Source organism: Sphingomonas trueperi, from assembly GCF_040545665.1.
GTDB lineage: Bacteria > Pseudomonadota > Alphaproteobacteria > Sphingomonadales > Sphingomonadaceae > Sphingomonas > Sphingomonas trueperi_B.
Map to the genome: position 1 here is coordinate 223,793 of NZ_JBEPMH010000002.1, position 55,749 is coordinate 279,541.

The 55,749-nt window shown below is 67.7% G+C and carries 55 protein-coding genes (2 of these 55 only partly in view); 20 read left to right on the forward strand and 35 right to left on the reverse strand.

What is annotated here, in order from left to right:
• Positions 1-341, forward strand: the 3' portion of a protein-coding gene (locus ABIC65_RS08270) for a hypothetical protein (RefSeq protein WP_354308030.1). It extends 208 nt beyond the left edge of the window; 341 of the gene's 549 nt are visible here — the last part of the coding sequence; the start codon falls outside the window, past its left edge; its stop codon occupies positions 339-341.
• Between the two features lie 376 nt (positions 342-717).
• Here ABIC65_RS08270 and ABIC65_RS08275 read toward each other — a convergent pair whose 3' ends face one another.
• The 10 genes from ABIC65_RS08275 to ABIC65_RS08320 all read right to left on the reverse strand — a co-directional run bounded on the left by ABIC65_RS08275 (position 718) and on the right by ABIC65_RS08320 (position 10,405).
• Positions 718-1,110, reverse strand: coding sequence for a putative quinol monooxygenase (locus ABIC65_RS08275; protein WP_354308032.1), 393 nt, complete (start codon positions 1,108-1,110; stop codon positions 718-720).
• Positions 1,107-1,823 carry a ribonuclease T2 family protein gene (locus ABIC65_RS08280; protein WP_354308033.1) on the reverse strand — a complete coding sequence of 239 codons (717 nt, stop codon included), beginning with the start codon at positions 1,821-1,823 and terminating at the stop codon, positions 1,107-1,109. Before ABIC65_RS08280 ends, ABIC65_RS08275 begins: the two co-directional genes overlap by 4 nt.
• A gap of 11 nt (positions 1,824-1,834) precedes the next feature.
• Positions 1,835-2,680 (reverse strand): carboxylating nicotinate-nucleotide diphosphorylase, encoded by an 846-nt coding sequence (nadC, locus tag ABIC65_RS08285; RefSeq protein ID WP_354308034.1) that lies wholly within the window; start codon positions 2,678-2,680, stop codon positions 1,835-1,837.
• 32 nt (positions 2,681-2,712) lie between these two features.
• Positions 2,713-3,675 carry a helix-turn-helix domain-containing protein gene (locus ABIC65_RS08290; protein ID WP_354308036.1) on the reverse strand — a complete coding sequence of 321 codons (963 nt, stop codon included), beginning with the start codon at positions 3,673-3,675 and terminating at the stop codon, positions 2,713-2,715.
• A gap of 509 nt (positions 3,676-4,184) precedes the next feature.
• Positions 4,185-5,186 (reverse strand): quinolinate synthase NadA, encoded by a 1,002-nt coding sequence (nadA, locus tag ABIC65_RS08295; protein WP_354308037.1) that lies wholly within the window; start codon positions 5,184-5,186, stop codon positions 4,185-4,187.
• Positions 5,187-5,237: 51 nt separating this feature from the next.
• Positions 5,238-5,996: a hypothetical protein gene (locus ABIC65_RS08300; protein ID WP_354308038.1), complete on the reverse strand. Its 759-nt coding sequence runs from the start codon at positions 5,994-5,996 to the stop codon at positions 5,238-5,240.
• 88 nt (positions 5,997-6,084) lie between these two features.
• Positions 6,085-6,951 carry an MBL fold metallo-hydrolase gene (locus tag ABIC65_RS08305; protein WP_354308039.1) on the reverse strand — a complete coding sequence of 289 codons (867 nt, stop codon included), beginning with the start codon at positions 6,949-6,951 and terminating at the stop codon, positions 6,085-6,087.
• A 136-nt stretch (positions 6,952-7,087) separates the two neighbouring features.
• The gene (locus ABIC65_RS08310) at positions 7,088-8,770 is read right to left on the reverse strand and encodes a M56 family metallopeptidase (RefSeq protein ID WP_354308040.1); all 1,683 of its coding nucleotides are present in this window, start codon (positions 8,768-8,770) and stop codon (positions 7,088-7,090) included.
• Positions 8,767-9,135 carry a BlaI/MecI/CopY family transcriptional regulator gene (locus ABIC65_RS08315; protein ID WP_093293954.1) on the reverse strand — a complete coding sequence of 123 codons (369 nt, stop codon included), beginning with the start codon at positions 9,133-9,135 and terminating at the stop codon, positions 8,767-8,769. Before ABIC65_RS08315 ends, ABIC65_RS08310 begins: the two co-directional genes overlap by 4 nt.
• Before the next feature lie 319 nt (positions 9,136-9,454).
• Complete coding sequence (locus tag ABIC65_RS08320; RefSeq protein WP_354308041.1) at positions 9,455-10,405, reverse strand: acyltransferase family protein; 951 nt, start codon at positions 10,403-10,405, stop codon at positions 9,455-9,457.
• On the opposite strand from ABIC65_RS08320, the gene ABIC65_RS08325 reads away from it, so the two are divergent.
• Positions 10,373-10,600 carry a hypothetical protein gene (locus ABIC65_RS08325; protein ID WP_354308623.1) on the forward strand — a complete coding sequence of 76 codons (228 nt, stop codon included), beginning with the start codon at positions 10,373-10,375 and terminating at the stop codon, positions 10,598-10,600. The two genes, ABIC65_RS08320 and ABIC65_RS08325, sit on opposite strands and share 33 nt — an antisense overlap.
• Positions 10,601-10,784: 184 nt before the next feature.
• Here ABIC65_RS08325 and grxD read toward each other — a convergent pair whose 3' ends face one another.
• The 4 genes from grxD to ABIC65_RS08345 all read right to left on the reverse strand — a co-directional run bounded on the left by grxD (position 10,785) and on the right by ABIC65_RS08345 (position 11,942).
• Positions 10,785-11,117: a Grx4 family monothiol glutaredoxin gene (grxD, locus tag ABIC65_RS08330; RefSeq protein WP_084582175.1), complete on the reverse strand. Its 333-nt coding sequence runs from the start codon at positions 11,115-11,117 to the stop codon at positions 10,785-10,787.
• Positions 11,118-11,120: 3 nt separating this feature from the next.
• Positions 11,121-11,360, reverse strand: a complete 240-nt coding sequence (locus ABIC65_RS08335; RefSeq protein WP_064313164.1) for a BolA family protein — start codon at positions 11,358-11,360, stop codon at positions 11,121-11,123.
• A 1-nt stretch (position 11,361) separates the two neighbouring features.
• Positions 11,362-11,685, reverse strand: coding sequence for a DUF1476 domain-containing protein (locus tag ABIC65_RS08340; RefSeq protein WP_125972823.1), 324 nt, complete (start codon positions 11,683-11,685; stop codon positions 11,362-11,364).
• Positions 11,686-11,789: 104 nt separating this feature from the next.
• Positions 11,790-11,942 carry a hypothetical protein gene (locus ABIC65_RS08345; RefSeq protein WP_354308042.1) on the reverse strand — a complete coding sequence of 51 codons (153 nt, stop codon included), beginning with the start codon at positions 11,940-11,942 and terminating at the stop codon, positions 11,790-11,792.
• 115 nt (positions 11,943-12,057) lie between these two features.
• On the opposite strand from ABIC65_RS08345, the gene ABIC65_RS08350 reads away from it, so the two are divergent.
• A complete protein-coding gene (locus ABIC65_RS08350; RefSeq protein ID WP_354308044.1) occupies positions 12,058-13,224 on the forward strand; it encodes an alpha/beta fold hydrolase in 1,167 nt (388 codons plus the stop codon).
• Between the two features lie 4 nt (positions 13,225-13,228).
• Here ABIC65_RS08350 and ABIC65_RS08355 read toward each other — a convergent pair whose 3' ends face one another.
• The 4 genes from ABIC65_RS08355 to leuC form a co-directional block, all read right to left on the reverse strand.
• On the reverse strand, positions 13,229-14,230 hold the full coding sequence (locus tag ABIC65_RS08355; protein ID WP_354308045.1) for an NADPH:quinone oxidoreductase family protein: 1,002 nt from the start codon (positions 14,228-14,230) through the stop codon (positions 13,229-13,231).
• A complete protein-coding gene (gene leuD / locus ABIC65_RS08360) occupies positions 14,193-14,822 on the reverse strand; it encodes a 3-isopropylmalate dehydratase small subunit (protein WP_354308046.1) in 630 nt (209 codons plus the stop codon). The genes ABIC65_RS08355 and leuD overlap by 38 nt, the downstream gene beginning before the upstream one ends.
• A gap of 98 nt (positions 14,823-14,920) precedes the next feature.
• The gene (locus tag ABIC65_RS08365; RefSeq protein ID WP_354308047.1) at positions 14,921-15,061 is read right to left on the reverse strand and encodes a hypothetical protein; all 141 of its coding nucleotides are present in this window, start codon (positions 15,059-15,061) and stop codon (positions 14,921-14,923) included.
• Positions 15,062-15,079: 18 nt separating this feature from the next.
• On the reverse strand, positions 15,080-16,522 hold the full coding sequence (gene leuC / locus ABIC65_RS08370) for a 3-isopropylmalate dehydratase large subunit (protein ID WP_354308048.1): 1,443 nt from the start codon (positions 16,520-16,522) through the stop codon (positions 15,080-15,082).
• A 206-nt stretch (positions 16,523-16,728) separates the two neighbouring features.
• Between leuC and ABIC65_RS08375 the strand changes: the two genes are divergently transcribed.
• Positions 16,729-17,067, forward strand: a complete 339-nt coding sequence (locus tag ABIC65_RS08375) for a hypothetical protein (protein ID WP_354308050.1) — start codon at positions 16,729-16,731, stop codon at positions 17,065-17,067.
• 22 nt (positions 17,068-17,089) lie between these two features.
• Here the strand turns inward: ABIC65_RS08375 and ABIC65_RS08380 are convergent, their stop codons facing one another.
• The 9 genes from ABIC65_RS08380 to ABIC65_RS08420 form a co-directional block, all read right to left on the reverse strand.
• A complete protein-coding gene (locus ABIC65_RS08380) occupies positions 17,090-17,884 on the reverse strand; it encodes a c-type cytochrome (RefSeq protein WP_354308051.1) in 795 nt (264 codons plus the stop codon).
• A gap of 118 nt (positions 17,885-18,002) precedes the next feature.
• Positions 18,003-20,963 carry a TonB-dependent receptor plug domain-containing protein gene (locus ABIC65_RS08385; RefSeq protein ID WP_354308052.1) on the reverse strand — a complete coding sequence of 987 codons (2,961 nt, stop codon included), beginning with the start codon at positions 20,961-20,963 and terminating at the stop codon, positions 18,003-18,005.
• Between the two features lie 366 nt (positions 20,964-21,329).
• On the reverse strand, positions 21,330-22,286 hold the full coding sequence (locus tag ABIC65_RS08390) for an NAD-dependent epimerase/dehydratase family protein (protein ID WP_354308053.1): 957 nt from the start codon (positions 22,284-22,286) through the stop codon (positions 21,330-21,332).
• The gene (locus ABIC65_RS08395) at positions 22,286-23,248 is read right to left on the reverse strand and encodes a bile acid:sodium symporter family protein (protein ID WP_354308054.1); all 963 of its coding nucleotides are present in this window, start codon (positions 23,246-23,248) and stop codon (positions 22,286-22,288) included. Before ABIC65_RS08395 ends, ABIC65_RS08390 begins: the two co-directional genes overlap by 1 nt.
• A 64-nt stretch (positions 23,249-23,312) precedes the next feature.
• Positions 23,313-23,993: a ferritin-like domain-containing protein gene (locus ABIC65_RS08400; protein WP_354308055.1), complete on the reverse strand. Its 681-nt coding sequence runs from the start codon at positions 23,991-23,993 to the stop codon at positions 23,313-23,315.
• Between the two features lie 31 nt (positions 23,994-24,024).
• Positions 24,025-24,435, reverse strand: a complete 411-nt coding sequence (locus ABIC65_RS08405) for an acyl-CoA thioesterase (RefSeq protein WP_354308056.1) — start codon at positions 24,433-24,435, stop codon at positions 24,025-24,027.
• Positions 24,436-24,530: 95 nt separating this feature from the next.
• Positions 24,531-25,301: a FadR/GntR family transcriptional regulator gene (locus tag ABIC65_RS08410; protein WP_354308058.1), complete on the reverse strand. Its 771-nt coding sequence runs from the start codon at positions 25,299-25,301 to the stop codon at positions 24,531-24,533.
• Between the two features lie 54 nt (positions 25,302-25,355).
• Positions 25,356-26,429: an NAD(P)/FAD-dependent oxidoreductase gene (locus ABIC65_RS08415; RefSeq protein ID WP_354308059.1), complete on the reverse strand. Its 1,074-nt coding sequence runs from the start codon at positions 26,427-26,429 to the stop codon at positions 25,356-25,358.
• Positions 26,426-27,364 (reverse strand): alpha/beta hydrolase, encoded by a 939-nt coding sequence (locus tag ABIC65_RS08420; protein WP_354308060.1) that lies wholly within the window; start codon positions 27,362-27,364, stop codon positions 26,426-26,428. Before ABIC65_RS08420 ends, ABIC65_RS08415 begins: the two co-directional genes overlap by 4 nt.
• Before the next feature lie 47 nt (positions 27,365-27,411).
• Here ABIC65_RS08420 and ABIC65_RS08425 point away from each other — a divergent pair, with 47 nt between their 5' ends.
• From ABIC65_RS08425 to ABIC65_RS08465, 9 genes are all read left to right on the forward strand, one after another.
• On the forward strand, positions 27,412-27,885 hold the full coding sequence (locus ABIC65_RS08425) for an A24 family peptidase (RefSeq protein WP_354308061.1): 474 nt from the start codon (positions 27,412-27,414) through the stop codon (positions 27,883-27,885).
• Between the two features lie 56 nt (positions 27,886-27,941).
• The gene (gene cpaB / locus ABIC65_RS08430) at positions 27,942-28,973 is read left to right on the forward strand and encodes a Flp pilus assembly protein CpaB (RefSeq protein WP_354308063.1); all 1,032 of its coding nucleotides are present in this window, start codon (positions 27,942-27,944) and stop codon (positions 28,971-28,973) included.
• Position 28,974: 1 nt separating this feature from the next.
• Positions 28,975-30,552, forward strand: coding sequence for a type II and III secretion system protein family protein (locus ABIC65_RS08435; RefSeq protein WP_354308064.1), 1,578 nt, complete (start codon positions 28,975-28,977; stop codon positions 30,550-30,552).
• Positions 30,553-30,578: 26 nt separating this feature from the next.
• Positions 30,579-31,208 carry a CpaD family pilus assembly lipoprotein gene (locus ABIC65_RS08440; RefSeq protein WP_354308065.1) on the forward strand — a complete coding sequence of 210 codons (630 nt, stop codon included), beginning with the start codon at positions 30,579-30,581 and terminating at the stop codon, positions 31,206-31,208.
• Positions 31,205-32,479, forward strand: a complete 1,275-nt coding sequence (locus tag ABIC65_RS08445; protein ID WP_354308066.1) for an AAA family ATPase — start codon at positions 31,205-31,207, stop codon at positions 32,477-32,479. The genes ABIC65_RS08440 and ABIC65_RS08445 overlap by 4 nt, the downstream gene beginning before the upstream one ends.
• A gap of 7 nt (positions 32,480-32,486) precedes the next feature.
• On the forward strand, positions 32,487-33,467 hold the full coding sequence (locus ABIC65_RS08450) for a type II secretion system F family protein (RefSeq protein ID WP_354308068.1): 981 nt from the start codon (positions 32,487-32,489) through the stop codon (positions 33,465-33,467).
• A 5-nt stretch (positions 33,468-33,472) separates the two neighbouring features.
• Positions 33,473-34,465, forward strand: a complete 993-nt coding sequence (locus ABIC65_RS08455; protein ID WP_354308069.1) for a type II secretion system F family protein — start codon at positions 33,473-33,475, stop codon at positions 34,463-34,465.
• 59 nt (positions 34,466-34,524) lie between these two features.
• Positions 34,525-35,073, forward strand: coding sequence for a hypothetical protein (locus ABIC65_RS08460; RefSeq protein ID WP_354308070.1), 549 nt, complete (start codon positions 34,525-34,527; stop codon positions 35,071-35,073).
• 369 nt (positions 35,074-35,442) lie between these two features.
• Positions 35,443-38,166 carry a TonB-dependent receptor gene (locus ABIC65_RS08465; protein ID WP_354308071.1) on the forward strand — a complete coding sequence of 908 codons (2,724 nt, stop codon included), beginning with the start codon at positions 35,443-35,445 and terminating at the stop codon, positions 38,164-38,166.
• A 276-nt stretch (positions 38,167-38,442) separates the two neighbouring features.
• On the opposite strand, the gene ABIC65_RS08470 is transcribed toward ABIC65_RS08465, so the two are convergent.
• From ABIC65_RS08470 to ABIC65_RS08485, 4 genes are all read right to left on the reverse strand, one after another.
• A complete protein-coding gene (locus tag ABIC65_RS08470; protein WP_354308600.1) occupies positions 38,443-38,925 on the reverse strand; it encodes a chorismate--pyruvate lyase family protein in 483 nt (160 codons plus the stop codon).
• Complete coding sequence (gene ppdK / locus ABIC65_RS08475; RefSeq protein ID WP_354308072.1) at positions 38,925-41,588, reverse strand: pyruvate, phosphate dikinase; 2,664 nt, start codon at positions 41,586-41,588, stop codon at positions 38,925-38,927. Before ppdK ends, ABIC65_RS08470 begins: the two co-directional genes overlap by 1 nt.
• A gap of 161 nt (positions 41,589-41,749) precedes the next feature.
• Positions 41,750-44,116 carry a glycine--tRNA ligase subunit beta gene (gene glyS, locus ABIC65_RS08480; RefSeq protein ID WP_354308073.1) on the reverse strand — a complete coding sequence of 789 codons (2,367 nt, stop codon included), beginning with the start codon at positions 44,114-44,116 and terminating at the stop codon, positions 41,750-41,752.
• On the reverse strand, positions 44,113-44,952 hold the full coding sequence (locus ABIC65_RS08485) for a glycine--tRNA ligase subunit alpha (protein ID WP_125972922.1): 840 nt from the start codon (positions 44,950-44,952) through the stop codon (positions 44,113-44,115). Before ABIC65_RS08485 ends, glyS begins: the two co-directional genes overlap by 4 nt.
• A gap of 288 nt (positions 44,953-45,240) precedes the next feature.
• Here ABIC65_RS08485 and ABIC65_RS08490 point away from each other — a divergent pair, with 288 nt between their 5' ends.
• The 4 genes from ABIC65_RS08490 (at position 45,241) to ABIC65_RS08505 (ending at position 48,163) form a co-directional block, all read left to right on the forward strand.
• Positions 45,241-46,104: a TraB/GumN family protein gene (locus ABIC65_RS08490; protein ID WP_354308074.1), complete on the forward strand. Its 864-nt coding sequence runs from the start codon at positions 45,241-45,243 to the stop codon at positions 46,102-46,104.
• 280 nt (positions 46,105-46,384) lie between these two features.
• Positions 46,385-46,987 carry a 50S ribosomal protein L25/general stress protein Ctc gene (locus ABIC65_RS08495; protein ID WP_354308075.1) on the forward strand — a complete coding sequence of 201 codons (603 nt, stop codon included), beginning with the start codon at positions 46,385-46,387 and terminating at the stop codon, positions 46,985-46,987.
• 80 nt (positions 46,988-47,067) lie between these two features.
• A complete protein-coding gene (gene pth / locus ABIC65_RS08500; protein ID WP_354308076.1) occupies positions 47,068-47,637 on the forward strand; it encodes an aminoacyl-tRNA hydrolase in 570 nt (189 codons plus the stop codon).
• Between the two features lie 94 nt (positions 47,638-47,731).
• The gene (locus ABIC65_RS08505) at positions 47,732-48,163 is read left to right on the forward strand and encodes an NIPSNAP family protein (protein WP_354308077.1); all 432 of its coding nucleotides are present in this window, start codon (positions 47,732-47,734) and stop codon (positions 48,161-48,163) included.
• A 164-nt stretch (positions 48,164-48,327) separates the two neighbouring features.
• Here the strand turns inward: ABIC65_RS08505 and ABIC65_RS08510 are convergent, their stop codons facing one another.
• Positions 48,328-49,338: a transferrin-binding protein-like solute binding protein gene (locus tag ABIC65_RS08510; RefSeq protein WP_354308078.1), complete on the reverse strand. Its 1,011-nt coding sequence runs from the start codon at positions 49,336-49,338 to the stop codon at positions 48,328-48,330.
• Between the two features lie 178 nt (positions 49,339-49,516).
• Here ABIC65_RS08510 and ychF point away from each other — a divergent pair, with 178 nt between their 5' ends.
• A complete protein-coding gene (ychF, locus tag ABIC65_RS08515) occupies positions 49,517-50,614 on the forward strand; it encodes a redox-regulated ATPase YchF (protein ID WP_354308079.1) in 1,098 nt (365 codons plus the stop codon).
• Positions 50,615-50,746: 132 nt separating this feature from the next.
• On the opposite strand, the gene ABIC65_RS08520 is transcribed toward ychF, so the two are convergent.
• Entirely contained in the window at positions 50,747-51,088 is a 342-nt protein-coding gene (locus tag ABIC65_RS08520; RefSeq protein WP_354308081.1) for a response regulator, read from the reverse strand.
• A 9-nt stretch (positions 51,089-51,097) separates the two neighbouring features.
• Positions 51,098-52,534: a sensor histidine kinase gene (locus ABIC65_RS08525; RefSeq protein ID WP_354308082.1), complete on the reverse strand. Its 1,437-nt coding sequence runs from the start codon at positions 52,532-52,534 to the stop codon at positions 51,098-51,100.
• A gap of 238 nt (positions 52,535-52,772) precedes the next feature.
• On the opposite strand from ABIC65_RS08525, the gene ABIC65_RS08530 reads away from it, so the two are divergent.
• Entirely contained in the window at positions 52,773-54,539 is a 1,767-nt protein-coding gene (locus ABIC65_RS08530) for a methyl-accepting chemotaxis protein (protein ID WP_354308083.1), read from the forward strand.
• Between the two features lie 217 nt (positions 54,540-54,756).
• On the opposite strand, the gene ABIC65_RS08535 is transcribed toward ABIC65_RS08530, so the two are convergent.
• On the reverse strand, positions 54,757-55,155 hold the full coding sequence (locus ABIC65_RS08535; RefSeq protein WP_354308084.1) for a MerR family DNA-binding protein: 399 nt from the start codon (positions 55,153-55,155) through the stop codon (positions 54,757-54,759).
• Between the two features lie 58 nt (positions 55,156-55,213).
• Between ABIC65_RS08535 and ABIC65_RS08540 the strand changes: the two genes are divergently transcribed.
• A protein-coding gene (locus tag ABIC65_RS08540) for a glutaredoxin family protein (RefSeq protein ID WP_354308085.1) crosses the window boundary here: on the forward strand, positions 55,214-55,749 show its 5' portion. It continues 223 nt past the right edge of the window; 536 of the gene's 759 nt are visible here — the first part of the coding sequence; its start codon is at positions 55,214-55,216; its stop codon lies beyond the right edge, outside the window.

Sequence of the window (55,749 nt, forward strand, 5' to 3'; positions counted from 1 at the left end):
AATACCGACTATTTCGATCTGCCATCCGGAGAGGTGCTGCAGCCGGCCCTAACTTCGCAGGACATTATACGTTTACTCAATGGGGGGTAGGCGCTGGTGGCGTGTGCTGGGCTATCGTTAATGCAAAAAACGGAAAGATAGGCGACGGAGGATGCGTCGTGACGGCAGGCGCCGAGGGCCAGCAACCGCAGTTTCGCTTGAATAGCCGTTTGCTGATCTTGACGGGTGGACTTGCTCAGGGTCGCGACGGCATAGCTTACTATGAATGGACCGGAAATAAATTGAAGGAGCGGCAGTTTTTTAGTCGAGCTCAATTATGCGAACACCGACTGAAACCATGATCGCTCCGTGGCTGTATCTAGACTTCTACTTTTTTCGTCGGCGCTGGATAGCCGCCCTTCCGCGCCACTAGAAACGACCGCTACTGGGGCGGTAGCCGCCATGGCGGAAAATGGTGGGAAGCGGTCGTTCGCATACTATAGGACCTGAATGGATAGCTACCTTCCACTGTTGCTCATTCCCGCCCTCCTACTTGTCATTTGGTTTGGGGGCATTCCTCAAATCAAACGGTATATGAACGACATTAAGACCGGACCGTCAGAGGCGCGTGCGAACGCTGATCGCGCAAAGGCTGATGCACACGAGGAAGCCGAATAGACGGCAATGTCCGTAAGTGGGCGGTTCTGGACGGTCAGATTTCATGGTTCCACGGCGTAATTAGCGTCGCCCGCCCAGCCCGGCACCACCCACCGGCGCCGCCTCGGCGATCGTCTGCATCCCCGCGATCATCGGCCGCCCCTCGGTGATCGCGGCGCGCACCGCGGGCAGCGCGAGCGAGGCGCCGTGCGCCGCCTTCGATTCCCGCACCTCGGTGATCCACAGCACGTCGCCGTCACCGGGATCGTTCGCGACGACATAGCTCAGGCACCCCGGCATCGCCCCGGTGCCTTCGAGCAGGATCGCGGCGAGCGCGTCGCGCTGGCCGGGCTTGGCCGTCATCTTGCCGATCATGCCGTACATCGCGCCGGGCGCCGGTGTGGCTGCTGCGGCGGCTCCCGCCACGCCCAGCGCCGCCGCGCCGGCCAGAAAGCCGCGTCGTTCCAGCGTCATGCCTTGTCTCCCCGCCAGATCTTGAGCGCCGCATCGTCCGCCGCGCCGCCCGTCCCCGCCTCGCAGCGCCGGTAGCGGAAGCGCGTGTCGAGGCAGAGCCACAGCTCGTCGAGCCAGCCCTCGCGCGTCGTCGTCACCCGGATCGCGCTCGCCGGGATCGACCGGTTCTTCGCGGCAAAGGCCCGCTTGAAGTCGCCTACGGTCAGCGGCCCGCGCGACAAGGCCTCCATGTCCGGATAGCGGATCGCGCGGTACAGGCTCGTCGAGCGCTGGAAATAGGCCTCGGGCGTCGTCTGCATGCAGGTGCCGTGCTTAGCCCATTCGTGCTGGATCAGCTGTTCGGAAGGCGTCGCGCACAGCGTCTTGCGGATCAGTGCGGGCGGCAGGATCGGGGTCGCCTTGCAATATTGCGGCCACAGCTTGCCGCGGCCGTCGGGCCACAGCCCGTGCAGGGTGAAGCCGAAGCGGTTCTGCCCGCCGCACTGGAAGGCCTTGCCGGGCTCGTCGCCATGCGCGCGGCAGAAGCCCGGCGCCCAGGTGAGCGCCAGCGTGTAGCTGCCGATCGGCAGGTTGCGCTGCGGCTCCTTGGCGCTCGGCAGGTCGGGCAGCGGCCGCTCGACCTTGCTCGGCGCCATGCACATCTGCGCCTGCGCGATCGCCGCGCCGGGCAACAGCGCCGCGATGACCACCAGGCTTCCCAGAATCGCCTTCATGCCCATCTCCCTCACACGCTCGCGAAATCGAGGCCGATATCGGCCGCCGGGGCCGACTGGGTCAGCCGGCCGACGCTGACATAGGTGACGCCGCTCTCGGCGATCGCCCGGATCGTATCGAGCCGCACCCCGCCCGAAGCCTCGGTCGGCACTCGCCCGGCGACCAGCGCCACCGCCTCGCGCAGCACCGCCGGGCCCATATTGTCGAGCAGCAGATGCGTCGCGCCGGCGCCGAGCGCGGGCTCGATCTGGTCGATCCGGTCGACCTCGACGATGATCCGTTCGATACCTGCCGCCACCGCACGCGCCACCGCCGCCTCGACCGATCCGGCGACCGCGACATGGTTGTCCTTGATCATCGCCGCGTCCCACAGGCCCATGCGATGGTTGGTCGCCCCGCCCATGCGGGTGGCGTATTTCTCGAGCACGCGCAGCCCGGGCAGCGTCTTGCGGGTATCGAGCAGCGTCGCGCCGGTGCCGGCGATCGCATCGACATAGGTCCGCGTCATCGTCGCGATGCCGCTGAGATGCTGGACGGTGTTGAGCGCCGAGCGCTCGGCGGTGAGCATCGCCCGGGCCTTGCCCCGCAGCCGGAGCAGCGCGGTGCCGGGGGCGACCTGCGCGCCGTCCTCGACCAGCCGTTCGAGCGCCACCTCGGGATCGAGCGCGCGGAAGAACGCCTCGGCGATGGGAAGCCCGGCGGCGGTGATCGCGTCGCGGCTGTCCATCACGCCCTCGAAACGCGCGTCTGCGGGGATCACCGCCGCGGCGGTGATGTCGCCGCCGCTGCCGAGATCCTCGGCCAGCGTGGCGCGGACGAACGAGTCGCAATCGAAACCGGGGAGCGCGAAGGTCATGGCGGGGCTGTAGAATCCCCGGTCGCGCGCGTCTACGCGATCTGCAGCGGCGCGGGCCGGCCGTCGAGATAATTGGCGGCCGGCTGGTCGAAGCGGAAGCCCCCGGCAGCCAGGCGGATCAGGATCTGGCGGACGTGGAGCATGCTTGTCCGGTGTTCTTCGATCCGCTCGGGATCGGTCAGCGCCTTTTCGGTGAGCACCACGCCGCGCGAACGGCGGGCGAGGCAGCCCGATTCGATCATCGCCGCGACCCGGCGGTGCGCGGTCGAGGGCGGCAGGCCCAGCGCCCGCGCCACCGATCCGGTCGAGACGGGCTGCCAAAGGCCGTCGGGCGGGGACGTGCTGAACTCGGCATAGGCCAGCGCCAAATCCCGGTTTTCGGTGAGCGGGCGCGCATTGGCGCACAGGATCGCATTGGCCAGCACCAGGTCGGTCCAGGACTGGAAGCGGTGGGCATGGAATTCGATGCCGGTCAGCAGCACGTCATGCGCGGCGGCGAGCCCGGTATGCCAGTCATAGCAAACATGCGCGCGCGTCTCGGGCAGCGGCACGCCGAAGCTGCGCATATCCTCGACCATCGCCACCAACGCATCGTGGTTGCCGCGGAACAGCGCAACGATCTCGGGGCGTGCATGCACCGCCTCGGGTACCGTCACCCCGGCGGGGCCGCGCTCGCACAGGCCCGCCGCGCACAGCGCATGGATATGCCGCCGCATCGTCTCGAACGGGCGGCCGAGCGAGGCGGCAAGCGCGTTGATGCTGATCGCCTTGGCCCCGCGCCCGTCGCCGCGTGCATGGCCGGCGCCGTGCGGCGACAGCATCTCGCTCGCGCGCGCCACGACCATGAAGATGATCGCGCGGTCCAGGTCGCCGTCCAGCGCGCGCACGCCTGCTGCGACCATCGTCGTCTCCAGCGCCGCGATCAGTCGCACGATCAGCCGACCGTGCGGCATCACCGGGTGCTTGCGATCGAGGACAGGCGCGGATCGGATCATATCCTGCATCGGCAAAATCGGCCCCAGCGGGAAAGATAACACAAGTCCTCATTCACCCCACTCAGAATGAGTAACCCGAAAGTAGCGAATCGTTACTAGCCCAGATCAATGGGCTGGTCGACGTAGCTGAGGCCGCTGTATCAAAATGATACAGGTAGCGCTGCCGGAAAATGGGGCTGGAAGCCGGCCTGGCAGCCGCTCGGCTGGTTGCTGGAACAGCTCGCCGAGCGAACGTGCATTGGCCGCAACCAGTTGATTGCGCCCGATTCCGCGCGGTTCGATCGCTGCGGGAGGCCGCTATACGCGATCGGCCCTGCACGTGCCGCGGCGCCGGCGGTGGCACTGGCGGAGACGCCGATCCTCGTCGCGATCCGGCACGGTCATGCGGCGCGACGCGCGGTTGCCCCGGCACCGGCTGCGACCGCGCGACGTCACCGGACGCCCAACCTCGGCATTGCGAGCACCGCCACGCGACTCGGCGCGCTGTTTTCCGAAGCGCCGCGAGGCGATCAGGCGGGCACCGGCCCCAGATCGCCCTGCCCCACCGTGCCGCTGGCCAGCTCCAGCATGCGGTCGAGGCTCTTCTTCGCCTGCACCCGCAGCCCCTCCTCGATCTCGATCCGGGGGCTGAGGTCGCGCAGCGCGAGGTAGAGCTTCTCCAGCGTGTTGAGCGCCATATAGGGGCAGATGTTGCAGTTGCAGTTGCCGTCCGCCCCCGGCGCGCCGATGAAATTCTTCTCGGGCATCGCCTTCTGCATCTGGTGGATGATGTGCGGCTCGGTCGCGACGATCAGCGTGTCGCCCGGCATCGTCTTGGAGAAATCGAGGATGCCCTTGGTCGAGCCGACATAATCGGCGTGATCGAGGATATAGGCCGGGCATTCGGGGTGCGCGGCGATCGGCGCGCCGGGATGCTCGGCCTTGAGCTTGAGCAGCTCGGTCTCGCTGAACGCTTCATGGACGATGCACACGCCGGGCCACAGCAGCATGTCGCGGCCGGTCTTGCGCTGGAGATAGCCACCCAGGTTGCGATCTGGGCCGAAGATGATCTTCTGGTCCGCCGGGATCTGCGCGAGGATCTTCTCCGCCGAGCTGCTGGTGACGATGATGTCGCTCAGCGCCTTCACCTCGGTCGAGCAGTTGATATAGGTCAGCGCGATGTGATCGGGGTGCTGCGCGCGGAAGGCGGCGAACTGGTCGGGCGGGCAGCTGTCTTCCAGGCTGCAGCCTGCGTCCATGTCCGGCAGCACGACGATCTTGTCGGGCGAGAGGATCTTGGCAGTCTCCGCCATGAAGCGCACGCCGCAAAAGGCGATCACGTCCGCATCGGTCTCCGCCGCCTTGCGGCTGAGGTCCAGGCTGTCGCCGACGAAATCGGCGAGATCCTGCAATTCGGGCTTCTGGTAATAATGTGCCAGGATGACGGCGTTACGCTCCTTGCGCAGCCGCTCGATCTCGGCGCGGAGATCGAGTCCGCTGAGGCTGCCGCCGATGCCGTTGCGCGCGTCCATTCCCAAAACTCCCGTTGTGCGCCCGCCACATGGCCCGGTCGCGCCGCGGGATCAAGGGAAGGCAGGCGTTATCGGGCGATGGCTGCCGGCGGTGCCGGCCACGACGCTGCGCGTGAACGCCGTGCCCGCCGGGCTGAACGCGATCGCGTCGGCGGTCAGCTGCACCGCCAGCGTCATCCCGATGCCCCAGAGCCAGGCAGGGTGGACACGGCCCGCGCGGCGCTGGTCGGCGATCGCACCGATCACCGGCAGCACCAGCACCGCGACGACCGTCACCCACCAGGCATAGGGCATGAACAGCGGCATCGGCAGTAGCCGCCCGAGGCCTGGGCCGCAAAGGATGGCCATGCCGCAGAACATCAGCCGGCGGTGCCAGCTGGTCTTCCGCCGCAGCACCAGCGCCGCTCCGACGAAGCCCCCGAACAGCAGCAGTTGCAACGGGTTGCTGATCAGGAACTGACGGACGTCGAAGAAGAAGGGTGCGCCGCGCTGCACCGACAGCACCGTCATCACGGTGCCCAGCAGCACCATCAGCGGCACCCAGAACAGCGCCACCCAGCCCAGCCGGCGATGCAGCGCCACCGATCCGCCGTCGACCAGCAGATTCTGCGCGATGTACAGGGCAATCCAGCCGAAAAACACGAAGGCGTGAACGTGGAAGATCAGCGGCACTGCGAAGCTCGACCGCCCCGCCGCCAGATTGAGCGAGAAGCCGGCGACGTCGATCGCGCCCATCACGAACGCCATCACCAGAAAGAAACGCGTGTCCCCGGCGCGCACACGCGGCGACGCCTGCACAATCGTTGCCATTTCCCCGCCCCTCTAATTTGGGCAGGGTATAGCTCTACTATGGAGATTCTACAACCGCGAGTACGACTACTATACCCGCTTTGGATCGTTACTCGGACAGCACCCGCCAGGCGTCGCCTGCCGCCGCAACCTGGCCGCGCGCCTGCAGGTCGAGCAGATGGGCGAGCACCGATCGCCCCGCAGCACCGTGCAGCCTCGGATCGAGCCCGACATACATACGCGCCACCATCGCCGGCACCGCACCGACGCCCTCCGCCAGCAGCCGCAGGATCTGCCCCTCGCGCTGCTTGCGATGCCCGGCCAGCCCGCGCACGAAGCGCTGCGGCCGCTCGATCGGATCGCCATGCGCCGGATAGTAGATCCGGTCCTGCGCGCGGGACATCAATGTCTCCAGGCTGGCCATATAGGCCGCCATGTTGCCGTCGGGAGGTGCGACGACGGTGGTCGACCAGCCCATCACATGGTCCCCGGTGAACAGCGCGCCGCTTTCCTCCAGCGCGAAGCAGAGATGGTTGGAGGTGTGGCCGGGTGTCGCCACGGCGGTGAGCGTCCAGCCCTGCCCCGCCACCTGCTCGCCGTCGCCCAGCACGCGATCCGGGGCATAGCCGGTGTCGAACGACGCGTCGGCGCGCGGCCCGGCATCGTCGAGCACCAGCGGCGCGCAGCCGATAATCGGCGCACCGGTCGCCGCCCTCAGCGCAGGCGCCGCGGGGCTGTGGTCGCGATGGGTATGGGTGCACAGAATCGCCCGCACCGGCCGCCCGCCGATCGCCGCCAGCAGCGCGGCGAGATGCTCGGCATCGTCGGGGCCGGGATCGATCACCGCCAGGTCGGCAGTGCCCACCAGATAGGTCTGGGTACCCGTAAAGGTGAAGGGCGAGGGATTGTCCGCCAGCACCCGCGTCACCAGCGGTTCGAGCGTCATCGCAAGGCCCGTGGGCGCGTCATCGGTCATGCCGGTGCATTTGGGCATTCGGCGCCCGAGAGCAAGTCGCCGACAGGAGGGAACGGGGGAGCGGGACCGGCCGCGAAGGAGTAGGCCGGCCCCGCCGAGCACGCCGCTGCGGGGCAATTGCAGCGGCGCGCTACACTCAATCGTCGCTGTCGTCGTTGGCGTCGCTGCGCAGTTCGGCGAGCGCCTCGTCGATCCCCTTGAGCGCTTCGGCACGTTGCTGGGGGCTGAGGCTCGACTGGATCTCGATCGTGCGGCGGGCGTGCTGCAGGCTCATCAGCGCGCTGTTCATCGCCATCTGCTTGCTGTTCATCGCCATGGCTCTGCTGTGCATCGCCATCTGGGTGGCGTTGGCGCTCATCGCGGCGATGCGATCGCTGCAGATGATCATCACCTGCTTGTTGCCCTCGGTGCGATGCTCGACGGTGGACGCGTTGCCCTTGCCGCAGGTGCCGTTGCGGATATCCGGGATGCTCGCCTGGATCGCCACCATGTCGGGCATGGTGATTTCCTGCTGCTTTCCGTCCTGCCGGACGATGACCATCTTCTTGATGGCGTGTCCGTCGGTCACCGAGCGATCGATACGGACGACATGATGCTTGCCGGCCGGGCCTTCGGGTACCGCGGGTGCAGCCGGGGCCGGCGGCGCGACCGGTGCGGGAGGTGCTACGGGCGCGCCGGCAGCGCGGGGCGCGACCGGGGCTGCAGGTGCGGCGGGGGCGGCGGGCGCCACCGGCACGTCCTGCGCCTGGATCGCCGCGTTCATCTTGTCGCGGATCCGCTCGGCGGCCTGGCTGCCCGAGGCGGTCAGCGCCAGCGCGGCGAGCGACACGGTGGTGATCCCGGCCAGCCCCGCGCCGATGCGGATGGGGGAAAGCTTCCGGTGGATCGAGAGCATGCGCAATCTCCCTTTGACGTCGTTTATGGTGTGGAGGTGACAAGCCGCCGAGACCGCGCCCCCATGCGCGGACTTGACGATCGCACGGCCATAAGCATGGCGCAGTGCCTGGGCGCGGCCGGCGAGCACCAAGGCGTCGCAGGCCATTTCCTGGTCGGCGCGGAAGGCGCGGAACGCCCGCCATGCGACCGGATTGAACCAATGGGCGGCCAGCACGATCAGCGCGGCCCAGTTGGCGATCAGGTCGCCGCGCAGATGGTGGCTGAGTTCGTGCGCCAGCGCGAGATCGCGTTCGACCTCGTCATAGCGCTCGGAAAAGTCGCGCGGGAAGGCGACGTACTTGCGGAAGATGCCGAAGGCGAGCGGCCCGTGCGCGGCATCGGTCTCGATCACCCGCACCCGGCCTTGCGCGACGGTGCGGTCTACCCGCGCCCGCGACAGAAGGTGCCGGCAGAAGCGACGATGCGCGACGAGGTGATAGCCGAGGAACAGCAGCGCGCCCGTGGCCCAAAGCAGGAGGAGCAGCGACAGCGAGACGTTCAGCCCCTCGATGCCCGCCATCGGCGTCGCCAGCACCGCCGGCGCATGGTGGCTGGCGGCGGCGATCGGCGCGGCATCCACCACCGTGCCGATATCGATCTCGATCGCCCCGGCCTTGTCGGCGATGACCGGCGCCGTGTCGCCCTGGAACACGCCCACCGCCATGCTCGGCCCCTCGGCCACCCTGCGGGTGAGCGGGGCGAGCCACTGGCTGAGATGCCACTGTCCCGGCAGCGGTGGCAGCAGCATCCGCGCGACGGGCAGCACCCACAGCGCATAGGCGAGCTGCGGCCCGAACGCCTTGCGCACCGGGCTGCGCAGGGCAAGCGCGAGCAGCATCAGCAGCGTGCTCGCGAGCAGGGTTTCGATCCACCAGCCGGTCATTGCTTCAGCTCCTTCAGAAGAGCTTCGATCTCGGCGATGTCCTGGTCGGTGATGGCGTCGCGTTCCGCCAGATGCGCCACCAGCGGCGTCAGCCGGCCGCCGAACAGCCGGTCGATCAGCTTGCGCGACTCGCCCACGACATAATCGCCCCGCGCGACGAGCGGACGGTAGCGGTAGCGCCGCCCCTCCTCCTCATGCGCGATGACGTTCTTGGCGAGCAGCCGCCCGAGCAGGGTCTTGACCGTGTTGGCGCTCCAGTCGCGGTCCACGGGTACGCGCTCGGCCACCTCCTGCGCGGTGAGCGGCGACTCTTCCCAGAGCACCTCCATCACCGCATGTTCGGCTTCGCTGATTCGCTCGGTCATACACCCTCACTGACTACGCATGTAATCGCTGCGTTTACGTGTGTAGTCAAGGTGCTGAATACGGGATGAACCGGAGGCGTCCCCGCGAAACCGTCGGGAGAATTTACACCCGTGCCGCTGGGTTAACGGCGCTTCACCATCGCATCCCGCGAAATGCCGTGCATCCTGGAAAATGGCACGTGCCCTGCAACGTGGAAGACACCCGGAGCATTCCCCAAAAATGCTCAAGCGTCCCCCAAAGACGCTTCAGGGCGGGTCGATGGTTCACCGGCATGGCCATCGACCTGCCCGCACCGGGATCACACCCTCTCGAAACGGTTCAAGCCGCCGCGCGCAGCCCAACCGGCCCGCCGCCCAGCCGGCGCAGCGCCTCTTTGACCGCCTTGGTCAACGGCCGTTCGAGCACCCGCAGCACCAGCAGACCCAGCGCGATCGCCGCCACGATGTTCAGCACTTCGATCAGCAGATGGGGCACCGCATGGTGGAGCAGTCGCCCGGTCACGGCCAAGCTCTTGCCCACCAGCACGAAGGCGAATTGCTGGAACAGATAAATGGCGAACGACGCGTCGCCGAGCAGCTTGAGCCATGGCAGGCGGGGCATCGCCCCGCCACGCTCCAGCAGCAGCCCGCCGGAAACCAGCACGACCGCGACGGCACCGAAGACGAGGCGCCCGGACCAGAAGGCCAGCAACATCAACACCAGCGCGACCGCGATCGCGGCGAGCACCTGGCGCAGACTTGCCGGTGCCCCAGGCCTCGCGCCGAACACGCGTCCCAGAATCGCCCCCGCCGCGAATTCCAGGAGCAGCGGATCGGTATAGACCGTCGCCGCCGCCCATGTCGGACGCATCAAGCTGCCGATCAGCACCAAAATAGCGAACAGCGAACAGAGCACCACCAGCCGGCCGCGCGGCAGGAACAGCGTCAGCGCGAACACGGCATAGAAGAACATCTCGTAATTGAGCGTCCAGCCGAGGAACAGCGTCGGCTCGATCTCGCCGAAGGGGTTGCGCGCGGGCACGAAAAACAAGGATTTGGCGAGCAGCCCCGGCTCAGTCGAGCCGTGATAAAAGTGCGGATCGACTGCCGCGACCAGAAAGGCGCACAGCGTCGCGATCCAGTAGGGCGGCACGATCCTGGCGATGCGATCGAGGATGAACGTCCGCGGCGTGGTCGGTCGCGCATCGGTGAGCGCGACCATGATGAACCCGCTGATCACGAAGAACAAATCGACTCCATGCTCACCCAGCCCGAATATCGGGTGCCGCATTTGCAACTGATGGAAGACGACCACAGCCACCGCCGCAGCCGCGCGAAGATACTGAATGGACCAGAGAGTCGCGCCCGGTCGATCAACTGCTTCCGCCATGCCGATGCCCCAACCGATTCTTGGCAACGTACATCAATGACTCGCGATAGTAAATTTGATCTTGGATGCGACTTCATTTCAACGGTAACAATGTGACGCGCCATCATATTTCTCGCCACATGGATCATCGCGACCATCCCGCCGGCGGCATGCGCGGAGGTCGGCACCCGCCCGCCACGCCACAGCTTGCCATCCGCATGCATCACGTGCGGAACGCGCAAACGAAAAGGGCCCCCGCCACCGGCGGGAGCCCCTCATCGGATCCGGACGGAACCTCGCGTCAGGCCGAAGCCGCGACGCCCTTGTCGGCCATCAGCTGGGTCAGCTCGCCGCTCTCGTACATTTCCATCATGATGTCCGAACCACCGACGAACTCGCCCTTCACATAGAGCTGGGGGATGGTCGGCCAGTCCGAAAATGCCTTGATGCCCTGGCGGACGCCCTGGTCCTGCAGCACGTCGACGCTGTCGAACTCGACGCCGAGATGGTTGAGGATCGCCACCGCGCGGCTGGAAAAGCCGCACTGGGGGAACAGGGGGCTGCCCTTCATGAACAGCAGCACGTCGCTGCCATCGACCAGCTGCTGGATGCGGGCCTGGGTATCGTCGGTCATTGCTTACTCCTCGGGCGTCGCTTCGGTGGTCAGCTGGAGCGCGTGGAGCACGCCGCCCATCCGTCCACCGAGCGCCGCATAGACGGCCTGGTGTTGCCGCACGCGCGGCATGCCCCGGAACATGGGGGCGACAACCCGCGCTGCATAGTGGTCGCCATCGCCTGCCAGATCGGTGATCTCGATCTGGGCGTCGGGGATGCCGGCGCGGATCAGCGCCTCGATCTCGGCAGCGGGCATCGGCATGTTACTTGGATTCCATCAGCTGGCGGCGCGCCTCGACGGTCTGCTCCTCGATCGCGCGGCGCACGGTGGCGTCGTCGATCTCGACATTCGCGGCGAGCATGTCGCCGAGCAGCTTGCGGATCACGTCCTCGTCGCCGGCTTCCTCGAAATCGGCCTGGACGACCGCCTTGGCATAGGCGTCGGTCTCTTCGGGCGTGAGGCCCATCTTGGCGGCGGCCCACTGGCCGAGCAGCTTGTTGCGGCGCGCGGTGATGCGGAACGCCATATCCTCGTCGCGCGCGAACTTCGCCTCGAACGCCCGTTCGCGATCGTCGAATGTGCTCATTACATGCCCCTTAGCAAAACTCGGGCCCGAGATAGGAGGGCGGGACGGCGCTGGCAACGGGGGAGGTTCCGGATGGCAAGACCGTCGCCGCCCCGCTGCCTGGATCAGGGGTATCGAAAAACCGCGATCATGGCGCCAACGATGACGAAAGGCGCGAGTATCGCAGCGATGGCGCCGGGCCACCCCCATCGGCAGTAGAAGAACTCGACGCCGCCTTCCCAAAAGCACTGGAACACGAGTTCGATGACGTCCGCCATGGCGGCACGTTGCAAGTACGGCCCCGGAAATGCAATCTCTCCGGGATCCGAACAGCAACGGACGTTCGCCACTGTGCCTGCGCCACTGGCTTCGCGCGTCCGACCGAGAGGTGCAATGAAGGGTATCGCCGGCAAGATCACGCTATTCGCCGCGGTCGTCGCGTGCAGTCCGACGGTCGCGCAGTCGCAGGCGACCGCGCCGGCACGCCCCGCAGCCGCATCTGCCGACGGGTTCGAACCGGCCCGCGCCATCATCGCCGACGTGCAGAAGATCGTGACGCCGAACGGCATCGACGAAACGCTGGTCCTCAACATCGGCGGTGCGCGGCAGGTCGTGAACATCCGCGGTGCCGACAAGGCGAACCCGGTGCTTCTGTACATCCATGGTGGCCCCGGCTCGGTCGAGATGCCGATGGCATGGAGCTTCCAGCGGCCCTGGGAGGACTTCTTCACCGTCGTCCAATGGGACCAGCGCGGCGCCGGGCGATCCTATGCCCTGAACGACCCCGCCCGGATCGCGGCCTCGATGACCTTCGCGCGCTATCGCGACGATGCGATCGAACTGATCGCGCAGCTCCGCGCCCGGCTGGGGAAGCGGAAAGTGTTCGTGCTCGGCCACAGCTTCGGCTCGGCGGTCGGGCTGGCGGTGGCGCAGAAGCGGCCCGATCTGCTCCATGCCTATATCGGCATGGGCCAGTTGATCGACTTTCGCGAGAATGAGCGGGTCGGCATCGCGCACACGCTCCAGCTTGCCCGCGCCCGCGGCGATGACGAGGCCGTGCGCGCCATCACCGCGCTGCGCCCCTATCCGGACAGCCGGCCGTTCACGATCGAGCAGGCCGATGGCTGGCGCAAATGGGCGAACAAGTACGGCTCCCTGGCCGGGCAGCGGCCGGATGCCGACTTCTATTTCGCCTCGACCAAGCTTTCCCCGCTCTACACGCCGCAGGACCGCGCCGACTGGGGCAAGGGCAGCGCGCTGACTGCGACGACGATGTGGCCGCGCCTTGCCGACGTGTCGTTCACCGCGCTGACCACGCTGGAGGTACCGACGGTGCTGTTCCTCGGGCGGTACGACAGCACCACGCCCTCCTCGCTCGCGGCGGCTTGGCTCCAGCGCCTACGGGCGCCGGCAAGGCTGCTCTGCTGGTTCGAGAATTCGGGCCACCTACCGATGATCGAGGAGCAGGGGCGTGCGCTGGCAGCGTTGCTGGCGGTGCGACCGATCGCAGCGGGGCGCAAGCCGGGCCTCGCGACCGCGCCCTATTGCCGGACGCCCTGATCCGCTACGCCGCCACCCGCACCACCACCTTCCCGATCACCGCGCGCGCCGCCATCTTGGCGATCGCCGCGCCGCCCTCGGCGAAGGGAAACACCTCGGTCACCCGCGGCGCGATCTTGCCGTCGCTCCACAGCCGGAACAGCGTGTCGACATGCGCGCGGTTGGCCTGGGGATCGCGCGCGGCGAAGGCGCCCCAGAACACGCCACACACGTCGCAGCTTTTGAGCAGGGTGAGGTTGAGCGGCAGCTTGGGGATGCCCGCCGGGAAGCCGGCCACCAGATAGCGCCCCTCCCAGCCGATCGCGCGGAGCGCCGGCTCGGCATAGTCGCCGCCAACCGGATCGTAGATCACGTCCGCGCCCTTGGGGCCGACCGCCGCCTTGAACGCCTCGGCCAGCGCCTTCGAGGCTTCCTTGTCGAGGGCCCCACGCGGATAGACCAAAGTCGCATCCGCCCCCGCCGCGCGCGCGGCCTCGGCCTTCTCCTCGGAGGAAACCGCCGCCACCACCGTCGCGCCGTACGCCTTGCCCAGTTCGATCGCCGCGAGCCCGACGCCGCCGGCAGCACCCAGCACCAGCAGCGTCTGCCCGGCCTTCAGCTTGCCGCGATCGAGCAGCGCATGGATCGTCGTCGCATAGGTGAGCAGTAGCGCCGCACCTTCCTCGAAGCTGCGGCCTTCGGGCAGGCGATAGAGCTGCGCCGGGCTCAGCAGCAGCTTCTCCACAAGCCCGCCATGGCCCGGCACCGCGATCACCCGGTCGCCCGGCGCCCAGTCGGTAACGCCCTCGCCCACCGCTTCCACCACGCCGGCGATCTCGCCGCCCGGCGCGAAGGGCCGGGGCGGCTTGAACTGGTAGCGATCCTCGATGATCAGCACGTCGGGATAGTTGATCGCGCAGGCCTGCACCGCGACCAGCACCTGGCCTTTCCCAACGACGGGATCGGCTACCTCTTCCAGGCTTAGAGTATCAGGTCCGCCCGACGCCTTCGACAGCAACGCCTTCATGCCCGCCTCCACCAGCGATCCACGGGCGTTCGTGCGCAACCGCGGATTCGAATTTCGAAATCGCGGTATCTTGTGCCAGCGTCATGCCGATCTCGTCCAGCCCCTGCATCAGGCAGTCGCGGCGGAACGGGTCGAGCTCGAAGGCGAAGCGGTCCTGGAAGTCCGTCGTGACGGTCATCGTCTCCAGGTCGACGGTGATGTTGTTGGCGGTCGCCACCTGCACCAGCCGGTCGATCGCCTCCTGTGGCAGCACCACGGTAACGATGCCGTTCTTGAAGGCGTTGCCCGAGAAGATGTCCGAGAAGCTCGGCGCGATCACCGCCTTGATGCCCAGATCGGCCAGCGCCCAGGCGGCATGCTCGCGGCTGGAGCCGCAGCCGAAATTCTCACCCGCCACCAGGATCGGCGCGCCTGCATAGCGGGGATCGTCGAACAGATTGCCCGGCTCCGCGCGCACGCTTTCGAAGGCGCCCTTGCCCAGCCCCTCGCGCGTCGTGGTCTTCAGCCAGTGCGCGGGGATGATGATGTCCGTATCGATGTTCTTGGCGCCCCAGGGATAGGCGCGCCCCGAAACCTGCTGGATCGGCTCCATCAGCGGCGCTCCGCCGACACGGTGTTCAGATGCATGGACACAGCTTTCCTAACGAGCGGCCGGCGGCCGCCCCGAATTTCCGGCAATCGGCCGCCCGCTCAGCGCGGTGCAGCGACGACCCGTTCGAGCGCCGGTATGGTCTTGATCGGCGTCTCCGGCCGCGGGTAGGCACCCGCATAGGCAGCAGCAACACCGCTCAGCACGGTTCCGGCAATCAATGCGACGAGCGCCTTTTTCACGGCGTCTCTCCCCTTCTTCTACGCGTTGTTCGCCATCAACTCGCGAACGTCCGTCAGGTGCCCGGTCACCGCCGCCGCCGCCGCCATTGCGGGCGAGACGAGGTGCGTGCGCGAACCCGGACCCTGGCGTCCTACGAAATTGCGATTCGAAGTGGAAGCACAACGTTCTCCGGCGGGAACCTTGTCTGGATTCATCGCCAGGCACATCGAGCAGCCCGGCTCGCGCCACTGGAACCCCGCCTCCAGGAAGATCCGGTCGAGCCCCTCTTCCTCGGCCTGGCGCTTGACCAGCCCGGAGCCGGGCACGATCAGCGCCTGGCGGATGCGGTCGGCGACCTTGCGGCCCTGCACCACCGCGGCGGCGGCGCGCAGATCCTCGATCCGGCTGTTGGTGCACGAGCCGATGAAGATGTGCTCCACCGGAATGTCCTGCATCGCGGTGCCGGGGGTGAGGCCCATATAGTCGAGCGAGCGCTGCGCGGCGGCGCGCTTCGAGGGATCGGCGAAGCTCTCCGGATCGGGCACGACGCCGGTGATCGGCACCACGTCCTCGGGGCTGGTGCCCCAGGTGAGCGACGGTACGATGTCCGCCGCGTCCAGGGTCACGACCTTGTCGTACACCGCGCCCTTGTCGGTCGGCAGCGTCTTCCAATAGGCGACGGCGCGGTCCCAGGCCTCGCCGGTGGGGGCGAGCGGGCGGCCCTTGAGGTACGCGAAGGTCTTCTCGTCCGGCGCGATCAGGCCCGAGCGTGCGCCGCCCTCGATCGACATGTTGGAGATGGTCAGCCGCCCCTCGATCGAGAGGTTGCGGATCACCTCGCCGGTGAATTCGATGACATAGCCGGTGCCGCCGGCCGCGCCGATCTTGCCGATGATCGCCAGCACCACGTCCTTGGCACTGACGCCGTGGCCGAGCGTGCCGTCGACGCGGACTTCCATCGTCTTCGATTGCTTGAGCAGCAGCGTCTGCGTGGCGAGCACATGCTCGACCTCGCTGGTGCCGATGCCGAAGGCCAGCGCCCCCAGCGCGCCATGCGCCGAGGTGTGGCTGTCGCCGCAGACCAGGGTGGTGCCGGGCAGCGTGAAGCCCTGTTCGGGCCCGACGACATGGACGATCCCCTGCCGCGCATCGAGCGCATCGATATAGGGCACGCCGAACTCGGCGACGTTGCCGCGCAGCGCCGAAAGCTGGCCGGCGCTGGCCGGGTCGGCGATCGGCAGCGGGTTGCCGGCGGCGTCGACGCGCGGGGTGGTCGGCAGGTTGTGATCGGGCACCGCGAGGGTAAGGTCGGGGCGGCGCACCTTGCGATCGGCCGCGCGGAGGCCGGCAAAGGCCTGCGGGCTGGTGACTTCGTGGACGAGGTGCCGATCGATATAGATCAGGCAGGTGCCATCGTCCCGGCGCTCGACCACATGGTCGGCCCAGATCTTCTCGTACAGGGTGCGCGGTTCACTCGACATGCGCGCGCTTTAATCGAATCGTGCGCAGATGCAAGCTTTGGGGACATTTTCTGCTGCCACCACAGCTCACCTGTAGCGGGGCTGCCACTGTGTGAGCTCTATGGGAAGGTTGTGCGGACCAGGCGCGGCGGCAGCGCCCCGGCACGCCCCTTGCAACCGTTGGCCCGGCTGCATAGCGTGTCGCGCAATCGGAACGGGGCGGGCCAGTGGAAGACGAAGAAATGCCGGCGGATCACGACGGCGCCACGCTGCTCTACGATTACTTCAAGCATCTCACCGGACTATGCCTGTTTTCGCTGGGTGGTGTAGCCGCGCTGACCGACAAGGTGGCGGGACGATCGCTGGTGCTGCTGGTCATCACCTTCCTCGTGATCGGTCTGGCGGGCCTCATTTCCTTCACGGCGACCGGGAGCATCGTGGACTCGCGCTCCAAGGGGAAGCCGATCCGGCGCGACATAACCTACTGTCGCCATGCGGCACCGCTGATGCTCTCGGTCGGCCTCGGCATGTTCCTCTATCTATTCGTCACCGCGCGCGGCCACTGACCTGCGGACCCATTGGGCTCGGTTACTTCGCCGCAATTTCACGCAAATAGCGCTGCACCGCTGCCACCTCATCCGGCCGCAGTGCGTGAAGGTTTTCCTTCACGATCGTTCCCATGAAGCCGACATCGCGCCCCCCTGCCCCTAAGCCCTCGTGCAGCAGCCGCTGGAAGTCCGCCGGCGTATAGGAAGCGGCCATCGGCGCCAACGGCGGCACCACATTGCCGTCATGGGCACGCGGCTCGGTTAGCGCGTGGCATTCCGAGCAGAGCACCTGCGTCAGGTACCGCCCCGGATCGGCGGGCCGCTTCGCCACCCCGTGTGGGTCCGCCACCACGCTCGGCTGGGTCGCGCCGGTCAGGATCTTCCAGCGGCCCACCGGCCCGAACCAGGTCGTCGCCTGCACATCGTCGGGCGCGGGCTTGAGGCTGCGGGCCCAGGCGACGATCCGGCCGACATCATCATCCGCAAGGTACGTCATCGACCAGGCCGGCATGATGAAGACCGTGCGCCTCTCCTTGGTGACCCCCTGGCGGATCAGCCGGGCAAGTTCAGCATCGGAATAGCGCGCGGCGCTGCGGGCGATTGGCGGCGGCGCGACCTGCCCCTCGCGCCAGTCGACCGGGGTCCATATCGCGCCCTTGCCGTCGCCATGGCAGCTCTTGCAGCCGGTGAGCGTCGCCAGCCGCGATCCTTCCGCCAGCGACGTCGCGTCGTGTGGCACCGCGACGGGTATCAGCGGGACGGCATGGCTGCGGCGGATCACCCATTCGGACGCGCCGTAGAGCCCACCCGCGGCCAGCACCGCAAGCACAGCCACGCCCAGTCCAACTCGCGCCCAGATCCGCATCGCCGCCCCCTTGCCCCTACAGTCCGCCCGCAAGCGAGAGCGGATTGCAGGGGCTATGCCAAAGCGGCGCGGGGATCGCCAGCGTCGCTCAGAACTTGAACCGCACGCCGGCGCGGTAGACCCGGCCGATCTGGTCGTAGAGCGCCGGATTGTTGAAGATCGTCGAGCGCGCCGGATCGCGGTCGAACAGATTGTCGATCTTCCCGTAGAGCGTCACGTCCTTGACCACGTCGAAGGTCGCGCCGACGTCGAGGTAGAAGGACCCCGGGATATAGTTGTTGTCGATCGTCGGCCGCTGGGTGGTCGAGGCCGGGCAGCCCGTCTGGCAGACGACATATTGGTTGCCGATCGTGCCCGAGGTGAACCAGCGCTCCTGCACCAGCAGCGAGAAGCGGCCGCTGTCATAGGTCTGCACCGCCAGCCACTTCCACTTGGGCGTCGCGCCGAGATTGTTGCCGGCATTGTCGACCGGGATCGTGCCCGGCAGCCCGGTATCGGTGATGTTGTTGATCACATGCGTCGCCAGCGCGCGGAGCGTGAAGTTGCCCGGCAGCCCCAGCGGCCGCGACCAGCGATAGCTCGCCTCGATGTCGAAGCCCTCGGTGCGGATCGAGGCGAGGTTGAACGCCTGGACGTTGATGAAATTGGGCCCGGCGGTGTTGCTGAGGTTGAACGCGCTGCACGTTTCCAGCAGCACCTTCTGGAAGCAGAGATTGACGATGTCGGTCGCCGCGAGGCTGGAGATCACCTCGTCGATCTTGATCTTGTACCAGTCGAACGAAAGGTTCAGCCCGCGCGCCCAGCCGGGATTGGCGAGGGTGATGCCGGCGGTGGTGTTGCGGGCGATCTCCGGCTTGAGCGCGGTGTTGCCGATCGAATTCTGGATGACCAGCACGTTGACCTTGTTGAACGGGTCGAAGAAGTTCGGCAGCGTCGTCGTGACGGGCGCCGCGAACAGCTCCGAAAGGTTGGGCGCGCGCACGTCGCGCGAGGTGACGCCGCGGATGCGGAGGCCGTCGATCGGCAGCTCCCAGGTGCCGCCGATCTTCCACGCCCAGACGGTGCCCGAGGTGGTGTAGTCGGTCACCCGCGCCGCGCCGTTCAGATTGGCATGGCCCAGCTTCTCCGAGTTGAGCAGCGGCAGGTTCGCCTCGAAAAAGGCTTCCTTCACACTATAGGCACCGGTGCCGTTCTTGTAGTTGCCGGCATACCAGTTGTTGCCGGTGGTGAGCAGCACCGGATCGTTCGGATAGTCGCCGCCCGGCGCGGTCGCAGCGAAGCCGGCACCATAGGGATCGGCACTGACCTTGTAATATTCGTGGCGATACTCGCCGCCGAACGCGATCGACAGCGGCCCCGCCCACAGGTCGAGCGGCGAGCCCGAGATGTTGACGCTCGCCACATCCTGGGTCTGGCGAGTGCGCTGGTAGGGCCCATGCTCGGGCATGATGTAGGCGAGCGCCGCCGCCGAGGGGTTGCCGCCGATAATGTTGAGCGGCTGGCAGCCATTGGCCCGCGCGGTCGCGTCGCGGCAGACGATCGTGCCGTTGAGGGTCGTCGCGTCGATCGCCTGGTTGAAGCGGCGCGACAGCATGATGTTGCGCACGTCGATATCGGTATAGTTGGTGCCGTGCTCGCCATAGATGTCGTAGGTCCAAGGCGTGCCGGCTACTTCCAGCTTGCCCTTGCCGCCGAGCACGAAGCGATATTGGCGGCGATCGGTATAGACGCGGCTGTTGCCCAGCGCCGCGTTGCTGGTGCCGTACTGGAAGCTGGTGATGCCTGCGGCGGCGCAGGCCTGCTGGACGAGCGTCGGCACGTATGGATTGGCGCATTGCAGCGTCAGGCCGGGCCGGTTCTGGCCGTTGACCGGCTGGTTATTGGTCTTCACCTGGCCGATATTGGCGCTGAAATAGATCTCGTTGTCCGGCGCGATGTCGAAGCCGGCGCGGCCATAGCCGTTGATCCGCTCGATCGCCGATTTGAGCGAGCGGCCCGCATCGATATTGCCCGAAAGATCGCCGCCCTGGCAGAAACCCGCGAAGCAGCCGATCACCGCGCCGCCGGCGGTGCGCGAGGGCACGCCGTTCGAGCCGTACTGGAACTGGAAGGGCTGGCCGCTCTGGTCGAAGGCGGTGCCCTGCAGCGGGCCGGCGGTGATCAGGCCGTATTTGGTGAAGGTGATCGACTGCGCCCAGTCGCGCACGACATATTGCGGCGAGCCGTCGTTGAGCACGCCGCGGTCGATCAGCGAGCGCTGGGTGAACCAGTCGCGCCCGTTGGCGAGCCTGGTGCCGAACTCGCCGCCGCCGATGCCCTCTTCCTTGTCATATTCCGCGCTGCCGACGAGGTGGAGCCGGTCGCCGAGCGCGCTGGTGCCCGCCGCGAGCTGGACCAGCCCGGTCGCGTCGTCGCCATAGGTGGTGATGCCGCCCTGGATGTTGCCGCGAATGCCCTTGAAGCGGGTGTCGGTGATGAAGTTCACCACGCCGCCCACCGCGTCCGAGCCATAGGAGGCCGAGGCGCCGCCGTTGACGATGTCGACGCGCTTGACCAGCAGCTGCGGGAACAGGCTGACATCGGGCACGCCGGTCACGTTGGCGCCGACCACGCGCTGGCCGTCGAGCAGAGTCAGCGTGCGGATCGTGCCCAAGCCACGCAGCGAGAAGGAGCTGAGCCCCTGCTGCCCGCTCGAGGTGCTGAAGGTATTGACCTGCGTGCCGGACGAACCCTGCAGCGAGGGCAGCTGCGAGATGGTGGTGAAGACGTTGGGCTGCGCATTGGCGGCGATCTGCTCCTCGCCCAGCACCGTGGTCGGCGTCGGCGCGTTGAAGCCGCTCACCGCAATGCGCGAGCCCGTGACGATGATCTCGCTGTCCTGCGCTTCGGCCCGAGTCTGCGGGACCGTGTCCTCGCTCGCCTGTGGCGGCGGCGTGGGCGCGGTCTGCGCCAGCGCGGACAGCGGCGCGAGGCACGCCCCCGCGACGATCAGCCCGAGCGACGTGGTGCGCAGCAACGCGCGGCGGCGATCCCTCTTGTCGTAGAACATCCTCACCTCCCTTATCGGCGTCCGTTGTTCGGACCGGCGGGGAGGCGGCGGCGAATGCGCGGCGGGACGCGCCGAGCCTGCCGACAACGCCAAGACGCATCATTCCTGTCGCGGCACAGCAAGTGTGCCACGGCTACCGATCGGCTCCTCTCCAGTCCAACGCCTTGGTTATCTTACAATTCGCGCGAAAGACTTGTCCGAGACACGCTAGTGCGCGCCACGGTTTCGCCCCATCGAGCGATGTTCACGTTAACATCGCCACGCTATTGTTGACGGCAGGTGAAGTCAATAGTCCGTGTACATGGGGTTGCCCCGTTTGGGAGGCATCGAAAACTCAGACCAGGGGCGCGCGATCTTCGCGGGCGTTTAGCCGCGTGTTTCCTTGGGCGAGACATAGAAGGGGTCGTGCGCGAACGGCAGCGGCGCCCCCGTGCGCAGCGCCGCCAACACCGCGGCGAAGTCGGTTTCGCAGCGGAAGCCGAGCACGCGCTCGGCGAGGCTCGAATCATAGACGCGGCCGATGTTGGCGGGCAGCGCCCATCCGCGCGCCGCGTAGAGCGCCGGTGCGTCGGGGAAGGCGCGCGCGATCACCGCGGCGGCATCCTGCTTGAGCGCGGCACAGTCGGCGCGGGCGAAGGGCGTCGGTGCGGAAATCACGAACACGCCGTGGCCGATCGCGGGCGCGCGTTCCAGCGCCACCAGATGCGCCCGCGCCGCATCCTCCACCGTCAGGCGGCGATGCAGCAGCTCGTTGGCCTTGAGATTCTCGCCCGAGGGCGTGGCATGGGTGTCGTCGTCCTCGGGGAAGAAGCGGCTGGTACGCAGCACGATCGTGGCGAGCCCCTGCTCCGCCCAGGCGATCCGGCACAGCCCCTCGGCGGCGAGCTTGGTGACGCCGTAGATGTTGCGCGGCGCAATCGGGCCGCTCGCCTCGTCGAGCCACACCGCCGAGTCGCCCGCCTCGTCGCGGATCGCCTGGCTGATCATCAGCGACGTCGTGGAGGTGAAGACGAACCGGTCATGCCCGGCCGCCCTGGCGCACTCCAGCAGGTTGAGCGTGCCCGTGACGTTGACGTCTACAAAGGTCTGTGCCGGGTACCGCGCGATATCCGGCTTGTGCAGCCCGCCGGCATGGATCACCGCCTCGATCCCATGCTCGGCGAACACCTGCTCGACCAGCGCACGATCGGCGACCGAGCCCAGCACCTCGGTGTCCACGCCGGGCGCGACGTCGAGCCCGACGACCTGGTGCCCTGCCCCCCGCAGCATCGGCGCCAGGAAGCGCCCCAGCCAGCCCGACGATCCGGTGAGCAGCACCCGCATCAGTCGCGCGCGCCATATTTGCGCGCCAGCACCGCACAGACGAACAGCTGGAGCTGGTGGAAGATCATCAGCGGCAGCACGATCAGGCTCACCGCGCCGCCGGGGAACAGGATCGTCGCCATCGGGATGCCACTCGCCATGCTCTTCTTCGATCCGCAGAAGACGATGGCGATCTCGTCCTCCTTGCTGAATCCCAGCTTGCGGCTGCCGAACATCGTCACCGCGATCACGATGCCGAGCAGCACGGCGTTGAACGCCAGCACCAGCGCCAGGTCAGCGAGCGACACCCGGCTCCACACCCCCGCCACCATGCCTTCGCTGAACGCCGCATAGACGACGAGCAGGATCGAGCCGCGGTCGACGATCATCGTCAGCAGCTTGTGCTTGAGAATGAACCCGCCGATCAGCGGCCGCGCCGCTTGGCCTGCGGCAAAGGGCAGCAGGATCTGCATTGCGATCGATTCCAGCTGCGACAGCGAGAAGCCCGCGCCGCTATTGCTAGGCAATAGCAACGCAACAAGCAGCGGCGTGATAAGAACGCCGATCAGGTTGGAAAGCGAGGCGCTGCACAGGGCGGCCGGCACATTGCCGCGCGCGATCGAGGTGAAGGCGATCGAGGATTGGACGGTCGAGGGGAGCAGGCAGAGGAACAGCAGCCCCAGCGCGATCCCGCCCGGCAGCACATGCCCGGCCACCGCATAGGCACCGACCCCGAGGATGGGGAAGAACAGGAAGGTGCTGAGGAACACGGTCAGCTGCAGCCGCCAGTTGGTGAGCCCAGCCCAGATCGCCGAGGGCGCCAGCCGCGCGCCGTAGAGGAAGAACAGCAGCGCCACCGCGATCGTCACCGCCTCGTCGGCGATGCTCGCCCACATGCCGCGGGCGGGGAACAGCGCCGCGAGGCCTACGGTGCCGAGCAGCATCAACAGATAGGGATCGATCCAGCGACGAAGGGCAGCCATGCGGGTACTCGCACCATGGAAACTGCGGTGCCCCATGCGCGCGCCTGCACGCCCGCGCAAGCGCTCAGGCGGCCGCCGGCACCTGCACCGGATGCAACCGTTCGCCGTCGTCCGCCCAATCGGTGCGGCGGCGCACCAAGGGATTGAGGAACAGGAAGGGCAGCTTCACGAACAGCAGTTCGGAGTGGATGAACGTGTCGACCGCCCGCTCCCACCAGCGCGGTTCGCGCTTGCCGTGCGCGCGGAGCCAGCCGTCATAGGGCGCCCAGTGGCTCGGCTCGTCCTTCTCGATGATGCGGAAGATGCGGGTCAGCACCTTGTCGCTCAGCACCGCCGGGTGGTTGAGCAGGATATGGACCTGGCGGTGACCGCGCTGCTCGGTGAGCGAGATCACGCGGCAGAGCTTTTCGAACTGGGCATCGTCCTCGATGAGCTTCTGCGTGTCGAGCGCATCGATGGGGCGGCGGAACATGATCTCGACGAAGCGATCGATATGGCCGCAGGTCCGGTCGACGGTCAGCGGCATCCGCCCCTGCAGCTCGAACCAGCGCTTGAACATCTGGTAGTGCTTGCGCTCGTCAGCGCGGTGCTTCTCGATCGCAGCGATCAGTGCGTGGTCGTGTGGAGCGCGCACCCGCACCGCCTCTAGCACCCGGTCGATGCTCGTATAGCCGCGATGCTCGTTGTAGATGTAGATCGACCCCAGCAGGTCGAGATAGCGGCGACGGAACGCGGACAACAACATGGCCAGACGCTATGCGTCTGATATGTTTCCGTCAATCGGCGCCTTTGACGAAGAAATGGTCGATCACGTCCTTGGCGAGCCGGGCCGGACGCTTGGTCTCGGCATCGAGGCAGCACCAGCTGGATTTCACCTCGGCCAGCACCTCGGACCCGCGACGGATGATCGTCTCGTAGAAGGCGCGGGCACCCTGCACCTTTTCCAGCAGGACGGTCGCGACCACGTCGTCCTCGAGAAAGGCCGGACGACGATAGGTGATCTCGTGCTTGAGCGCGACCCAGAGGTGCTCGGCCACCGCCTCGACCGGGGCCAGCGCCTGCCAGTGGCTCACCACCGCCGCCTGTACCCATTTGAGGTAGGAGGCGTTGTTCACATGTCCCATGAAGTCGATGTCGTCCTGGGCGACGTCGACCCGGAATTCGAAGGGAATCGCGGTGTTGCTCACCCTGTCATCATAGACCAGCCGGGGCCAACAAGCGACCCGCACGCCTCCGAATCGATAATAAACCTGCGAACCACCGTTGCCGTAGCGGCAGGCGGTCAGGCGGGGCCGATTTCCAGCCGCTTCGCCAGCGTGTCGCGGCGCGCGTCGAGTTCGTGGCGGGCGCGTTCGAGCAGCTCCAGCTCGGTCGCTTCGAGCAGGTCGTCGACCACGCCGCGCAGGTGCTTGCGCATCGCGGCGCGGGCGCCGTGCGGGTCGCGCGCGTGCAGCGCGTCGAGGATCGGGCGGTGCTCGTCATAGCGCGGGTTGACGCCGTTGCGCCGCGCGCGATCGAACATGTTGGCGCACAGCGGCGAGCGGGTGCGCAGCTCCCACAGATATTCCACCACGCTGCGGATCGCGGCATTGCCCGTCGCATTGGCCACCGCGATGTGGAAGCGGTGATCGGCGTCGAACAGCGTCGCGTTGCCCGTGGCGGGATCGGCCATTTCCTCGGCGATGTGATCGAGCTCGGCCAGCTGCTCGGCGGTGATCGACACCGCCGCCAGCGCCGCCGCCTCGCCCTCGAACAGGATCCGCGCCTCGGTGAGGTCGAACGCGCCGATATCGAGGTTGAGCGCATCCTCGCGCAGCCCGCCCGAGCTGTCGCGGTGCGTGACGTAGAGCCCCGAGCCGTGCCGCGCCTCGATCCAGCCCTTCATCTCCAGCGCGATCATCGCCTCGCGGATCGTCGGCCGGCTGACCTTATACTCTTCGGCCAGGTCGCGTTCGCCCGGCAGGCGCGTGCCGGGGGCCCAGCGCCCCCCTTCGATACCGTCGGCGATCGACGCGGCCACCCGCTGGTAGAGCTTGGTTCGGTTCAGTTTCATCACCTACTCTCATAGGCGAGCGATGGATTTTCGCAAAGCCTTTGGCCTTACCAATCAATTCCGAAAACGATCGGGCAAGTAACGTTCGGGATCGAGCGTCGGAATTTGCCCCAGCAGCAGCTGGCAGGCCAATCGGCTTGCCGCCGGTGCGGTCTGGATACCGAAGCCGCCCTGCCCCGCACACCAGAACAGGCCGGGCACCGCCGGATCGAAGCCATAGACGGGCCGCCGATCGGGGGCGAAGCTGCGCAGCCCCGCCCAGCGATGCTCCAGCGCGGCGACGCGCCAGTCGACCACCTGCTCGAAGCGGTGGATCGCCGTCGCGATGTCGATCTCCTCGGGCGCGGCGTCGCAAGGCGGGCTGTCCACTTCGTCATGCGGCGTGAGCCACAGGCGCCCGCCGGCCTCGGGCTTGAAGTAGAAGCTGCCGCCCAAATCGCTGACCAGCGGGCAGCCGGCGGGCGGTGCCGGATCGGTGCGCAGCTGCACCATGGTGCGACGATAGGCGCGAATGCCGATGGGCGCCGCGCCCGCCAGCGCGGCCACCTCGTCTGCCCAGGCACCCGCGGCATTGACCAGCAGGTCCGCTTCGAACGCCCCGCCCCGCGTGGCGAGCCGCCAAGTGCCAGCCTCGCGTACCGCGCCGGTCAGCCCGGCAGCGCAGTGCAGCACCGCGCCTGCCGCCCTGGCGCGGGCGAGGAAATGCTGATGCAGCGCGGCCACGTCGATATAGGCGCAGCCGGGCTCATGGACGCCGAGCGCCCAGTCGTCGCGCAGGCCGGGCACGATGCTGCGTGGGTCGACCGCGTGGAGCGCCACGCCGCTGCCCTCGAACGCCGCGAGGAAGGCGTCGACTCGCCCCTGGTCGCCCGCACGCGCCAGATGCAGCTCGCCGAGCGGATCGAGGAACCCGCTCTCGCTCAGCATCGGGCCCGAGGCGGTGGTAAGCGGCTGGATATCGGGCCCGCCATAGGTTTCGGACCAGAAGGCTGCCGAACGCCCGGTGGCGTGATAGCCGGGCCTGTCCTCGGCTTCGAGCAGCAGCACGCGCGCGTGGGAGCCAAGTTCGGCGGCCAGGCTCGCGCCCGCGATGCCCGCGCCGACGATCGCGACGTCGAACCGCGTCATGCGCGCGGCGCCCGCGTATCGAGAAAGCCGTCGATCGTGGCCAGCGCCCGGTCGCGCACCGGGTCGGCTTCGCGCAGGATTTCGTGCGCGCTCTCCGGCCCGAAGCGCAGCAGCGCCGCTTCCGGCAAGCGGGGCGCGATGCGCAGGGCGGCGCGCGCATCGACCAACCCGTCCGCCTCGGCGATCACGAACAACAGCGGTGTGCGCACGGACTCCAGCCGCGCCGCCTCCAGCGCGGCCATCGAGCGGAATGCCGCGACCAGCCATTGCCAACTCGGCGGGCCGGTCAGCAGCGTGCGGTCCTTCGCCTGCCACCACAGCTCGTCGGCATAGCGGGCGGGGTCGTGGGTGAGCAGGTTGGCGCGCGTCTCGGTGGCATAGGGCTTCTCATTGCCCTTCCAGGCCGGACGCCGCGGATCGCCGAGCCGCGCCAGCACGCGTGCCAGCGGCGGCGCCAGCCTGCCCAGCGCGCTGCGCACGCCCAGCATCGGCGCGACCAGCACTGCGGCGTCGGGCGCGATGGCGCCCTCGGCGAGACCGCGCAGCACCAGATGCCCGCCCATCGAATGCCCCATCACGACATGCGGCCCCGGCGTCTCCGCCTGCCACTGCGCGGCGAAGGCGCGGAGTTCGTCGATATAGGTCGCGAAGTCGTCGATATGGCCGCAATCGGCCTTGGGGGTCAGCCGGCCGGAGCCGCCCTGCCCGCGCCAGTCGAACGCGGTGATCGTCCAGCCCGCTGCGTGCCAATGCGCGAAGCTTTCCAGATACTTCTCGAACACATCGCCGCGGCCGGTCTGGAACAGGATGCTGCCGCGCGGGGCGCCTTCTGCGGGCCAGTGGAAGCGGCGGAGCAGCCAGCCATCGGGAGCACTCCAGCGGTCGACCGACGCGCCCGCGGGTATTTCACGCGCAAAATTCCGGGAAACTGCCATGTGGCGTGGTTACGGTTTCGTAAGCCGGTCCGTCTACCCATTTGGCCATGGGGGCGATCTTCCAGGCCTGTCTGCTCGGCGCGCTGGCGCTGCTTCTGCTCTCCGCAGGAATCGAGGACGTGCGCTTCCGCACCATTGCCAACGCGAAGAATGCCGCGATCGCGCTCGCCGCGCCGCTCTGGTGGTGGGCGAGCGGCATGGCGCTGTGGCCGGACGTCGCGCTCCAGATCGGTTGTGCGGCGCTCGTCTTCGCGCTGTTCATCGGCGTGTTCGCGGCCGGCGCGATGGGCGGCGGCGACGTCAAGCTGATCGGCGCGCTCGCGCTGTGGCTGCCGCTGGTGCCGCTGCTGCGCATGCTGGTGCTGATGTCGCTGCTCGGCGGCGCGCTGACGCTGGGGATGCTGCTCACCCAGTGGCTCCGCCGGCGCAGCATGGGCGCAATCGAGGTGCCGTACGGCGTCGCGATCACGCTCGGCGCCGGAATTGTCCTCTACGAACCGATTCTTAACCGGATTGGGTGATGATTAACGCCGCCACAACCGGGTCGGCCGAAGAACACGAAAAGGCGTAGTTCCACATGGACGCACGTAGGCTATTGCTGCTCGTCGGCGCGTTGCTGGTCGCCGGCATCACCGCGTTCATGGCGCGCACGCTGGTGCTCGGCTCGGCCGCACCCGCCGCCGGCGCGATGGCGCCGGGCGTTCCCGCCGCAGCCGCTGCCGCGCCGGTCAACACCACCGAAGTGCTGGTCGCCAAGCGGGCGCTGCCGGTGGGCACGATCCTCGACGCCACCGCGCTCGAATTCCGCCCCTGGCCCAAGGACCTTGTGGAAGGTGCCTATTATGTCCGCGGCCAGAGCGAGCCCGCCAAGCTGCAGGGCGCCGTCGTCCGCTTCGCGGTCCCCGCCGGCCAGCCGGTGACGCAGGGCGCACTGGTCAAGCCCGGCGATCGCGGCTTCCTCGCCGCCGCGCTCGGACCCGGCATGCGCGCGGTCACCGTTCCCGTCTCCGCCCAGAGCGCCGTCGCCGGTTTCGTCTTCCCGGGCGACCATATCGACCTGATCCTCACGCAGACGGTCAGCGGCGAAGGCCCCCCGCTGCGCGCGTCGGAAACGGTGCTGCGCAACCTGCGCGTGCTCGCCACCGACCAGCGCACCGACAAGCAGACCGACGACAAGGGAAAGACCGTGGTCACCGCCTATTCGACCGTCACCGTCGAGGCGACGCCGAAGATCGCCGAGAAGATCGCGGTCGCGCAGACCGTCGGCACCCTCTCGCTCTCGCTGCGCTCGCTCGCCGACACGCAGACCGACCTCGACGAGGCGATCGCCAGCGGCGCGGTGAGCGTGCCCGACGATCCCAAGAAGGAAAAGGCGTTCCTCGCCCGCGCCACCAGCCGGCCGCAGGACGATGGCGACTCCTATGTCACCGGTGCGGACGTGTCGCGCTTCCAGCGCCGCACCGTGCCGGGCAAGGAAAGCGCCCCCGGCTCCATGATCGCGCCCGCGCCGGCCGGCGGCGCGCCGGTGGTGGTGCAGGCCATCGGCCCGGTGGTGCGCGTCGTGCGCGGCAGTGATGCCAGCCTCGTCCCCGTCGGCGGAAAGAACTGAGATGCAGCGCCCCCTTCCCCTTTGCGCCGCGACCATCGCGATCCTGATGGCCGGCCACCCTGCGCTCGCGCAGAACCGCGCCGCCAAGCCCGTCGCCCGCATGGCGCAGCTGCCCGCCGGCAGCCAGCGGCCCACGCGTGACGTGGTGCTCTCGATCGGCGAGGGCGAACTCGTCACCCTGCCCGCCGCCGCGGCCAATGTCTGGACCTCGAACCCCGGCGTCGCCGACGTCTATGTCGCGAGCACCCGACAGATCCACCTCTATGGCAAGGCGTTCGGCGAGGCGACGGTGTTTGCCACCAATGCCGCCGGGGCGGTCGTCTATTCGGCCAATATCCGCGTCAGCCAGAACATCAGCAGCATCGATGCGATGATGCGGGCCGCGATGCCCGATTCGGACATCACCGTCACCACCGTCGGCCAGATCGCGGTGCTCAACGGCACGGTGCGCTCGCCGCAGGACAGCGAGCAGGCGCAGCGGCTGGTCACCGGGCTGCTCAACCCCGGCGTCAGCATCAACGACCCCAATGCCTCGCTCAAGATCGGCGTGGTCAACCGGCTGCGCACCGCGACGCCGCTGCAGGTGCAGCTGCAGGTCCGCTTCGCCGAGGTGAGCCGCAGCTTCGTCAAGAACCTCAACGTCAACCTCACCAACCGCGATCGCGGCAGCTTCCTGTTCGGCATCAGCCAGGGTAAGGCGGGAACGATCACCACCAACACCGGCACCGCGGCGGACCCGGCCACCGGGGCCCCGCCGGGCGCCAGCATCTTCTCCTTCCCCGCGCCCAGCACCGGCAACACGATGCTCGGCGCGGCGGGCCGCTTCCTCGGCACCGATCTGCTCGCCAGCCTCGATTTCGGCGAGACGATCGGCCAGGTCTCCACCCTCGCCTCGCCCAGCCTCGTCGCGCTGTCGGGCGAGACGGCGAACTTCCTCGCGGGCGGCGAGATCCCGATCCCGATCGCCCAGGCGCTCGGCACCACCACGGTGGAATACAAGCAGTACGGCGTCAGCCTCGCCTTCACCCCCACCGTGCTGGCGGACGGGCGCATCTCGCTCCACGTCCGCCCCGAAGTGTCGCAGCTCTCCTCCTCGGGGGCGGTCACGCTGGCCAACACGACCATCCCTGCGCTCACCACCCGCCGCAGCGAGACGACGGTGGAAATGGGCTCGGGCGAGAGCATGGTGATCGGCGGGCTGCTGCAGAACAGCCACAACAACTCGATCACCAAGACGCCGGGCCTGGGCGACATGCCGATCCTCGGCGCGCTGTTCCGCTCCAACGCCTTCCAGCGCAACGAGACCGAGCTGGTGATCGTGATCACGCCGTACCTCGTCCGCCCGGTCAACGCGAACCAGATCCGCCTCCCGACCGACGGCTACAAGGCGCCCAACGACTTCGACCGGATCTTCCTGGGCGCGCTGGGCGAGGGCAAGTCGGGCGGCGAACGACCGATGCCGAGCATGGCGCCGCAAAGCGCGGCACCCGCCACCGGCGCGTTGGTCCCCGCCCCGATCGCGCCGCCCAGCCCACGCAAATCCAAGAACGCCGCCGCCGCGCCGGGCTTCGGCCTGTGATGCGCCCGTCGAGGAGAACCGCCTTGTTGCCGCGTCCCGCTCTCGCCCTGCTCGCCCCCGCGCTGCTGCTCGCCGGCTGCGCGGGCTATAATGGCGGGCTCGATTCGGTCCACCAGCCGATCGTCAGCCGCCAGGACCTGACGCTCGACCTCCAGGCCGACGGTGGCCGCCTCGCCCCCGGCGAGGACCGTCGCCTCGCCGAATGGATGGGCGCGATGAACCTGCGCTATGGCGACCGCCTCGCGATCGACGACGGCGCCGACGGCAGCACCGGCCGCAGCGACATCGCCGCCGCCGCCGGCCGCTATGGCCTGCTGCTCGCCGATCGCGCGCCTGCCACCGGCCGACCGGACTCGCCGGGCACGGTGCGCGTGGTGCTCACCCGCACCAGCGCCGCCGTACCGGGCTGCCCCGACTATCGCCATTTCAGCGGCGCGACCGCCGATGCCAGCACCAGCTCCAACTTCGGCTGTGCGACCGCGTCGAACCTCGCCGCGATGATCGCCGACCCCGCCGATCTGGTGCGCGGCGCGCCGGGCTCGCCCACTGCGGACCCGATGACGGTGAGCAAGGCGATCGGCGCCTATCGCGCGGCCGCGCCCAGCGGCGGCGGCGGCGCGACGGTGAAGGCCGAATCCAGCGGGAGCCCCAAGTGAACGCGCCCTTCAACCCCGGCCGCGCGGCTAGCCGCGATCCGTTCACCGCCTTTGTCTGCGATGAGGCCACGGCCGACCTGATGCGCCCGATCGCGGTCGAGCTCGGCTGGTCGCCGGAAAAGGTCAACAAGGGCGGGCTGCGCAACGCGGTGCAGACGCTCGCGGTCTCCGCCAGCCCGCACGTGCTGTTCGTCGACCTGTCCGAGTCCGGCGACCCGCTCAACGACATCAACGCACTCGCCGAGGTGTGCGAGCCCGGCACGATCGTGCTCACCGCCGGCGCGGTAAACGACGTGCGGCTCTACCGCGACCTGATCGCCAGCGGCATCCAGGATTATCTGCTTAAGCCGATCAACCCGGACATGCTGCGCGATGCCTTCCTCCAGGCGCAGACCGCGCTGGCGGCGCCCAAGCAGAGCGATGCGAGCGCCGGCCGGCCCCACTCGGCGACCGCCGTGATCGGTACCCGCGGCGGCTGCGGCGCGACCAGCATCGCGACCTCGCTCGCCTGGCTGATGGGCGAACGGCAGGGCCGCACCACCGCGCTGCTCGACCTCGACGTCCATTTCGGCACGGGCGCGCTGGCGCTGGACCTGGAGCCCGGCCGCGGCCTGACCGACGCGATCGAGAATCCGAGCCGGATCGACGGGCTGTTCATCGAGCGCGCGATGGTCCGCGCCTCCGAACGGCTCGCGGTGCTATCGGCCGAGGCGCCGATCAACGCACCGATGACCGGCGACGGCGCCGCCTTCTACCAGCTGCAAGAAGAAATCCGCGGCGCGTTCGAGTGCACGATCACCGATCTGCCGCGCCAGATGCTGGTGCAGCACCCGCATCTGATCGCCGACATGCAGGTGGCGGTGCTGGTGACCGAGCTGACCCTGGCCGCCGCGCGCGACACGATCCGCATCCTCAGCTGGTTCAAGTCGAACGCGCCGCAGACCCAGATCTTCCTCCTCGCCAACAAGATGCCGCAGCCCGCGCTGCTCGAGATCAGCCGCAAGGAGTTCGAAGGCTCGATCGAGCGCCCGATCGACTTCGTCGTGCCGTTCGATCCGAAGCTGGCCGCCCAGGCCGCCAAGCTCGGCAAGCCGATGGCGGAGGTGGGCCGCACCAATCGCGCCATGGCTCCGATCGGCGAACTCGCCGGCCGTATCCTCGAGATCACCGATGCCGGCGCCGAAGGCGAGCGCAAGCAGGCGGCCAAGGGCGGCTCGCTGCTCAGCAAGCTCGGCGACCTCAAGGCGCTGATGGCGCACAAGAAGAAGTAAGCCGCCAATGCCGCTGCTGCCGCTCCTGATGCTGGGCCTGGGTGTCGCCGCGGTGCTGGTGCTGCTGGTGCTGGCGCTGTCCGGCCCCTCAGCGCAGCGGGCGAGCGCGCGGCGGCTGACCTCGCTGCGCGATCGGCACATGGTAAGCGCCACCGGCGCCAACGCGATGGAAGCGCAGCTGCGCCGCATCTCGACGACGCAGGCCAGCGGCTTCGACCTCACCTTTGCGCGGCTGCTGCCCAACCAGGAGCAGCTCGAAAAGCGGCTGGCGATGACCGGCAAGAGCTGGACGCTCGGCCAGTATGGTCTAGCCACGCTGGGCCTCGCGCTCGCGGTGGCGCTGCTGCTGTTCCTCAAGGGCGCGCCGCTGCTGCTCGCGATCGTGTTCGGGCTGTTCGTAGGGCTGGGCCTGCCGCACTTCGTGGTCGGCTTCCTGATCAAGCGGCGCGTCGGCAAGTTCACCGCCACCTTCCCCGATGCGATCGACCTGCTGGTACGCGGCTTGCGCTCGGGCCTGCCGATCACCGAGACGATTGGCGTGGTCGGCTTCGAGATGCCCGGGCCGGTGGGCGAGGAATTCCGCGCAATCAGCGACAAGATGAAGATCGGCCGCACGCTCGACGCCGCGCTGCAGGAAACCGCCGACCGGCTCGGCACCCCCGAGTTCCAGTTCTTCACCATCACCATCCAGATCCAGCGCGAGACCGGCGGCAACCTTGCGGAAACGCTGGGCAACCTGTCCGATGTGCTACGCAAGCGGGCGCAGATGAAGCTGAAGATCAAGGCGATGTCGTCGGAGGCCAAGGCCTCGGCGATCATCGTCGGCGCGCTGCCCTTCATCGTGTTCGGGCTGATCTGGTCGATCAACAACGAATATATGATGCACTTCTTCACCGATCAGCGGCTGGTCGTGATCGGCGGCGGCGGGCTGGTGTGGATGGCGCTGGGCGCCTTCATCATGGCCAAGATGGTCAATTTCGAGATCTGACGGCGATGGAACCCACCCAAGGCCCCACCCTGCTCGGCATCGACGTCCTCTGGGTCGCGACCATCCTGTCGGCGGTCGCCGCGCTTGCGGTGCTCGTCGCCATCTATGCCGCGACCACCGTGCGCAACCCGATGGCGCGCCGGGTCAAGATGCTCAACGAGCGCCGCGAGCAGCTCAAGGCCGGCATCGTCGCCACGCCCTCGAAGCGCCGCGCCAAGCTGGTCCAGCGCAGCGACACGACCGACCGGATCCGCAGTTTCCTCAGCTCGCTCAAGGTGCTGCAGGACGAGCAGGTCAAGGCGGCGCAGGTGAAGCTGCTCCAGGCCGGCATCCGCAGGCGGGAATGGGCGGTAGGCGTGATCCTCGGTCGGCTAGTGCTGCCGATCCTGTTCGGCGGGCCGATGCTCTACTTCGTCTACGGCACCGACATGTTCGCCGACTGGAGCCCGCTCAAGGCCTATGGCCTGGTCGCCGGCAGCTTCATCCTCAGCTACAAGGCGCCCGACCTCTACCTCAAGAACCGCATCCAGAAGCGCACCGACGCGATCCGCAAGGGCCTGCCCGACGCGCTCGACCTGCTGGTGATCTGCGCCGAGGCCGGCCTGACCGTCGATGCCGCCTTCGGTCGCGTCGCCAAGGAACTCGGCCGCGCCTATCCCGAACTGGGCGAGGAATTCTCGCTGACCGCGATCGAGCTCGGCTTCCTCACCGATCGTCGGGCCGCGTTCGAGAACATGGCGATGCGCATCAATCTGGATGCAATCCGCGGTGTCGTTACAACCATGATCCAAACCGAGAAATACGGCACCCCGCTCGCCTCGGCATTGCGCGTCCTCTCTGCAGAATTCCGCAATGAAAGAATGATGCGTGCGGAAGAAAAGGCCGCACGTTTGCCCGCGATCATGACCGTTCCATTGATCCTGTTCATCCTGCCGGTGCTGTTCATCGTGATCCTCGGCCCCGCTGCCTGCTCGATCAACGATTCGCTGATGCATTGACGTTTACGGAACCGATCGCGCGGTGACAGGTTGTTGGCGGGTTGCCGGGAGCCTGATCCATGACCGACTTGCCGTACACCACCCCCTTGCAGTTCATCGGCCTCGCGCTCGCGCTGGTCGCCGGCTGGCTGCTCGGCTTGGCGAGCAGCAACGCCGGGCGCCGCTGGCGCGAGCGCTTCGAGGCCGAGCGCGACGCGCACCAGGCGCTGCGCGAGGAACTCGCCACCGCCAATACCCGCATCCGCGATCTGGAAGCCGCCAATTCGCGGCTGGAGCGCACCATCGCCGATCGCCGCCCGGCCACCCCCGTCGCGGATCCGGCGCCAAGCAAGCGTGATTCGGCCGTGCGCAGCTGGTTCTATGGCGGCACCGATGTGCTCGCCCGCATCCGCGGCATCGACGAGCATCGCGAGCGCCAGCTCAACCAACTCGGCATCCAGCACTTCCGCGACATCGAGGAACTGCCCCGCGGCGACGAGCTGCCGCTGGAGGAGCGACTCGGCCTTCCGCACGGCACGATCGTCGACGAACGCTGGCGCGAACAGGCCGCTCTGCTCCGAGCCGGCGATACCGACGAGCATGCGCGCAGGTTCGGCCACCACGCCTGATCTTGTCTTACAATAGAGATTGACTGTCGCCCGGGTGCAACGCCCGGGCGTTTTTTTGTGCGTTCCGTCCCGGCGAGGGCGCGCCGCCGCAGCCTTGGCGAACCAGCGCGATAATGCCTGCTTTACCGCCCTTTAGCGCCGCCTTTTTGCAAGAATGAAATGGCGCGGGTACTGATAAAATCCGGGCACGAGCCATAACCGATCCCCTACCTTTCATTGGAACGTCTCAAATAGGTCATGCCGTTGTCGCCGACTGGCTTGACAACTGGTCAGGCCTCTAGGACATTTGTCGGACCACGAGCAGCAAGCTCGGGACAGAAAACAGAGCACCGCAGCAGGGTTCGCCATTTTTTGATGAGGGGTGGTTTGATGTTGAGTCCTTCGACGACCAAGGCGCGTCGCGCCGTTACCGGTACCAAGTTGGTATTGCTTTCCGCAGGTTGCGTCGCAGCCTTGGCGCTCGGCGACCCCGCCTTCGCTCAGACCGATGCGGCGCCCGCCGCACAGGCGCAGGACGATACCGGCGGCGACATCGTCGTCACCGGCTTCCGCTCCAGCCTCGCCTCCGCGCTCGACGCGAAGCGCAAGGACATCCGCATCACCGACGGTATCTCCTCCGAGGATATCGGCAAGTTCCCGGCGCAGAACATCACCGAGGCGATCCAGCGCATCGCCGGCGTCCAGATGTCCAACATCAACGGCCGCGGCTCGACGATCAGCATCCGTGGCCTCGGCGCGCAATATGCCCGCACGACGATCAACGGCCAGACCTTCGCCAGCGCCGACTTCAAGGACGGCTTCCGCTACGACATCATCCAGACCGATCTCGCCAGCGCGATCCAGGTGGTGAAGTCACCCACCGCGGACATGGACACCGGCGGCCTGTCGGGAACGGTCAACATCGATACGGTCAAGCCGCTTGCCTATAAGGGCCCGCGCTTCATCGTCGGCGTGAAGGGCTACAATTCCGAATATCGCGGCAAGGAAGTCACGCCCAAGGTCAGCGGCGCGTACATCGACAGCTTCGCCGGCGGCACGCTGGGCGTGATGGCGAACGTCAGCTACCAGAAGCTGAAGGATCGCGGCGACTATGTGTTCATCAAGAACTGGTACAATGCCGGGGTGATCGATCCCGATGTGCGCGTGCCGGGCAATTTCCGCTTCCGCCGCATCGATCGCGATACCGAGCAGGTAATGGCCAGCGGCGCCATCCAGTGGAAGCCGAGCGACAATTTCGAAGCGCTGCTCCAGGGCGAATATTCGCGCGACCACACCCGCTACACCACCCGCCAGTACGTGTTCGGCCGCTGGGCATCGAGCGCTGTCAAGGTGAACGGCAAGGCCAACGGCATCGCCAACAACATCACCATCAGCAACTTCAACGTCGACAACAACACTCAGCCCGAACTGCGCAACCTGAAAACCCAGGCCTATACCGGCACGATCAACTGGCAGCCGGGCGACACCTGGAAGGTGCACGCCGTCGCGCACTACACCAAGGGGGACGCGGCGCTGTACGAATGGGCGTCGATCGACGAAGTGAACTTCGCCCAGGGCGGCACGCTCGACATCTCGAACCCGAACAACATCAAGTGGACCACCCAGAGCCTCACCGACGGCTCGGTGTGGAACAACACCAACCGCACCTGGTTCGCGTTCGTCGACGGCGCCACGCACATCCAGACCGCCAAGGACAAGGCCGCGCAGATCGACGTGACCAAGGATCTCGGCTGGCACGGCGTGCAGTCGCTGGTGCTCGGCGCCAAGTATCACCATGAAAGTTTCGCGACCAACGCCTTCCGCCACGATCGCGACGGCGACGTCACCGATCCGGTGAAGTTCCCCGAGTTCAACTACATCCCGAACCTGGGCACCACCGGCCAGCTGGTCACCAACTTCCTCGACGGCGCGATGTCGATCCCGCATGCGTTCCTGTCGACCAACGCCGATGTCTGGCAGAGCCTGCTCGCCTCCAAGGGCATCACCGTGCCCGACGTGCCCGATTGGCCCAGCACCTATCGCGTCGATCGCTACGTCCCCGCGGTCTATGCGATGGCCAATGTCGACACGACCGTCGGCGGCATGGCGCTGCGCGGCAACCTCGGCGTGCGCTACGAGCACACCCACCAGAACGTCACCGCCAGCCTGACCGACGGCACCGGCAGCGACGCCGCGCTGCTCGGCCAGCAGCACATCATCCAGGATTACGGCAACGTCCTGCCGAGCGCGAGCTTCGCCCTCGACCTGACGCCGAAGCTGGTGGCCCGCTTCGCCGCGGCCAAGGTGCTGGTCCGCCCGCTGCTCAACAGCCAGACGCAGATGGCGGACACGATCAGCACCGGCATCTCGCAGCAGAAGCGCCCCTTCACCAGCGTCTCGGCGGGTGAATCGCGCCTCAAGCCGCTGACCGCCAACCAGCTCGACCTCAGCCTGGAATTCTACCATGGCCGCGGCAACTCGATCAGCGTCGCCGGCTTCTACAAGGCGGTGAAGAACGGCACCTTCACGCAGTTCTACTGCCCCACCTCGTACAACGGCGTGGCGCTGAACGGCGTGACCACCGACTGCCAGTCGGCGGACCTGAAGAGCGACTACAGCTTCAGCCGCGTGCTGAACGACAGCCGCACCATCCACATCAAGGGCGTCGAATTCTCGGCGACCGAGAATTTCGATGGCTTCCTGCCGGTCAAGGGCTTCGGCGCCACCGGCAACATCACGCTGGTCGACACCAACTCGAGCGCGCTGGGCACCGGCTTCAACCTGCGCGACCTGTCGAAGTTCACCGCCAACATCACGCCCTATTGGGAAAACGAGATGTTCAGCGTGCGCTTCTCGGTCAACCACCGCAGCTCGTACAAGCAGGATGCCGCCAGCAGCTTCTTCGTGAACGGCGGCGAGATCCACACGGTGCGCGCGCGTACCCAGATGGACCTCGCGCTGGGCTTCACGCCGAACAAGTGGCTGAGCTTCACCGGCGGCATCATCAACCTGAACAACACCCACGAAGACGCCTACCAGACCACCGCGGACACCTTCCAGATGGCCAGCCGCACCGGTCGCACCTTCTACCTGTCGGCCACGACCAAGTTCTGATCGACGGACACCGGGCTATCCCCGGGAACGCCCCTCTTCCGCGAGGAAGGGGGGCGCTTCTCGTTTGGGAGGAATGGAAAGCTAAAAAGCCCCTCCCCTTCAGGGGAGGGGTTGGGGTGGGGCCTGACAGAGAAGCCGAGCACCTCCGTCGCAAGGGAGTTCCTGCCTGCCCCACGTCAAAGGCTGAAGGTAGAGGGGGTTCAAAGCCTACGCTTGTCTCGGTGAGACACTGCCCCACCCCAACCCCCTCCCCTGAAGGGGAGGGGCTTTAGAAGGTCAGCGCAACACCGCCGCCGTGTAGTTCTCAACCACTTCCGCCAGTGCCCGGCCCTCACCGTCCAACACCAGCGCGCGGTGGCGGAGCACGTACGGCGCGACGCCGGACAGCACCTGCTCCAGCGGCTTGCGGTGCGGATGCAGCGGCCGGATGACTGCGCCGAACGGCGTATCCCCCTGCTCCAGCGCGGCGTTCATCTCGGGGGTCAGCCGCGACGGCACATACCAGTTCTCGGCGACCGACAAGGCCACGCCAGCGCAGCTGAGCACGACGCTGCGGTACACGACCCGCTCGTCCGGCCCTACGCCCAGCCGCACCCGCTGCTCGGGCGTCGGGTCCTTGTGCGCCGTGCGGTCCACCTCGGCGCGGATCGGGCCGCCGCAGCGGCGTTCCAGCACGGCGGTGGCGGTGGGGCTGGCGAGAAGGTCGCGGCTGAGTGCCGCCGCATCGTCCGTCGCTACCGCTACCGCCACTACCAGCATCACTTTCCTCGAATTGCCGCCTGCGCTGCCGCAAGCCGCGCGATCGGCACGCGATAGGGCGAAGCCGAGACATAATCGAGCCCCGTCTTCTCGCAGAACGCGATCGACGCCGGATCGCCGCCATGCTCGCCGCAGATGCCGAGCTTGATGTCGGGCCGGGTCGCGCGGCCGCGCTCGGCGGCGAGCGCGATCAGCTGGCCGACGCCCTCGACGTCCAGGCTGACGAACGGATCCTTGGCGTAGATGCCCTTCTCGACATAGGTGGTCAGGAAGCGCGAGGCGTCATCACGGCTCACGCCCAGCGTGGTCTGGGTAAGGTCGTTGGTGCCGAACGAGAAGAAGGCGCCCACCTCGGCGATCTCGCCCGCCATCAGCGCGGCGCGCGGCAGCTCGATCATGGTGCCGACCAGATAGTCGATCGTGCGGCCCTTCTCGGCGAACACTGCCTGCGCCGCCTTGTCGACCACGGCCTTCATCAGCTCCAGCTCGCGGCGGGTGCCGACCAGCGGGATCATCACTTCCGGCACCGGCGCCGCGCCCGACTTCTCGGCCACGGCGATCGCCGCCTCGAAGATCGCGCGCGCCTGGATCTCGTAGATCTCGGGATAGGTCACGCCCAGGCGACAGCCGCGATGGCCGAGCATCGGGTTGAACTCGTGCAACTCGGCCGCGCGGCGCTTGAGCGTGTCGACGTCGACGCCCGCCGCCGTCGCGACTTCGGCGAACTCGGCCTCCTCGTGCGGCAGGAATTCGTGGAGCGGCGGATCGAGCAGGCGGATCGTCACCGGCAGCCCCGCCATCACCTCGAAGATCTCGAGGAAGTCGCTGCGCTGTTCGGGCAGCAGCTTCTCCAGCGCGGCGCGGCGGCCGGTCTCGTCCTCGGCGAGGATCATCTGGCGCACCGCGGTGATGCGCGCCGAATCGAAGAACATATGCTCGGTGCGGCACAGCCCGACGCCCTCGGCACCGAACTCGCGCGCGGTGCGGCAGTCGAGCGGCGTCTCGGCATTGGCGCGCACCTTGAGGCGGCGGACTTCGTCGGCCCAGGTCATCAGCGTGCCGAAATCGCCCGAGAGCTCGGGCTGCACGGTCGGCACCTGGCCGGCCATCACCTCGCCGGTGGCGCCGTCGATGGTGACCATGTCGCCCTCGCGGACCTCACGGCTGCCGACGCGCATCACCTTCTCGCGCGCGTTGATCGACAGGCTGCCCGCGCCGGAGACGCAAGGCCGGCCCATGCCGCGCGCGACGACCGCCGCATGGCTGGTCATGCCGCCGCGCGCCGTCAGGATGCCGCGCGCCGCGTGCATGCCGTGGATATCCTCGGGGCTGGTCTCGACGCGGATCAGGATCACCGCATCGCCCGCATTGGCGCGCTTCTCCGCCGTGTCGCTGTCGAACACCGCGAGGCCCGAGGCCGCGCCCGGCGAGGCGGGCAGGCCCTTGGTCAGCACGTCGCGCGGCGCCTTGGGATCGAGCGTAGGGTGGAGCAGCTGGTCGAGCGCCTGCGGATCGACGCGCAGGATCGCCTCCTCCCGCGTGATCAGCCCCTCATTCGCCATGTCGACAGCGATCTTGAGCGCCGCCTTGGCGGTGCGCTTGCCGCTGCGGGTCTGCAGCATCCACAGCTTGGCGCGCTCGACGGTGAACTCGATGTCCTGCATGTCGCGGTAATGGGTTTCGAGCCGGTCGAACACCGCCGCCAGCTCGCCATAGACCTCGGGCATCGCCTCTTCCATCGAGGCGGGCTTGGCCCCCGCCGCCTCGCGGGCGCGCTGGGTCAGGTATTGGGGCGTGCGGATGCCGGCGACGACGTCCTCGCCCTGCGCGTTGATCAGGAACTCGCCATAATAGGCCCGCTCGCCGGTCGAGGGATCGCGGGTGAACGCCACGCCGGTGGCAGAGGTGTCGCCCATATTGCCGAACACCATCGCCTGCACGTTTACCGCCGTGCCCCAGTCTGCGGGGATGTCGTTCAAGCGGCGATAGACCTTGGCGCGCTCGGACTGCCACGAGCCGAACACCGCGCCGATCGCGCCCCAGAGCTGGTCGTGCACATCCTGCGGGAACGGCTTGTTCCACAGCTCCTCGACGATCGCCTTGTATTCGGCGACCAGCGCCTGGAGATCGGTGGCGCTCAACTCGGTATCGAGCGTGAAGCCGCGATCTTCCTTGGCGATCTCCAGCGCTTCCTCGAACCGGCCATGGTCGAGGCCGAGCACCACATCGGCATACATCTGGATGAAGCGGCGATAGCTGTCCCAAGCGAAGCGCCCGTCGCCGCTGGTGGCGGCCAGCCCCCGCACGGTCTGGTCGTTCAGCCCGAGGTTGAGCACCGTGTCCATCATGCCCGGCATCGACACGCGCGCGCCCGAGCGCACCGAGACCAGCAGCGGATCGCCCGCATCGCCGAACACCTTCTCGGTGATGCCTTCGATATGGGCGATGCCGTTCGCGACTTCGGCCTTCACGCTTTCGGGGAAGGTCTCGCCTTCCTCATAATAACGCGTGCACATCGCGGTGGAGATGGTGAAGCCCGGCGGCACCGGCAGGCCGATCGAGGCCATCTCGGCGAGATTCGCGCCCTTGCCGCCCAGCAAATTCTTGTCGCCCGCCCCACCGTCCGAAACACCACCGCCGAAGCGATACACGTACTGCGTCATCCTGATCCCCTTCCGATCGAAAGCGCCCCTTCGAGACAAAGGGGCGCTACCGCAGCTGCGAAGACTCAGGAACCGCTGACTGCGTTGTCGGTGCCGCTTTATTTCGGAACAATGGCAGTTTCAGGTCAATTTGCCAGTGATTAATCGTACAATTAACCGCGTTAACCCTCGATCTTGGCGAAGTCCGCCACCTTGTGCACTGCATCACGCATCCGCGCGAGCAGGTCGAGCCGGGCGGCGCGCTTGGCCGGATCGGCGTCGTTGACAGTCACGGAATCGAAGAACGCATCGATCGGCGCGCGCAGGATCGCGAGCGCCGCCATGGCGCCTTCGAAGTCCTCGGCGGCGATCGCGTCGGTCGCCTTGGACTCGGCCGCATCGAGCGCTGCGGCCAGCGCCGCCTCGGCGGGTTCGGGCGCGGGGTTCACGGCGCCGGCTTCCCATTCCTCCTTCTTGAGGATGTTCGCCGCGCGCTTGTAGCCGGCGAGCAGGTTGGCGCCGTCCTCGGTGGTGACGAACGCCTGCAACGCCTTCACCCGCGCGAGCAGCCGGACGAGATCGTCCTCCCCGCCAAGCGCGAACACGGCGTCGATCAGGTCGTGACGGACACCGGCCTCGCGCTGCTGGACCTTGAGGCGATCGGCGAAGAAGTCGAGGAGTTTGCCCTGCGTCCAACTGTAGGACTGAAGCTGAACGTCGGGGGTACGCCTGTCATCGAGCGCCTCCGCAATATTCATGTTACGCATCAGAACGAAGCGATCTTCCGACCGACGCAGCGCCTCAACAGCCTTGATCTGCGACATTTTCGCAGAGAATGCCGTCCCTAGCTGCTTCTTAGTAATTTCTACGACGCTTCGATAATCCCGCGGCCAGACAAATAGCCCGGAAAATGCCTCAGCCACTCCTCTAGATATGTCCAGGCGAAGGCCATTATCGAATATCAGCTGGATGATACCCAAGGCAGCTCGACGTAGAGCAAATGGGTCGCGCGAGCCGGTGGGAAGCTCTTCAACAGCAAAGAAGGTTGTAAGCGTATCCAGCTTATCCGCCAGCGCCACCGCCACCGTGACCGGATCGGTGGGGACGTCGTCGCCCTGCCCGACCGGCTTGTAGTGATCGCGGATCGCCGCGGCGACGGCCGGGTCCTCGCCCTGCGCGGCAGCGTAATAGCCGCCCATCAGGCCCTGCAGCTCGGGGAACTCGCCGACCATGCCGGTGACGAGGTCCGCCTTGGCGAGCCGCGCGGCGCGTTCGGCGAGCGACGCAAGATCCTCCCCGGTACGGGGAGGGGGACCGCCAGCCGCAGGCTGGTGGTGGAGGGGGGCCTCCACGAGGGACGCCGCCTGTGGCAACCCCCCTCCACCATCGGCTGGCGCCGATGGTCCCCCTCCCCGTGCCGGGGAGGATTGAATGACCCCGCTCTCGACCAGCCAGCGCGCCAGCTTCGCCACGCGCTCGACCTTGTCGGCCACCGTCCCCAGCTTCTCGTGGAAGACGATCTTTTCGAGCTTCGCCGCCTGCGTCTCCAGCGCGACCTTCAGATCGGTCTCGTAGAAGAACCGCGCATCGCTCAGCCGCGCCGCCAGCACCTTCTGGTTGCCCGCGACGATCTTCTCGCCGCCGTCCACCGCGTCGATGTTCGACACGCAGACGAACGCGTTGGCCAGCTTGCCCGCGCTATCCCGGCACACGAAATACTTCTGGTTCACCCGCGCGGTGAGCTGGATCACCTCGGGCGGCACCGCGAGAAAGGCTTCGTCGAACCGGCCGAGCAGCGGCATCGGCCATTCGGTCAGCCCGGCATTCTCGAACAGCAGCCCCTCGTCCTCGATCAGGCTGAGCCCCGCCTTCTGCGCCGCCATCTTCGCGCCCAGCGCGATGATCGCCCGCCGCTCGGCCCCGTCGACGATCACATGGCAGGCGCGCAGCTTCTCGACATAGTCGTCGGCCGAGCCGATCGTGATCACCCCCGGATGGTGGAAGCGATGCCCCACCGTCGCCGCACCGCTCACCACGCCGGCGATTTCGCAGGGCACCACGTCGCTGCCGAACAGCGCAACGATGCCTTGCAGCGGCCGCACCCAGCGCGGGCTCTCGGTGGAGATCGACGGCGCACCCCAGCGCATCGACTTCGGCCAGGGGAACGCGCGGATCACCGCGGGGATTGCGGCGGCGAGCACCTCGGCCGTCGCGCGGCCGGGCTTGTCTACAATCGCGAACAGCACCCCGTCGCGCTCGACCAGATCGTCGGCGCTGAGGCCGGTCTTGCGCAGAAAGCCTTCCAGCGCCTGGGGCGGCGCGCCGACGCGCGGGCCCTTGGTCTCCTCGGAGACGGCGGCAGTCTCGGCAGGCAGCCCCTTGAGGATCAGCGCCAGCCGGCGCGGCGTCGCATAGGTGACCGTCTCGGCGGCCTTGAGGCCGGCCTTGTCCAGCTCGGCGGCGAACAGGCGCGCGAGATCCTCCCGCGCCTTTTCCTGCATGCGCGCCGGGATTTCCTCGGAGCGGAGTTCGAGAAGAAAGTCCGTCACGCTGCCCACCCGTTCTTTTCCATCCACGCCGTGCAGGCGCCCTTCGCCAGATCGCGCACCCGGCCGATATAGGCCTGGCGCTCCGCCACCGAGATCACGCCGCGCGCGTTCAGCAGGTTGAAGATGTGGCTCGCCTCGATCGCCTGCTCATAGGCCGGGATCGGCAGCTTCGCCTCCAGCGAGCGCTCGCACTCGGCGGCGGCCTTGCGGAACAGGTCGAACAGCGCGTCGGTATCGGCGATCTCGAAGTTCCACTTCGACATCTCGCGCTCATTCTCCAGGAACACGTCGCCATACGTCACGCCCGCATCGTTGAAGGCGAGATCGTACACGCTGTCCTTGTTCTGGATGTACATGGCGAGACGTTCGAGCCCGTAGGTCAGCTCGCCCGCGACAGGCTTGCAGTCATAGCCGCCCATCTGCTGGAAATAGGTGAACTGGGTGACTTCCATCCCGTCGCACCACACTTCCCAGCCCAGGCCCCAGGCGCCGAGCGTCGGCGATTCCCAGTCGTCCTCGACGAAGCGGATGTCGTGCTTGGTGAAATCGATGCCGATCGCGGCGAGGCTGCCCAGGTACAGCTCCTGCAGGTCGGGCGGGCTCGGCTTCAGGATCACCTGATACTGGTAATAATGCTGGAGTCGGTTGGGGTTCTCGCCATAGCGGCCGTCGGTCGGGCGGCGGCAGGGCTGGACGAAGGCGGCGTTCCACGATTCCGGCCCCAGCGCGCGCAGCGTGGTGGCGGGGTGGAAGGTGCCGGCGCCCATGCGCATGTCATAGGGCTGCAGGATCAGGCAGCCGCGCGTGCTCCAATAGTCATGGAGCGTCAGGATCATGCGCTGGAAGCTGAGAGGTTCGGACAAGTTGGTCACCCTGTAAGGTTTGGGGAGCGCTTTGGCGCAGGCCGCGGAGGGGGTCAACCGGGGGAGGCCGGTCACGCCCCTCCACCGTCATCCCGGCGAAAGCCGGGATCCATTGGGGTCACCGGCGCGGCTCCATCGGTGACGGAGTGGCGAATGGATCCCGACTTTCGTCGGGATGACGGCTTGTGGCGTCGGGATGACGGGTATGGGAGGAGCGGCACCCGTTGACTCCTCCACCCCTGCCCCGCCAAGCCCGCCCCCATGTTCCGCGCGCTCCTTCTCGCCGCCCTGTTCCTCCTCGGCAGCTGCGGCGCCGCGCCGCGCGAGGCCAAGCCCGCGCTCTGGGCGGTCCGCGACGGCGACACCACCGTCTACCTGTTCGGCACCGTCCACCTGCTTCGCCCCGAGCTGCGCTGGTTCGACGGCCCCGTCCGCACCGCCTTCGATGCCAGCGACACGCTCGTCCTCGAACTGGTGATGCCGCCGCAAGCCGAAACCCAGGCGCTGCTCGACAAGCTGGGCCGCACACCCGGCGACTCAACCGTCGCCGCCCTGCCCGCACCCGAGCATGCCAGGCTCGAAGACGCGCTCCGCCAGGCAGGCCTGCCCCGGCAGGCGCTCGACCGCGACGAGCCGTGGCTGGCCGCGCTCACCCTGTCGCTGCTGCCGCTCCAGAAGCTCGGCTATGACGATGCGAACGGGGTCGAGCAGGTGCTGCAGGCCGCCGCGACGAAGGCGGGCAAGCAGGTAACGGGGCTGGAAACCGCCGAGCAGCAGTTCGGCTATTTCGACCATCTCTCCGCCGCCGCGCAGACGCGCCTGCTCGGCGACACGCTGGCCGGCATGCCCGAGACCGGCGCGAACATCGACGCTGCGGTCGCCGCCTGGGGCAAGGGCGATGCGGATGCGCTGGCCCGCATGCTCAACGCGGACCTCGCCGGCAATCCCGAGCTGCGCGACACGCTGCTGCTCCGCCGCAACGGCGCCTGGGCGGACTGGATCCGCGACCGGATGCAGGCGCCGGGCACGGTATTCGTCGCGGTCGGCGCGGGCCATCTGGCGGGGGACGCGAGCGTGCTGGCGTTGCTGTCCAAGGCCGGGTTGAAGGTGGAGCGACTGCAGTAGAAGCGTTTCCTCCCTCGGAGCGGAGCTCCGGGGGAGGGGGACCGCGCCGCGCCAGCGGCGTGGTGGAGGGGGCATGCCCGGCCGCCCCCTCCACCACCGCCTTCGGCGGCGGTCCCCCTCCCCCGCTTGCGCGGGAGAGGAAACCCTCAGTGGCGGCGCACGTCCGCCTTGCGATTTCCCCCCGCGTCGACTATAGGCGCGCGCTTGCTGTGGCAGGGTCATCCCTGGAGGCCTGCCGCTGCATGCACGTTGAAACATTTAGCGCATTGGAAATCGACACATGAGCGACACGCTTACGCTGTCGGCCGAAACGCGCGACCGGGCTGGCAAGGGAGCCTCCCGGGCGCTGCGTCGTGAAGGCCGCGTCCCCGCCGTGATCTATGGCAACAAGCAGGATCCCGCCAGCATCCACGTCAACGAGCGTGAGCTGCAGAAGCTGCTGAACACCGGCCACTTCTTCAACTCGGTGATCATGGTCAACGGCGAGCGCACGCTGGCCAAGGACGTCGCCTTCGACGTCGTGACCGACCGTCCGCTCCACGTCGACTTCCTGCGCATCTCCGAGCACGCGACCGTCACCGTCGAAGTGCCAATCGTGTTCGTCGACGAAGAGCTGGCCCCCGGCCTGAAGCGCGGCGGCGTGCTCAACGTCGTCCGCCACGAGCTGGAGCTGGTGGTCGACGCGGCAGAGATCCCCGACCAGATCGAGATCTCGGTCAAGGGCCTCGAAGTCGGCGATTCGCTGCACATCTCGGCCGTGACCCTGCCCAAGGGCGCGACCCCCGCGATCACCGATCGCGACTTCACCATCGCCACCGTCGTCGCGCCGTCGGCGCTGAAGTCGAGCGAAGGCGAAGCGGAAGCCGAGTCGGCCGAGGGCTGATCGGCCTTCCCTTCACGGGTTCAAAAGATCGCCTCCGCACCCTAGGTGCGGGGGCGATTTTCTTTTCGGGAGTGTGGGTGATGCAGCTGTGGGTGGGTCTCGGCAATCCGGGGCCGCAATATGCGATGCACCGCCACAATGTCGGGTTCATGGCGCTCGATGCGCTGGCCGAAGTACATGGCTTCTCCGCGCCCAAGAAGCAGTTCCAGGGCTGGACCCAGGAAGGCCGGATCGGCACCGAGAAGATCGTGCTGCTCAAGCCCGGCACCTTCATGAACGAGAGCGGCCGGGCGGTGCGCGCGGCAATGGACTTCTACAAGCTGACGCCCGAGGACGTGACCGTCTTCCATGACGAGCTCGACCTGCTGCCGATGAAGGTGAAGGTGAAGCGCGGCGGCGGCACCGCCGGGCATAACGGCCTGCGCTCGACCGATGCGCATCTCGGGCCCGATTTCCGCCGCGTGCGGCTCGGCATCGGCCATCCGGGTCACAAGGACCGGGTGACCGGCTATGTCCTCGGCAACTATGCCAAGACCGAGATCGAGCCCCTGTCCGACATGCTGGGTGCGATCGCCGCCGAGGCATCCTGGCTGGCGGCAGGCGACGACGTGCGCTTCATGAACGAAGTCGCACGGCGGATGCAGGACTGAGCGCTCCCCGTTCTAGCCTGGATCAAGGAGGTTGCGATGGAACGGCAGCCCCGCCCGTGCCAACCTGCCGCCATCATCGATGAAGGGATGCCCGATGCGCTTGGTCCTGCCTGCCCTGCTCGCCCTCCTTCCGCTCGCCGCGCCCGCTGCGGCGCAGACCACCGCTGCCCAGGCGCAGCAGCCGATCTATGAGCTGCGCATCTACTACCCCGCCCCCGGCAAGGCAGAGGCACTCAACGCCCGCTTCCGCAACCACACGCTCAAGCTGTTCGCCAAGCACGGCATGCGCAATGTCGCCTATTGGAACGAACTGCCCCGCCCCGACGCGCCGGAGGGCCGCGTGGTCTACATCCTCGCCTACCCCAACCGTGAAGCACGCGAGGCGGACTGGAAGGCGTTCGGCGCCGATCCCGAATGGCAGAAGGTGGTCGCCGAATCCGAGGCGAACGGCAAGATCGTCGCCAAGGTCGAGAGCATCTTCATGACCATGGCCGATTATTCGCCGCCGCTCGCACCGGTCCGGTAAGCGGCGCATGCGGACGCGGGCGTAGAGTATGGGTTGGCTGCGTGCTCCTGCTCGACCTGCTCGCACTCCCCTTCCTGCTCTTGCTCCGCTGATCGCATCGCGCGACGCGCAAAAGAAAAGGGGCCCGGTTTCCCGAGCCCCCATCTTTCCGAGGATCGCGACGCTTATGGCTGCTTCACGCCGACCACTTCGCCGACGATGCGCGTGTCCGCGCCGTTGATCGTGCCCGAGGCGCCGAACACGACCCCGATGTTCACGCCCTTAGAGCCGTAGAAGGCGCCCGCGATCGTGCCGGTCGCCGCCCCGCCGCTGACGAGGCTGCCGCTGAACTGGTTCTGCCCGATCGGGATCGCGCCCTGGGCGTTCAGCGTCACATACGCAGTCTCGGCGCCGCCGCTCGGCAGCGTCGTCAGGTTCATCGCCGTGGTAACGAGGCCGGTGGCGAAGTTGACCGTCACGGTCGCGGTGCCGCCGACACGGACCAGCGTCGTCGCGCCATTGGCGACGCTCACCGAGCGGCCGACCACACGAGCGGTGTAGGTGGCGCTGCCGGTGGTCGGCATGTCGTAGGAGAGCGTCGGATAGCCCCAGATCGAATAGGTCAGGCGCTTCTGGCCGGTGGTCGAATCGCCGCGCCACCAGTTGGCGTAGCTCAGCACGGTCAGCTGCTTGAGCAGGCTGTCGCTGGTCGTCACGGTGGCCGCGCCGATATTGTTGAGCACTTCGAGCTGGCTGAAATTGCCCGCCGCCGCACCCGTGGCGGTGCTCACGCTGCGGTAGACGAACTCGGTCACCGTCGGCGCCGCAGTGGTGATTACGTTCGTGCCGGCGAAACGCGACTCCTCGGTCGCCTCGTCCATCACGAAAGTGCCGTTGGTGAGGTCCGCGGTGGCGGCCAGCTTCACGCGGCTGTTGAAGGTCTCGGTCGCGGTCACGCCCAGCGTGACGGCGCTCGTCGCCGGATCGCCGGTATAGTTGGTCGTCGCATTCAGCGTGCTGAACTCGGTAGCGGCGGCCAGCGGGAAGGCGGTGTAGGTGGCGGTCGGCGTCGGGGTGGGCGTCGCCGAGCCGGAAGCCGTCGGCGTCGGGGTCGGCGAGGAGTCCCCACCGCCGCTGCAGCTTGCCAGCGCGGCCGCAGCCGCGGCGCTGCCCAGAATGACATAACGGCGAATCATACGAAAACTCCTCGAGAACCTGGCGCACGCAGGAAAAGACTTGGCCCCCTGTACCCCAGATGAACGCCCCTGCGTCAAGGCCGCGCGCGTTACACTGGAAAAACCCGCCGCCTGCGCGTATCGAGCCCGCAATATCGCCGGCGCACCCGCCGGCCCCTTCACGACAGGATCGAAGTACATGGGTTTCCGTTGCGGCATCGTCGGCCTGCCCAATGTGGGCAAGTCCACGCTTTTCAATGCGCTGACCGAGACGGCCGCGGCGCAGGCGGCCAATTATCCGTTCTGCACGATCGAGCCGAACGTCGGCAACGTCGCAGTGCCCGATCCGCGGCTGAACAAGCTGGCGGAGATCGCCGGCTCGCAGAAGATCATCGAGACGCAGCTGGGCTTCGTCGACATCGCCGGGCTGGTGCGCGGCGCGAGCAAGGGCGAAGGCCTGGGCAACCAGTTCCTCGGCAACATCCGCGAGGTGGACGCGGTCGTCCACGTCCTGCGCTGCTTCGAGAATGACGACATCCAGCATGTCGACAATCGCGTCGACCCGATTGCGGACGCCGAGACGGTCGAGACCGAGCTGATGCTCTCCGATCTCGAAAGCCTCGAGAAGCGCGTGCCCAACCTCGCCAAGAAGGCGGCGCAGGGCGACAAGGAGGCCAAGGCGGCCGCCAGCGTGCTCGGCCAGGCGCTCGACCTGCTGCGCGACGGCAAGCCCGCCCGCCTCACCGTTCCCAAGGACGAGGACGAGGCCCGCCACCTCCGCATTGCCCAGCTGCTCACTGCCAAGCCGGTGCTCTATGTGTGCAACGTCAACGAGGAAGACGCGGCGAACGGCAACGATCTATCCGCCAAGGTCTTCACCAAGGCGGCGGCCGAGGGCGCCCAGGCGGTGGTCGTCTCGGCGGCGATCGAGGCCGAGATCGCGACCATGCCGATGGAGGAGCGCGGCGAGTTCCTGGGCGAGCTGGGGCTCGAGGAAACCGGCCTCGCCCGCGTGATCCGCGCCGGCTACACGCTGCTCGACCTGCTGACCTTCTTCACCGTCGGCCCCAAGGAAGCCCGCGCCTGGACCGTCCACCGCGGCGCCACCGCGCCCAATGCGGCGGGCGAGATCCACAGCGATTTCGAGAAGGGCTTCATCCGCGCCGAGACGATCGCGTACGAAGATTTCGTCGCGCTGGGCGGCGAAGCCAAGGCGCGCGAAGCCGGCAAGCTGCGGGCGGAAGGCAAGGCCTATGTCGTCAACGACGGCGACGTGATGCACTTCCTGCATAGCTGAAGACTGTCATTAGCCCCTCCCCTTCAGGGGAGGGGTTGGGGTGGGGCAGAGTCTCACCGAGACCAACAGGCGTTCTGGAATCCCTCCACCCCAACCCCTCCTCCGAGGAGGAGGGGCTACCCTAGCCCCCCCCTACCCACACACCTTCACGATCAGCGCGGCGAGGTGCTCGCGCAGGAACGGCTTGGCGAGCACCGGCCGCTCGCGATAGGGCCCCTCCAGCCCCAGTGCGCCGTATCCGGTCGCAAAGGCATAGGGGATCGCGCGCTCGGCGAGGATGTCCGCCACCGGAAACGAGCGATGACCGTCGAGGTTGACGTCGAGGATCGCCAGGTCGGCCTCCACCTGCCGCGCCGCCTCCAGCGCCTCGGGCAGCCGCATCGCGATCGCCACCACCTCATGGCCGAGATCGATCAGCATGTCCTCGATCAGGAAGGCGATCGTCATTTCATCTTCGACGATCAGGACACGCACGGCCTTATCCTATTCCACGGTGACGGCAGCGAGCGGCGCCTCGACGGTACAGCGCAGCCCCTCGGGCTCGAAGTAAAGCGTCACCGTCCCGCCAAGTTCCCCCGCCAGGCCACGTTCGATCAGCCGCGACCCGAAACCGCGCCGCGCCGGCGCCACCACGATCGGCCCGCCATGCTCGCGCCATTCGAGCCGCAACTGGCCATTGGCCACCGACCAGGCGATCGCCACCCGCCCCGTCTCGTTCGACCAGGCGCCGTATTTGACCGCATTGGTGGAAAGCTCGTGCATCGCCAGCGCCAGCGCCAGCGCGGTCTTGGGCGAGATGCGGACGTCCGCGCCCTCCAGCGTGCAGCGCGCCGGGTCATGCTGGTGCGGGCGCACCGCCTGGTCGATCGCCTCGCGCAGCGATGCGCCGGCCCAGCGCTCGCCGGTGAGCAGGTCGTTGGCCTGGGCCAGCGCCACCAGCCGCGCGGCGAACTGCTCCTGCGCCACCGTCAGATCGGGCGCGGCGCGAAAGGTGCGCATCGCGATCGCCTGGACCATCGCCAGCGTGTTCTTCACCCGGTGGTTGAGCTCGTTGATCACCAGCCTCAGATGCTCGTTGGTCCGCCGCTGCTCGGTGATGTCCGAGGCGGCGCCGAACCATTCGACCAGTTCCCCCGCCTCGTCGGTGAGCGGCACCGCGCGCGAGGCGACCCAGCCGAGGCTGCCGTCCAGTTGCCGCACGCGGTGTTCGAGCTCGAGCGGCTGGCGGGTCGCCACCGCTTCGGCGATCGCGGCGCGCACGCGATCACGATCTTCCACGGGGATATAGGTGTCGATCCACTCGGGAAGGGTCTGGTGCGCGTGCGCGAGGAAGGTGCCGCCGTCGAGGTGCAGCAGGTCCGACCAGTCGGGGCTCATCCGGTAGATCGCATCCGAGGTCGCCTCGACAAAGGCGCGGAGCCGCCCCTCGCTCTCGCGCAGCTGGCGCTGGGCAAGCACCTTTTCGGTCGTTTCGACCACGATGGCGATCACGCCCGCCGGCCTGCCCGTCTCGTCGAGCACCGGCGAGTAATCCAGGTTCATCCACACCGGCTCCAGCTTGCCGCGCCGCTGGAGCGCCAGTTCCTGGTCGCGATAGGCGAGCGTCTGTCCGCTCAGGCCCACCCGCATGACATGGTCGTTGAAATCGGCGACCTCGGCCCAGCCCTCGCGCACCTTGGACCCCAGCAGCGCCGGGTGCCGGCTGCCGGCGAATTCCGAATAGGCGTCGTTGTAGATCATCACGCCGTCTTCGCCCCACAGCAGCACAATCGGCACCGGGGAAAGCAGCAGCATCTGGGTGACCGATTTCAGGCTCTGCGGCCACTGCGCGAGCGGCCCGATCGACGTTGCCGCCCAGTCGAAATCCCGAATTAGCTGCCCTAGCTGCCCCCCACCGATCGGGTAGCCTTTGTCGACCATCCTACTCCTCCACGCAGCGGATCACGCCTGCCCCCGCGGCTGGGACAATGTTTCTCCTCCGCAATCGTTCATTCGCCGTCTGGCGGCGATAACCTATGTGAATTTGCCACAGCCTGAGCCTGTGCCGTCGGCCGGGCGGAAGCAGCTGCGCAACAAATCTTCGCTTCGGGCGGCAACGCGCTAGAAATGTTTCTACAATGGGTCCGGTACGGGGGCATAGACCACTCGGGGGGACTGCATGACGATTACCGCGCGGGTTCGCAGCGGCGCGATTGCGCTGATCTTGCTTCTGGCCATCGCCTTCGCCGTCTCGGCGTGGCGGATCCACGCCATTCGGATGGGCGGCCCGATGCACCGCGCGTCGATGGAGATCGCCGATCTCAATGCCGACATTCTGCCCCCGCCCGAATATATCATCGAGCCCTATCTCGAGGCGACGCTGCTGCTCGACCACCCGGAACGGATCGACGCCACCCGCGCCCGCCTTGCCGAGCTGCGCAAGGCCTATGACGAACGCCACGCGGTGTGGGAACAGTCGGAGCTGCCCGATCGCCTCAAGCGCGCGATCCTGGCCGACACGCACACCCCGGCGATGCGCTTCTGGCAGGAGGCGCAGGGTTCGTTTCTCGATGCGATCGCCGCGAACGACATGGTCACCGCCCGCGCCCGCTATGCGGTGCTCACGCAAGCCTATGACGCGCACCGCAAGGCGATCGACGCGCTCGTCAAGGCCACCGCCGAGGAGCAGGCCGCGTTCGGCGACCGCTCGTCCCAGTCGCTCTGGACTTCGATCGGCGTGCTGACCTTGCTCGCGCTCGCGCTGTTCGGCACGATCGGCTGGTTCGCCTGGTGGCTCACCCGCCGCGTCGCCCAGCCGCTGGCCCAGGTCGCCCAGGCGACCACCACGCTGTCGCGCGGGCAGGACACCGCGATCCCCTATCGCGACCGCACCGACGAACTGGGCGACATCGCCCAGGCCGTGGCGCGCTTCCACGCCGCCGCGCGCAGCCGCGCCGAGATGGACGCGGCCCACCTCGCCGAGCAGGAAAATGTCGGCGACGTGCTGGGCGCAGCGCTCGCCGCGCTGGAGAAGGGCGACCTGCGCCACCGCATCAACACCCCCTTCCCCGGCGTCTACGAGCCGGTGCGGCTGAGCTTCAACCGGGCCGCCGGCGCGCTCTCGGCGATGCTGCGCACCGCGATCCACGGCGCGCGCAATATCGGCACGGGATCGAGCGAGATCGCCACGGCCTCGGAAGACCTCGCCCACCGCACCGAGACTACCGCGCATACGCTCCAGGAGACCAGCGCCGCGATCCAGCTGATCGAGAACCGGCTGAAGAGCAGCAGCCAGTCCGCCGAGGCCACCATGGCGCGCGCCGAGCAGGCCGGTGCCTTGGTCCATGCGGGCCGCAGCACCGCGCAGAACGCGGCGACCGCGATGAACAGCGTGTCCGAACGCGCCAATGCGATCGACACGGTGGTCGAGGGGCTCGACAAGATCGCCTTCCAGACCCGCGTGCTGGCGATGAACGCCGCGGTCGAGGCGGGCCGCGCGGGCGAGGCGGGACGCGGCTTCGCGGTGGTCGCCGATCTCGTCTCCGCGCTCGCGCTGCGCGCCGAGGAAGAGGCCAAGCGCGGCCGCGACCTGATCAACGAGACGCAGATCGACGTCGCCACCGCCGCCAGCGAAGTCCGCGCGGTCGACACGGCGCTGGGCGAGATCGTCGAGAATTTCGACGGCGTCCAGGAACTGCTCCAGGCGCTGCGCGAGGACAATCGCTCGCAGGCCAGTGCGATCTCGGACATCACCAAGTCGGTGGTCGAGATGGAAACCGCCACCCAGCAGAATGCCGCGATGGTCGAGCAGACCTCCGCCGCCGCCCGCTCGCTCGACCGCGAGGCGGCGACGCTGCTCGGCAATGCCGAGGCCTTCCGGGTGGACGAGGAGGTGGCGGGGTATCGCAGCGGCGCGGACACGCCGGCATTCGAGATGGCGTACTGAGCTAAAGTCCTCCCCTGCAAATCCCCCTCCCGCCTGCGGGAGGGGTTAGGGGAGGGTGTGTGAGGGTGGCAGGCGACACGCCGCATTAGAGCGCGAACAGCACAGCTCCCCGCTTCTTCACCCTTCGAGTTCTGCTTCCCGTACACACCCTCCCCCTGCCCCTCCCGCAAGCGGGAGGGGTGAAAAGGGCGTCGCCTCGCCCGGCCTCGCCTTCCCCCTACCCCTCGAACGCCGTCAGGATCGGGCACGGCCCCGCGCTGCCCGACCCGCACTCCCGCGCCAGCCGGGCGAGCCCCTCGCGCGCGTGCACCAGCTCGGCGATCTTCACGTCGAGCGCCGCGATCCGCGCCCGCGCCAGCTCGCGGGCCCGCGCGCGATCGTCGGTCGCGTCGAGCTCGAGCAGTTCGCCGATCTCCTCCAGCGTGAACCCCGCCGCCTGCGCCGATCGGATGAAGCGCAGCCGCCGCACTTCCTCCTCGCCGTAGCGGCGCACGCCCGCATCGGGCCCGCCGCCGCGCTCGGGCGTCGGCAGCAGCCCGCGGCGCTGGTAATAGCGCACCGTTTCCACCCCCACCCCGCCGGCATCCGCCAGCTTTCCGATCGTCAGTTGCGACATGGCTTGACTCCGTACCATGGTACGGAGCCTATATGGGGTGCGGAGTGAAGGAAACCCCATGTCATCCGCCTTGGAAAAAAGCGCAATTCTCTACCGCATGGTGATGGGCACGCATGTCTGCCCCTGGGGCCTGCGCGCCCTGCACCTGCTCAAAAGCCACGGCTACACCGTCGACGATCGCCACCTCACCACCCGCGAGGAGACCGACGCGTTCAAGGCGCGCCACGGCGTGACGACCACGCCGCAGGTCTTCATCGGCGAGCGCCGCATCGGCGGGCATGATGATCTCCGCCAGTTCCTCGGCCTGAAGGTCCGCGATCCCAAGGCGAAGACCTATGTGCCCGTCATCGCGCTGTTCGCCATCGCCGCGCTGCTGGCGCTGGCCGCCAGCCAGGCCGCCTATGCGACCCCGTTCACGATGCGCGCGGGCGAGTGGTTCGTCAGCTTTGCGATGTGCCTGCTGGCGATGCTCAAGCTGCGCGACGTGTCCGGCTTCGCGACGATGTTTCTCGGCTACGACCTGCTCGCCCGGCGCTGGGTGCCCTATGCCACGCTCTACCCCTTCGCCGAAGCCACGGCCGGGCTGCTGATGAC

Bases quoted from the DNA above. Each gene is read 5' to 3' on its own strand.
- ABIC65_RS08275 (WP_354308032.1), bottom strand. From the start codon at position 1,110: ATGACGCTGGAACGACGCGGCTTTCTGGCCGGCGCGGCGGCGCTGGGC.
- ABIC65_RS08420 (WP_354308060.1), bottom strand. From the start codon at position 27,364: ATGGCAGTTTCCCGGAATTTTGCGCGTGAAATACCCGCGGGCGCGTCG.
- ABIC65_RS08425 (WP_354308061.1), top strand. From the start codon at position 27,412: ATGGGGGCGATCTTCCAGGCCTGTCTGCTCGGCGCGCTGGCGCTGCTT.
- ppdK (WP_354308072.1), bottom strand. From the start codon at position 41,588: ATGACGCAGTACGTGTATCGCTTCGGCGGTGGTGTTTCGGACGGTGGG.
- ABIC65_RS08485 (WP_125972922.1), bottom strand. From the start codon at position 44,952: ATGATCCTGACGCTCCATGACTATTGGAGCACGCGCGGCTGCCTGATC.
- ABIC65_RS08325 (WP_354308623.1), top strand. From the start codon at position 10,373: ATGCTCACCCAGCCCGAATATCGGGTGCCGCATTTGCAACTGATGGAA.
- ABIC65_RS08300 (WP_354308038.1), bottom strand. From the start codon at position 5,996: ATGGCAACGATTGTGCAGGCGTCGCCGCGTGTGCGCGCCGGGGACACG.
- ABIC65_RS08510 (WP_354308078.1), bottom strand. From the start codon at position 49,338: ATGATTCGCCGTTATGTCATTCTGGGCAGCGCCGCGGCTGCGGCCGCG.
- ABIC65_RS08535 (WP_354308084.1), bottom strand. From the start codon at position 55,155: ATGTCGCAACTGACGATCGGAAAGCTGGCGGATGCCGGCGGGGTGGGG.
- ABIC65_RS08390 (WP_354308053.1), bottom strand. From the start codon at position 22,286: ATGCGGGTGCTGCTCACCGGATCGTCGGGCTGGCTGGGGCGCTTCCTG.
- grxD (WP_084582175.1), bottom strand. From the start codon at position 11,117: ATGACCGACGATACCCAGGCCCGCATCCAGCAGCTGGTCGATGGCAGC.
- ABIC65_RS08495 (WP_354308075.1), top strand. From the start codon at position 46,385: ATGAGCGACACGCTTACGCTGTCGGCCGAAACGCGCGACCGGGCTGGC.
- ABIC65_RS08335 (WP_064313164.1), bottom strand. From the start codon at position 11,360: ATGCCGATGCCCGCTGCCGAGATCGAGGCGCTGATCCGCGCCGGCATC.
- ABIC65_RS08385 (WP_354308052.1), bottom strand. From the start codon at position 20,963: ATGTTCTACGACAAGAGGGATCGCCGCCGCGCGTTGCTGCGCACCACG.
- ABIC65_RS08450 (WP_354308068.1), top strand. From the start codon at position 32,487: ATGCCGCTGCTGCCGCTCCTGATGCTGGGCCTGGGTGTCGCCGCGGTG.
- ABIC65_RS08350 (WP_354308044.1), top strand. From the start codon at position 12,058: ATGAAGGGTATCGCCGGCAAGATCACGCTATTCGCCGCGGTCGTCGCG.
- ABIC65_RS08305 (WP_354308039.1), bottom strand. From the start codon at position 6,951: ATGACCGATGACGCGCCCACGGGCCTTGCGATGACGCTCGAACCGCTG.
- ABIC65_RS08355 (WP_354308045.1), bottom strand. From the start codon at position 14,230: ATGAAGGCGTTGCTGTCGAAGGCGTCGGGCGGACCTGATACTCTAAGC.
- ABIC65_RS08435 (WP_354308064.1), top strand. From the start codon at position 28,975: ATGCAGCGCCCCCTTCCCCTTTGCGCCGCGACCATCGCGATCCTGATG.
- ABIC65_RS08465 (WP_354308071.1), top strand. From the start codon at position 35,443: ATGTTGAGTCCTTCGACGACCAAGGCGCGTCGCGCCGTTACCGGTACC.
- ABIC65_RS08345 (WP_354308042.1), bottom strand. From the start codon at position 11,942: ATGGCGGACGTCATCGAACTCGTGTTCCAGTGCTTTTGGGAAGGCGGC.
- ychF (WP_354308079.1), top strand. From the start codon at position 49,517: ATGGGTTTCCGTTGCGGCATCGTCGGCCTGCCCAATGTGGGCAAGTCC.
- ABIC65_RS08400 (WP_354308055.1), bottom strand. From the start codon at position 23,993: ATGTTGTTGTCCGCGTTCCGTCGCCGCTATCTCGACCTGCTGGGGTCG.
- leuD (WP_354308046.1), bottom strand. From the start codon at position 14,822: ATGGAGCCGATCCAGCAGGTTTCGGGGCGCGCCTATCCCTGGGGCGCC.
- ABIC65_RS08530 (WP_354308083.1), top strand. From the start codon at position 52,773: ATGACGATTACCGCGCGGGTTCGCAGCGGCGCGATTGCGCTGATCTTG.
- nadA (WP_354308037.1), bottom strand. From the start codon at position 5,186: ATGGACGCGCGCAACGGCATCGGCGGCAGCCTCAGCGGACTCGATCTC.
- ABIC65_RS08280 (WP_354308033.1), bottom strand. From the start codon at position 1,823: ATGAAGGCGATTCTGGGAAGCCTGGTGGTCATCGCGGCGCTGTTGCCC.
- ABIC65_RS08460 (WP_354308070.1), top strand. From the start codon at position 34,525: ATGACCGACTTGCCGTACACCACCCCCTTGCAGTTCATCGGCCTCGCG.
- ABIC65_RS08470 (WP_354308600.1), bottom strand. From the start codon at position 38,925: ATGCTGGTAGTGGCGGTAGCGGTAGCGACGGACGATGCGGCGGCACTC.
- ABIC65_RS08395 (WP_354308054.1), bottom strand. From the start codon at position 23,248: ATGGCTGCCCTTCGTCGCTGGATCGATCCCTATCTGTTGATGCTGCTC.
- ABIC65_RS08340 (WP_125972823.1), bottom strand. From the start codon at position 11,685: ATGAGCACATTCGACGATCGCGAACGGGCGTTCGAGGCGAAGTTCGCG.
- ABIC65_RS08320 (WP_354308041.1), bottom strand. From the start codon at position 10,405: ATGCGGCACCCGATATTCGGGCTGGGTGAGCATGGAGTCGATTTGTTC.
- pth (WP_354308076.1), top strand. From the start codon at position 47,068: ATGCAGCTGTGGGTGGGTCTCGGCAATCCGGGGCCGCAATATGCGATG.
- ABIC65_RS08410 (WP_354308058.1), bottom strand. From the start codon at position 25,301: ATGAAACTGAACCGAACCAAGCTCTACCAGCGGGTGGCCGCGTCGATC.
- ABIC65_RS08290 (WP_354308036.1), bottom strand. From the start codon at position 3,675: ATGATCCGATCCGCGCCTGTCCTCGATCGCAAGCACCCGGTGATGCCG.
- ABIC65_RS08505 (WP_354308077.1), top strand. From the start codon at position 47,732: ATGCGCTTGGTCCTGCCTGCCCTGCTCGCCCTCCTTCCGCTCGCCGCG.
- ABIC65_RS08415 (WP_354308059.1), bottom strand. From the start codon at position 26,429: ATGACGCGGTTCGACGTCGCGATCGTCGGCGCGGGCATCGCGGGCGCG.
- nadC (WP_354308034.1), bottom strand. From the start codon at position 2,680: ATGACCTTCGCGCTCCCCGGTTTCGATTGCGACTCGTTCGTCCGCGCC.
- ABIC65_RS08315 (WP_093293954.1), bottom strand. From the start codon at position 9,135: ATGACCGAGCGAATCAGCGAAGCCGAACATGCGGTGATGGAGGTGCTC.
- ABIC65_RS08525 (WP_354308082.1), bottom strand. From the start codon at position 52,534: ATGGTCGACAAAGGCTACCCGATCGGTGGGGGGCAGCTAGGGCAGCTA.
- leuC (WP_354308048.1), bottom strand. From the start codon at position 16,522: ATGTCGAGTGAACCGCGCACCCTGTACGAGAAGATCTGGGCCGACCAT.
- cpaB (WP_354308063.1), top strand. From the start codon at position 27,942: ATGGACGCACGTAGGCTATTGCTGCTCGTCGGCGCGTTGCTGGTCGCC.
- ABIC65_RS08310 (WP_354308040.1), bottom strand. From the start codon at position 8,770: ATGACCGGCTGGTGGATCGAAACCCTGCTCGCGAGCACGCTGCTGATG.
- ABIC65_RS08455 (WP_354308069.1), top strand. From the start codon at position 33,473: ATGGAACCCACCCAAGGCCCCACCCTGCTCGGCATCGACGTCCTCTGG.
- ABIC65_RS08490 (WP_354308074.1), top strand. From the start codon at position 45,241: ATGTTCCGCGCGCTCCTTCTCGCCGCCCTGTTCCTCCTCGGCAGCTGC.